This is a genomic window from Paracoccus sp. DMF (genome assembly GCF_004407025.1).
Classification (GTDB): domain Bacteria; phylum Pseudomonadota; class Alphaproteobacteria; order Rhodobacterales; family Rhodobacteraceae; genus Paracoccus; species Paracoccus aminovorans_B.
In genome coordinates, this window is the sequence record NZ_SOKV02000012.1 from 1 (window position 1) to 55,004 (window position 55,004).

Annotated in this window: 55 protein-coding genes (1 of these 55 running past the window's edge); 43 read left to right on the forward strand and 12 right to left on the reverse strand. The window is 67.4% G+C overall.

What is annotated here, in order from left to right; translation table 11 throughout:
- Window positions 1–45: 45 nt before the first annotated feature.
- Complete coding sequence (locus tag E3D03_RS08960; protein ID WP_263566675.1) at window positions 46–951, reverse strand: LysR family transcriptional regulator; 906 nt, start codon at window positions 949–951, stop codon at window positions 46–48.
- Window positions 952–1,049: 98 nt separating this feature from the next.
- On the opposite strand from E3D03_RS08960, the gene E3D03_RS08965 reads away from it, so the two are divergent.
- The 3 genes from E3D03_RS08965 (at window position 1,050) to E3D03_RS08975 (ending at window position 2,807) form a co-directional block, all read left to right on the forward strand.
- Complete coding sequence (locus tag E3D03_RS08965) at window positions 1,050–1,823, forward strand: SDR family oxidoreductase (protein ID WP_263566676.1); 774 nt, start codon at window positions 1,050–1,052, stop codon at window positions 1,821–1,823.
- 286 nt (window positions 1,824–2,109) lie between these two features.
- The gene (locus E3D03_RS08970) at window positions 2,110–2,307 is read left to right on the forward strand and encodes a hypothetical protein (protein WP_074967156.1); all 198 of its coding nucleotides are present in this window, start codon (window positions 2,110–2,112) and stop codon (window positions 2,305–2,307) included.
- Window positions 2,308–2,546: 239 nt separating this feature from the next.
- Window positions 2,547–2,807, forward strand: a complete 261-nt coding sequence (locus E3D03_RS08975) for a hypothetical protein (protein WP_062562611.1) — start codon at window positions 2,547–2,549, stop codon at window positions 2,805–2,807.
- Between the two features lie 82 nt (window positions 2,808–2,889).
- On the opposite strand, the gene E3D03_RS08980 is transcribed toward E3D03_RS08975, so the two are convergent.
- Complete coding sequence (locus E3D03_RS08980; protein ID WP_263566677.1) at window positions 2,890–3,615, reverse strand: aspartate/glutamate racemase family protein; 726 nt, start codon at window positions 3,613–3,615, stop codon at window positions 2,890–2,892.
- A gap of 15 nt (window positions 3,616–3,630) precedes the next feature.
- Window positions 3,631–5,145: an NCS1 family nucleobase:cation symporter-1 gene (locus E3D03_RS08985; RefSeq protein WP_263566678.1), complete on the reverse strand. Its 1,515-nt coding sequence runs from the start codon at window positions 5,143–5,145 to the stop codon at window positions 3,631–3,633.
- Between the two features lie 263 nt (window positions 5,146–5,408).
- Here E3D03_RS08985 and E3D03_RS08990 point away from each other — a divergent pair, with 263 nt between their 5' ends.
- Together E3D03_RS08990 and E3D03_RS08995 are read left to right on the forward strand one after the other, a co-directional pair.
- Window positions 5,409–6,065 (forward strand): GntR family transcriptional regulator, encoded by a 657-nt coding sequence (locus E3D03_RS08990; protein WP_062562608.1) that lies wholly within the window; start codon window positions 5,409–5,411, stop codon window positions 6,063–6,065.
- A 274-nt stretch (window positions 6,066–6,339) separates the two neighbouring features.
- Window positions 6,340–9,129, forward strand: coding sequence for a bifunctional aconitate hydratase 2/2-methylisocitrate dehydratase (locus E3D03_RS08995; protein ID WP_263566679.1), 2,790 nt, complete (start codon window positions 6,340–6,342; stop codon window positions 9,127–9,129).
- A gap of 545 nt (window positions 9,130–9,674) precedes the next feature.
- Here E3D03_RS08995 and E3D03_RS09000 read toward each other — a convergent pair.
- Both E3D03_RS09000 and E3D03_RS09005 read right to left on the reverse strand, forming a co-directional pair.
- A complete protein-coding gene (locus E3D03_RS09000) occupies window positions 9,675–9,836 on the reverse strand; it encodes a hypothetical protein (RefSeq protein ID WP_263566680.1) in 162 nt (53 codons plus the stop codon).
- An 83-nt stretch (window positions 9,837–9,919) separates the two neighbouring features.
- Window positions 9,920–10,477 (reverse strand): hypothetical protein, encoded by a 558-nt coding sequence (locus tag E3D03_RS09005; protein WP_263566681.1) that lies wholly within the window; start codon window positions 10,475–10,477, stop codon window positions 9,920–9,922.
- 116 nt (window positions 10,478–10,593) lie between these two features.
- Here E3D03_RS09005 and moaA point away from each other — a divergent pair, with 116 nt between their 5' ends.
- Complete coding sequence (gene moaA / locus E3D03_RS09010; protein ID WP_263566682.1) at window positions 10,594–11,628, forward strand: GTP 3',8-cyclase MoaA; 1,035 nt, start codon at window positions 10,594–10,596, stop codon at window positions 11,626–11,628.
- On the opposite strand, the gene E3D03_RS09015 is transcribed toward moaA, so the two are convergent.
- Window positions 11,625–11,978 (reverse strand): GFA family protein, encoded by a 354-nt coding sequence (locus E3D03_RS09015; protein WP_263566683.1) that lies wholly within the window; start codon window positions 11,976–11,978, stop codon window positions 11,625–11,627. The two genes, moaA and E3D03_RS09015, sit on opposite strands and share 4 nt — an antisense overlap.
- A gap of 138 nt (window positions 11,979–12,116) precedes the next feature.
- On the opposite strand from E3D03_RS09015, the gene uvrA reads away from it, so the two are divergent.
- The 28 genes from uvrA (at window position 12,117) to aroA (ending at window position 39,024) form a co-directional block, all read left to right on the forward strand.
- Window positions 12,117–14,975 (forward strand): excinuclease ABC subunit UvrA, encoded by a 2,859-nt coding sequence (gene uvrA, locus E3D03_RS09020; RefSeq protein WP_263566684.1) that lies wholly within the window; start codon window positions 12,117–12,119, stop codon window positions 14,973–14,975.
- Between the two features lie 425 nt (window positions 14,976–15,400).
- Window positions 15,401–15,766, forward strand: coding sequence for an NADH-quinone oxidoreductase subunit A (locus E3D03_RS09025; protein ID WP_018000806.1), 366 nt, complete (start codon window positions 15,401–15,403; stop codon window positions 15,764–15,766).
- Entirely contained in the window at window positions 15,766–16,290 is a 525-nt protein-coding gene (locus E3D03_RS09030; protein ID WP_026155504.1) for a NuoB/complex I 20 kDa subunit family protein, read from the forward strand. Before E3D03_RS09025 ends, E3D03_RS09030 begins: the two co-directional genes overlap by 1 nt.
- 4 nt (window positions 16,291–16,294) lie before the next feature.
- Window positions 16,295–16,909 carry an NADH-quinone oxidoreductase subunit C gene (locus tag E3D03_RS09035; RefSeq protein WP_263566685.1) on the forward strand — a complete coding sequence of 205 codons (615 nt, stop codon included), beginning with the start codon at window positions 16,295–16,297 and terminating at the stop codon, window positions 16,907–16,909.
- Window positions 16,906–17,337, forward strand: a complete 432-nt coding sequence (locus E3D03_RS09040; protein WP_263566686.1) for a thioesterase family protein — start codon at window positions 16,906–16,908, stop codon at window positions 17,335–17,337. The genes E3D03_RS09035 and E3D03_RS09040 overlap by 4 nt, the downstream gene beginning before the upstream one ends.
- A gap of 2 nt (window positions 17,338–17,339) precedes the next feature.
- On the forward strand, window positions 17,340–18,578 hold the full coding sequence (locus tag E3D03_RS09045; RefSeq protein ID WP_026155505.1) for an NADH-quinone oxidoreductase subunit D: 1,239 nt from the start codon (window positions 17,340–17,342) through the stop codon (window positions 18,576–18,578).
- Window positions 18,578–19,297 carry an NADH-quinone oxidoreductase subunit NuoE gene (nuoE, locus tag E3D03_RS09050; protein WP_411969811.1) on the forward strand — a complete coding sequence of 240 codons (720 nt, stop codon included), beginning with the start codon at window positions 18,578–18,580 and terminating at the stop codon, window positions 19,295–19,297. The genes E3D03_RS09045 and nuoE overlap by 1 nt, the downstream gene beginning before the upstream one ends.
- A 27-nt stretch (window positions 19,298–19,324) precedes the next feature.
- Window positions 19,325–19,894 (forward strand): hypothetical protein, encoded by a 570-nt coding sequence (locus E3D03_RS09055; RefSeq protein WP_263566687.1) that lies wholly within the window; start codon window positions 19,325–19,327, stop codon window positions 19,892–19,894.
- On the forward strand, window positions 19,894–20,157 hold the full coding sequence (locus tag E3D03_RS09060) for a DUF5337 domain-containing protein (protein WP_018000812.1): 264 nt from the start codon (window positions 19,894–19,896) through the stop codon (window positions 20,155–20,157). The genes E3D03_RS09055 and E3D03_RS09060 overlap by 1 nt, the downstream gene beginning before the upstream one ends.
- 4 nt (window positions 20,158–20,161) lie before the next feature.
- The gene (gene nuoF, locus E3D03_RS09065) at window positions 20,162–21,457 is read left to right on the forward strand and encodes an NADH-quinone oxidoreductase subunit NuoF (protein ID WP_062562601.1); all 1,296 of its coding nucleotides are present in this window, start codon (window positions 20,162–20,164) and stop codon (window positions 21,455–21,457) included.
- 149 nt (window positions 21,458–21,606) lie between these two features.
- Entirely contained in the window at window positions 21,607–22,005 is a 399-nt protein-coding gene (locus E3D03_RS09070) for a DUF5333 domain-containing protein (protein WP_263566688.1), read from the forward strand.
- Between the two features lie 8 nt (window positions 22,006–22,013).
- Window positions 22,014–22,463, forward strand: coding sequence for a hypothetical protein (locus E3D03_RS09075; protein WP_263566689.1), 450 nt, complete (start codon window positions 22,014–22,016; stop codon window positions 22,461–22,463).
- An 87-nt stretch (window positions 22,464–22,550) separates the two neighbouring features.
- Entirely contained in the window at window positions 22,551–24,572 is a 2,022-nt protein-coding gene (nuoG, locus tag E3D03_RS09080; protein WP_263566690.1) for an NADH-quinone oxidoreductase subunit NuoG, read from the forward strand.
- A gap of 5 nt (window positions 24,573–24,577) precedes the next feature.
- Window positions 24,578–25,351: a hypothetical protein gene (locus E3D03_RS09085; RefSeq protein WP_263566691.1), complete on the forward strand. Its 774-nt coding sequence runs from the start codon at window positions 24,578–24,580 to the stop codon at window positions 25,349–25,351.
- Between the two features lie 18 nt (window positions 25,352–25,369).
- Window positions 25,370–26,407, forward strand: a complete 1,038-nt coding sequence (gene nuoH / locus E3D03_RS09090) for an NADH-quinone oxidoreductase subunit NuoH (protein ID WP_263566692.1) — start codon at window positions 25,370–25,372, stop codon at window positions 26,405–26,407.
- Between the two features lie 3 nt (window positions 26,408–26,410).
- Window positions 26,411–26,593 carry a hypothetical protein gene (locus E3D03_RS09095; RefSeq protein WP_263566693.1) on the forward strand — a complete coding sequence of 61 codons (183 nt, stop codon included), beginning with the start codon at window positions 26,411–26,413 and terminating at the stop codon, window positions 26,591–26,593.
- A complete protein-coding gene (gene nuoI / locus E3D03_RS09100; protein ID WP_018000820.1) occupies window positions 26,593–27,084 on the forward strand; it encodes an NADH-quinone oxidoreductase subunit NuoI in 492 nt (163 codons plus the stop codon). The genes E3D03_RS09095 and nuoI overlap by 1 nt, the downstream gene beginning before the upstream one ends.
- Complete coding sequence (locus E3D03_RS09105; protein ID WP_018000821.1) at window positions 27,081–27,485, forward strand: carboxymuconolactone decarboxylase family protein; 405 nt, start codon at window positions 27,081–27,083, stop codon at window positions 27,483–27,485. Before nuoI ends, E3D03_RS09105 begins: the two co-directional genes overlap by 4 nt.
- On the forward strand, window positions 27,482–28,084 hold the full coding sequence (locus tag E3D03_RS09110; protein WP_263566694.1) for an NADH-quinone oxidoreductase subunit J: 603 nt from the start codon (window positions 27,482–27,484) through the stop codon (window positions 28,082–28,084). Before E3D03_RS09105 ends, E3D03_RS09110 begins: the two co-directional genes overlap by 4 nt.
- A gap of 93 nt (window positions 28,085–28,177) precedes the next feature.
- Window positions 28,178–28,483 (forward strand): NADH-quinone oxidoreductase subunit NuoK, encoded by a 306-nt coding sequence (nuoK, locus tag E3D03_RS09115; RefSeq protein WP_018000823.1) that lies wholly within the window; start codon window positions 28,178–28,180, stop codon window positions 28,481–28,483.
- A 6-nt stretch (window positions 28,484–28,489) separates the two neighbouring features.
- Window positions 28,490–30,601, forward strand: coding sequence for an NADH-quinone oxidoreductase subunit L (nuoL, locus tag E3D03_RS09120; protein ID WP_263566695.1), 2,112 nt, complete (start codon window positions 28,490–28,492; stop codon window positions 30,599–30,601).
- A gap of 1 nt (window position 30,602) precedes the next feature.
- Window positions 30,603–32,144 carry an NADH-quinone oxidoreductase subunit M gene (locus tag E3D03_RS09125; protein ID WP_263566696.1) on the forward strand — a complete coding sequence of 514 codons (1,542 nt, stop codon included), beginning with the start codon at window positions 30,603–30,605 and terminating at the stop codon, window positions 32,142–32,144.
- A gap of 9 nt (window positions 32,145–32,153) precedes the next feature.
- Window positions 32,154–33,659 carry an NADH-quinone oxidoreductase subunit NuoN gene (nuoN, locus tag E3D03_RS09130; RefSeq protein ID WP_263566697.1) on the forward strand — a complete coding sequence of 502 codons (1,506 nt, stop codon included), beginning with the start codon at window positions 32,154–32,156 and terminating at the stop codon, window positions 33,657–33,659.
- Window positions 33,652–34,413, forward strand: a complete 762-nt coding sequence (locus E3D03_RS09135) for a biotin--[acetyl-CoA-carboxylase] ligase (protein ID WP_263566698.1) — start codon at window positions 33,652–33,654, stop codon at window positions 34,411–34,413. The genes nuoN and E3D03_RS09135 overlap by 8 nt, the downstream gene beginning before the upstream one ends.
- A gap of 5 nt (window positions 34,414–34,418) precedes the next feature.
- On the forward strand, window positions 34,419–35,198 hold the full coding sequence (locus E3D03_RS09140; RefSeq protein ID WP_263566699.1) for a type III pantothenate kinase: 780 nt from the start codon (window positions 34,419–34,421) through the stop codon (window positions 35,196–35,198).
- Window positions 35,191–36,867 carry a ribonuclease J gene (locus E3D03_RS09145; protein ID WP_263566700.1) on the forward strand — a complete coding sequence of 559 codons (1,677 nt, stop codon included), beginning with the start codon at window positions 35,191–35,193 and terminating at the stop codon, window positions 36,865–36,867. Before E3D03_RS09140 ends, E3D03_RS09145 begins: the two co-directional genes overlap by 8 nt.
- 47 nt (window positions 36,868–36,914) lie before the next feature.
- Window positions 36,915–37,616, forward strand: coding sequence for a tRNA (guanine(46)-N(7))-methyltransferase TrmB (gene trmB / locus E3D03_RS09150; protein ID WP_263566701.1), 702 nt, complete (start codon window positions 36,915–36,917; stop codon window positions 37,614–37,616).
- Between the two features lie 73 nt (window positions 37,617–37,689).
- Window positions 37,690–39,024 (forward strand): 3-phosphoshikimate 1-carboxyvinyltransferase, encoded by a 1,335-nt coding sequence (gene aroA / locus E3D03_RS09155; protein WP_263566702.1) that lies wholly within the window; start codon window positions 37,690–37,692, stop codon window positions 39,022–39,024.
- Between the two features lie 134 nt (window positions 39,025–39,158).
- Here aroA and E3D03_RS09160 read toward each other — a convergent pair whose 3' ends face one another.
- Together E3D03_RS09160 and E3D03_RS09165 are read right to left on the reverse strand one after the other, a co-directional pair.
- Window positions 39,159–41,063, reverse strand: a complete 1,905-nt coding sequence (locus E3D03_RS09160; protein WP_263566703.1) for a propionyl-CoA synthetase — start codon at window positions 41,061–41,063, stop codon at window positions 39,159–39,161.
- Window positions 41,064–41,278: 215 nt separating this feature from the next.
- Window positions 41,279–43,558 carry an NADP-dependent malic enzyme gene (locus tag E3D03_RS09165; protein ID WP_263566704.1) on the reverse strand — a complete coding sequence of 760 codons (2,280 nt, stop codon included), beginning with the start codon at window positions 43,556–43,558 and terminating at the stop codon, window positions 41,279–41,281.
- Window positions 43,559–43,706: 148 nt separating this feature from the next.
- On the opposite strand from E3D03_RS09165, the gene E3D03_RS09170 reads away from it, so the two are divergent.
- The 6 genes from E3D03_RS09170 to E3D03_RS09195 all read left to right on the forward strand — a co-directional run bounded on the left by E3D03_RS09170 (window position 43,707) and on the right by E3D03_RS09195 (window position 49,320).
- The gene (locus E3D03_RS09170) at window positions 43,707–44,102 is read left to right on the forward strand and encodes a cytidine deaminase (protein WP_018000834.1); all 396 of its coding nucleotides are present in this window, start codon (window positions 43,707–43,709) and stop codon (window positions 44,100–44,102) included.
- Entirely contained in the window at window positions 44,099–45,376 is a 1,278-nt protein-coding gene (locus tag E3D03_RS09175) for a thymidine phosphorylase (RefSeq protein ID WP_263566705.1), read from the forward strand. The genes E3D03_RS09170 and E3D03_RS09175 overlap by 4 nt, the downstream gene beginning before the upstream one ends.
- Window positions 45,373–46,566 (forward strand): phosphopentomutase, encoded by a 1,194-nt coding sequence (locus E3D03_RS09180; RefSeq protein WP_263566706.1) that lies wholly within the window; start codon window positions 45,373–45,375, stop codon window positions 46,564–46,566. Before E3D03_RS09175 ends, E3D03_RS09180 begins: the two co-directional genes overlap by 4 nt.
- A complete protein-coding gene (locus tag E3D03_RS09185; protein WP_263566707.1) occupies window positions 46,563–47,531 on the forward strand; it encodes an adenosine deaminase in 969 nt (322 codons plus the stop codon). The genes E3D03_RS09180 and E3D03_RS09185 overlap by 4 nt, the downstream gene beginning before the upstream one ends.
- Window positions 47,528–48,160, forward strand: a complete 633-nt coding sequence (gene upp / locus E3D03_RS09190) for a uracil phosphoribosyltransferase (protein WP_018000838.1) — start codon at window positions 47,528–47,530, stop codon at window positions 48,158–48,160. Before E3D03_RS09185 ends, upp begins: the two co-directional genes overlap by 4 nt.
- A 71-nt stretch (window positions 48,161–48,231) precedes the next feature.
- Window positions 48,232–49,320, forward strand: coding sequence for an SPOR domain-containing protein (locus E3D03_RS09195; protein WP_263566708.1), 1,089 nt, complete (start codon window positions 48,232–48,234; stop codon window positions 49,318–49,320).
- A gap of 4 nt (window positions 49,321–49,324) precedes the next feature.
- On the opposite strand, the gene E3D03_RS09200 is transcribed toward E3D03_RS09195, so the two are convergent.
- From E3D03_RS09200 to E3D03_RS09210, 3 genes are all read right to left on the reverse strand, one after another.
- Entirely contained in the window at window positions 49,325–50,344 is a 1,020-nt protein-coding gene (locus tag E3D03_RS09200; protein ID WP_263566709.1) for a hypothetical protein, read from the reverse strand.
- Between the two features lie 211 nt (window positions 50,345–50,555).
- The gene (rpoH, locus tag E3D03_RS09205; protein ID WP_018000841.1) at window positions 50,556–51,461 is read right to left on the reverse strand and encodes an RNA polymerase sigma factor RpoH; all 906 of its coding nucleotides are present in this window, start codon (window positions 51,459–51,461) and stop codon (window positions 50,556–50,558) included.
- 66 nt (window positions 51,462–51,527) lie between these two features.
- A complete protein-coding gene (locus tag E3D03_RS09210; RefSeq protein ID WP_263566710.1) occupies window positions 51,528–52,553 on the reverse strand; it encodes an RluA family pseudouridine synthase in 1,026 nt (341 codons plus the stop codon).
- On the opposite strand from E3D03_RS09210, the gene E3D03_RS09215 reads away from it, so the two are divergent.
- Window positions 52,552–52,857 carry a DUF6476 family protein gene (locus tag E3D03_RS09215; protein WP_318013721.1) on the forward strand — a complete coding sequence of 102 codons (306 nt, stop codon included), beginning with the start codon at window positions 52,552–52,554 and terminating at the stop codon, window positions 52,855–52,857. The genes E3D03_RS09210 and E3D03_RS09215 overlap by 2 nt on opposite strands.
- On the opposite strand, the gene E3D03_RS09220 is transcribed toward E3D03_RS09215, so the two are convergent.
- Window positions 52,848–53,090, reverse strand: a complete 243-nt coding sequence (locus tag E3D03_RS09220) for an accessory factor UbiK family protein (RefSeq protein ID WP_018000844.1) — start codon at window positions 53,088–53,090, stop codon at window positions 52,848–52,850. The two genes, E3D03_RS09215 and E3D03_RS09220, sit on opposite strands and share 10 nt — an antisense overlap.
- A gap of 114 nt (window positions 53,091–53,204) precedes the next feature.
- On the opposite strand from E3D03_RS09220, the gene lgt reads away from it, so the two are divergent.
- Entirely contained in the window at window positions 53,205–54,095 is an 891-nt protein-coding gene (lgt, locus tag E3D03_RS09225) for a prolipoprotein diacylglyceryl transferase (protein WP_263566711.1), read from the forward strand.
- Window positions 54,092–55,004, forward strand: partial view of a class I SAM-dependent methyltransferase gene (locus E3D03_RS09230; protein WP_263566712.1) — the 5' portion only. Its footprint extends 131 nt past the window's final position; 913 of the gene's 1,044 nt are visible here — the first part of the coding sequence; the start codon lies at window positions 54,092–54,094; the stop codon falls past the right edge of the window. Before lgt ends, E3D03_RS09230 begins: the two co-directional genes overlap by 4 nt.

Sequence of the window (55,004 nt, forward strand, 5' to 3'; positions counted from 1 at the left end):
TATGGCGAGACGCCCTATCGCAAAAGGGGCGGCAGGGACTGAGCCTCAGCCCGCGGGCGCGAGCCGGCGGCGCAGCAGCGGCTCCAGCCAGTCGGCCAGCACCTGCACGCGCCGCGGCGGGCGCGGATGCGCCAGGACCAGGTGCATCGGCATCGGCGCCGGGCGGTGGCGCGGCATGACCTCGACCAGCGCGCCCGCCGCCAGGTGCCCGGCCACGTCATAGGCCGGGATCTGGATCAGCCCCAGCCCGGCCAGCGCGGCGGCGATATAGGTCTCGGCGCTGTTGGCGCTGACCTGCCAGGGCAGGGCGCGGCCATGGCTGCGCCCGCCCTCCTGCCACTCCCAATCCGCGACCCGGCCGCTTTGCGGCGAGGCATAGCCGACCTGGAGATGCGCGCCCAGATCGGCCGGGTCGGCGGGCGTGCCGTGGCGGGCCAGATAGGCGGGGCTCGCGACATTGATCTGGGCGATCTCGCCGATGCGGCGGGCGCGCAGGCCGGAATCGGGCAAGCGTCCCACGCGCAGCGCCAGGTCCACCTGTTCGCCCACCAGGTCCACGGCGCGGTCGCTGGCGCCAAGCTCGACCGCGATGCCGGGCCAGGCGGCCAGGAACTCCGGCAGCGCCGGAGCCAGGATCAGCCGGCCGATGCGCCCGGGCACGTCGATGCGCACCCGGCCCGCGACCCGCCGGGCGCCGGTGCGGAACATCGCCTCGATCTCCTCGGCCTCGGCCAGGAACGCCAGGCAGCGGTCGCGGAACTCCTCGCCCTCGGGGGTCGGGGTGACGCTGCGGGTGGTGCGGTTCAGCAGCCGGGCGCCCAGCCGCGCCTCGAGCTCGGCCACCGCGGCCGAGACCGAGGATCGCGGCATCTGCAACCCGTCCGCCGCGCGGGTGAAGCTGCGGGTCTCGATGACGCGGATCAGGATGCGATAGAGGTCGAGCCGGTCCATTGTTCGCGATCCTTGACAGGTGAAGTCAGAGCAATCGGATTTATATCCGATTTTCCGAACATAGAGTGCCGCCACGGATTTCGACAAGGAGAACGGCCATGACGGAACGCAACATCAAGGACAAGGTCATTCTGATCGCCGGCGGGGCCAAGAACCTGGGCGGGCTGATCGCGCGCGACTTCGCTGCGCAGGGCGCCCGCGCGGTGGTGGTGCATTACAACAGCGACGCCAGCGCCGGCGCCGCGCAGGACACCGTGGCGGCGGTCAAGGCGGCAGGCGCCGAGGCGCTGGCGATCCAGGCCGACCTGACCACGGCCGGCGCGGTCGAGGCGCTGTTCGCCGAGGCCGTCGCCGCCTTCGGCCGGCCCGACATCGCCATCAACACCGTGGGCAAGGTGCTGAAGAAGCCCATGGCCGAGATCTCGGAGGCGGAATATGACGAGATGAGCGCGGTGAACGCCAAATCCGCCTTTTTCTTCCTGAAAGAGGCCGGCCGGGCGGTCAACGACAATGGCGCGATCTGCACGCTGGTGACCTCGCTGCTGGGCGCCTATACGCCCTTCTATGCCAGCTATGCCGGCACCAAGGCGCCGGTCGAGCATTTCACCCGCGCCGCGTCCAAGGAGCTGGGCGAACGGGGGATTTCCGTCACCGCCATCGGCCCCGGCCCGATGGATACGCCCTTTTTCTATGGCCAGGAATCGCCCGAGGCGCAGGCCTATCACAAATCCGCCGCGGCGCTGTCGCCCTTCAGCAAGACCGGGCTGACCGACATCGAGGACATCGTGCCCTGGATCCGCTTCCTGGTGACCGAGGGTTGGTGGATGACCGGCCAGACCATCCTGGTGAACGGCGGCTACACGACGAAATAGCAGCGGTTCTGTGCGCGGCGCGGGCGATTCCCGGCCGCTAGTCAGTGGTGCGCGGCCGGGCGTCATGTCCGGCCGCGGTTTTTCATCCCGATCCGGGTTGCCGGGCCGCCGCGGGCGATCCGACTGTTTCTGTCAGGGGAAAGCGCCCGATATAAACTGTCAACTATATGAAATCGTTTGATTTTCTATTGACGCTTCTGCGCGGGCCGCCTATATCGCGGTCAAGAGACAGCCAGCCAGCATTTCGCCAGCCAGCCATTCAGGACCAGCAAGCAAAGGAAGCCCGATGGCCCATTCTTCGTGCAGCGCATGCGCGTTCTTCGAAAACCATGCAGCCAATTCCGACAGCCAGCTCGCCGACGCCGGCCTGTGCCGCGCCAAGCCGCCCGTGACCCAGAAGGATGCCGACAGCCGCGGCTTCTGGCCGGTGGTCAAGTCGAACGACTGGTGCGGGGAATTCGCGACCCAGTTCGCCGCCGAATAAGCGGCAGCCAAGCAGCCGTTCCGGCCCGATGAAGGCAGCCCCCGGGGCTGCCTTTGCCATTTCCGCCACCTGTGCGCGTGGCGCCGCCGTGGCCTAACGACATTTATCCCCTGTTTTTTTTCCTTCGACCGATGTGATATTCAGGCGCGGCGGGCTTATCCTGCGTTGCATCAACAGGGAAACCGGAGATAGGCGGTTCGGCGGTCTTGCCGTCCTGCGTCCGAAGGAAAGGCACCGACATGTTCCGCATCAACAGCCAGGGATTCGTCGTCGACTGCGAGGATGAGCAGCCGGTGGCGCTTGTTTCCCACGGCAGCGTCGCCGTAGAGGCCAGGATGCAGGATCAGCGTTGCGTGCTGTTGCGTTTCGATGGCCAGCAGGACCTGCCGCCCGGCGCGCGGCTGTCGGCGGCCCAGGTGCATCAGTTCGCCCTGCCGCTGGAACAGGCGCTGGCGCTGGCGCGGGCCATCCTGACGATCACCGAGCCGGGATTGGGCTGAGCCCGCGGCAGCAACCCCGAGCGGAATCGCGACGCCGCGCGAGGGGGGTTCCCCGCGCGGCGCCGGTCAGGACAGGCCGCTGTCAGAGCCCGGTCAGCGGGAAGCCGGTGACGCGCTTGGGCCGCGGCGGGGCATAGGTGCGCACCTTCGAGGTCTTCAGCCCCAGCCGCACCAGCGACTCGGCGATGGTGACGGCGGCCGCGACCCCGTCCACCACCGGCACGCCGGTGCGGGCGCGGACCTTGGCCTCAAGCTCGGCCATGCCGCCGCAGCCCAGGCAGATCACCTCGGCATGGTCCTGGGTGACGGCGGCGGCGGCCTGCTCGACGATGGTCTCGACCGCGCGCTCGGGCTGGGTTTCCAGCTCGAGCACCGCCATGCCGCTGGCCCGGACCGAGGCGCAGCGGTCGTAAAGCCCGGCGAGCTTCAGCCGGTCCTCGATCATCGGCACGGCGCGGTCGAGCGTGGTCACCACCGAATACTTGTGGCCGAGGAACATCGCGGTTGAGGCGGCGGCCTCGGTGATGTCGACCACCGGCACCTCGAGCAGTTCCTGCAACCCCTCGCGTCCATGCTCGCCATAGCCGGCCTGGATCACCGCGTCGAAGGGCTGGTCATAGCGCATGACCGCGTCCATCACCCCCACCGCCGCGAGATAGCTCTCGAAATTGCCCTCGACCGATTCGGCGCCGAACCGCGGGGTCAGGGCCACGATCTCGGTGCCCGGGGCGGCGGCCTTGCGGGCCGACTCCGCGATGCCATGGGTCATGGTTTCGGTCGTGTTGACGTTCACGACAAGGATACGCATTGCGACGGTCTCCGTTCAGTGGCTGGTGGCGACGGCAATGGATTCACCATCGCGGTCGGCATAGGTCAGGCCCTTGGGGGCGATCAGGGTGCAGAACAGCGCCCCCAGCCCCGCGGCGATGAACCACGAGAATTGCGACAGCGAATGCAGCGCCGGCAGGAAGGCGAACAGAAGCGAGATCGCGGCCGAGGGGATCAGTGCCTGGATCGCCTTGGGATTGATGCCATTGACATAGTGATAGGGACCGGCGGCGCTGTCGCTGTAGAGCGCCGGCACGTCGACCTGCTGCTTGCGGATCAGCCAGTAGTCGGCCATCACGATCCCGAACAGCGGCCCCAGGAAAGCCCCGAGCGCGCCCAGGAAATAGACGATGACGATGGGCGAGTTGTAGAGGTTCCAGGGCAGGATGACGAAGCCGATCACTGCGCTGACCACCGCTGCCCGGCGGAAGTCGAGGTGGCGCGGGAACAGGTTCGCCAGCGCGAAGGCCGGGGCCACGAAATTCGCCATCAGGTTCACGGCGATGGTCAGGATCAGCAGCGACAGGCTGGCCAGCACCAGCAGCGGCTTGCTGGGAATGCTCTGCACCACGTCGGTCGGGCTCTGGATCAGCGTGCCGTCGATCGACAGCTGGCCGCCGGTCAGGATGACCACGATCAGGCCGAAGATCAGCATGTTGATCGGGATGCCCCAGAAATTGCCGCGCACCACCGCCTGGCGCGAGGTGGCGCCGCGGGTGAAGTCGCAGAAGTTCAGCACGAAGGTGCCATAGATCGCCACCCAAAGCGAGGCGCCGCCCAGAATCTGCGCCCACATCGCCCCGCCCGAGAGCGGGTTCGGCGGGCTCCATTGCAGCCGGCCGCCGGCGCTGTAGAGCATCCAGCCCGCCAGCGCGACGAAGGTGACCAGGATCACCGGGCCGGCGAAGGCCTCGTATTTGCGGATGCTTTCCATGCCGTAGCAGGCGATGACGACCTGGACGATCCAGAGCAGGGTGAAGCTGATCCAGCCCAGCACCGACAGGCCCAGCACCATCTGCTGCGCCAGCGGCGCAAGCCCGGGCATCAGCGCGATCAGCATCACGTCGAGCACCATCGAGGCCAGATAGGTCTGGATGCCGAACCAGACGATGGCCACGCCGCCCCGGATCAGCGCCGGGATCTGGGCGCCGCGGGTGCCGAAGCTGATGCGGCTCATCACCGGGAAGGGCACGCCGGTCTTGATGCCCATGAAGCCCGACAGGTTCAGCAGCACGAACAGGAAGGCCGCGCCGAACAGCAGCGCGGCCAGGATCTGCCATCCGCCGAGTCCCAGAGCGAAAAGCCCGATGGCAAAGGAATAATTGCCCAGGCTGTGCACGTCATTGGCCCAGAGGGCGAAGATGTTGTAGGCGCTCCAGGTCCGGCCCTGCTTCAGGGTCGGGGCCAGGTCGCGGTTGTAGAGATTGGCCGAGACCCCGGGCGGGACCGCCTCATCCAGGGCGGCGCCGTGATGATGCGCTTGCTTGTCGCGCAGGATGTTCTGGTCCATCGTCATCCCCTTGTCGCCGCAGGGTTGCGCGCGCCGTATGCGGGGCTGCGCGCCGTCATTTTCTCAGGTGCCATGGTTACCTCCCGTTCCGATGGCAGCCGCCGGGGTGCGGCGGCGCAGGCCGATATCTGAGCTTGAAACTAAAATGTTACATATTATTCTATGAAAGCGTCTATATAGAATTCCTGGTATAACCTTACTGCATAAATTGAAAATAAAGGCGCTAGACTGGTGCGAATCTGGCGGGAAGGATTGGGCGGGGCATGGGCGAGGAAGAGATGCTGAACACGCGCGCGCTGCTGGCGCTGACCGAGGCGCTGCGCTCGGGCGCGCTGCGGGCCGGGCAGTTCCTGTCCATGCCGCAGCTGGTCGAGATCCTGCGCGTGCCCATCGCCGCCGTGCGCGAGGCGACGCGCCACGGCCAGGTCTCGGGCTGGCTGGACGTGATCCCCAAGCGCGGCGTGCAGATCCTCGAGGCCGAACCCGCGACGATCCGCGACAGCCTCGACCTGCGCATGGTGCTGGACCAGGAGGGGGCGCGGCGCTGGATCCGCGGCGGCCTCGATGCCGGCGAGCTGGCCGCGCTGCGCCAGGCGCATGAGCGGATGCGCGAGACGGCGCGCGGCGCCGGCACGCCCGAACTGTCGGCACAGGCGATCCAGGTCGACCTGTCGCTGCATGACTTCCTGGCGCGCGGGCTGGGCAACCCGATGCTGCGCGCCGATTACGAAAGCAACCGCATCCGCATCGCGATTTTCCAGCGCGTCCGGCCCTTCGTGCAGGAGCGCGTCCGCTCGGCGATGGAGGAGCATCTGGCGATCATCGCTGCCCTGGAGCGCCGCGACAGCGCCGCGACCACCGAGGCCATCGCCTATCACTGCGAACGCACGCAGCATTGGTGGGGCGTCAGCCCGGGCTGAGGCGGGTGGTCAGGGCGACGCGGTCTCACGGGCTGCCAGGCCGGCGCGCATCGGCGTCACCTTCCCGGCCACGGGGCCAGGGACCGGCCGCGCGGCCGCCAAATGGCGCTTATCCGCAATTTTCCCGCCCCGGCGGCGCGATCAGCGGCGCCGAGCCTCTTGCGAGGCTGGGCGGTTTAGTATACCTCGGCATACAATGAGCTTGCCGCCGCCCGCCAGACGTGACCGCGACCCGGTGTTCCTGCTCAATCGGCATTGCATCGTAGGGATCGTCATGAGCTTGTACACCGACTACCTAACCGAGATCGAAACGCGCAAGACCACCGGGCTGCACCCCAAGCCCATCGACGACGGCGCCCTGGTGCAGGAGCTGATCGCGCAGATCGAACAGCCCGGGAACCCGTATCGGGCCGATTCTCTGCAATTCTTCATCTGCAATACCCTGCCCGGCACGACCAGCGCGGCGGCGGTCAAGGCGCGCTTTCTCAAGCGCATCATCCTGGGCGAGACGGTGGTGCCGGAGATCCCGGTGGCCTTTGCCTTCGAACTCTTGTCGCACATGAAGGGCGGGCCGTCGGTCGGGGTGCTGCTGGACCTGGCGCTGGGAACCGACGAAGCCATCGCCCGGCAGGCCGCCGAGGTGCTCAAGACCCAGGTGTTCCTCTACGACGCGGACATGGGCCGGCTGGCCGAGGCCTTCAAGGCCGGCAACCCGGTCGCCCGCGACATCTTGGACAGCTATGCCAAGGCCGAGTTCTTCACCAAGCTGCCCCCGGCCCCGGACGAGATCAAGGTCGTGACCTATATCGCCGCCGAAGGCGACATCTCGACCGACCTGCTGTCGCCGGGCAACCAGGCGCATTCGCGCTCGGACCGCGAATTGCACGGGCAATGCATGATCTCGCCCGAGGCGCAGGCCGAGATCGTCGCGCTGCAGGCCCGGCACCCCGACAAGCGGGTGATGCTGATCGCCGAAAAGGGCACCATGGGCGTCGGCTCCTCGCGCATGTCGGGAGTGAACAACGTCGCGCTCTGGACCGGCCGGCGCGCCAGCCCCTATGTGCCCTTCGTCAACATCGCCCCGGTGGTCGCGGGCACGAACGGCATCTCGCCGATCTTCCTGACCACGGTGGACGTGACCGGCGGCATCGGCATCAACCTGAAGAACTGGGTCAAGAAGACCGGCCCGGACGGCAAGCCGATCCTGAACAATGACGGCAATCCGATCCTGGAGCAGGCCTATTCGGTCGAGACCGGCACCGTCCTGACCATCGACGCGAAGAACAGGAAGCTGCGCGACGAAACCGGCAAGGAACTGGTCGACATCGCCGCCTCGTTCACGCCGCAGCGGCTGGAGTTCCAGCGGGCCGGCGGCTCTTATGCCATTGTCTTCGGCAAGAAGCTGCAGACCTTCGCCGCGCAGACCCTGGGCGTCGAGGCGCTGCCGGTCTTCGCCCCGAACAAGGAGATCAGCATCCCGGGCCAGGGCCTGACCGCGGTCGAGAAGATCTTCAACGCCAATGCCGTGGGCGTCACCCCCGGCAAGGTGCTGCATGCCGGTTCCGACGTGCGGGTGCGGGTGAACATCGTCGGCTCGCAGGACACCACCGGGCTGATGACGGCGCAGGAACTCGAGGCGATGGCGGCGACCGTCATCTCGCCCCTGGTCGACGGCGCCTATCAGTCGGGCTGCCACACCGCCTCGGTCTGGGATCGCAAGGCGCAGGAGAACATCCCGAAGCTCATGGCCTTCATGAACAATTTCGGGCTCATCACCGCGCGTGACCCCAAGGGCGTCTATCACGCCATGACCGACGTGATCCACAAGGTGCTGAACGACATCACCGTGGACGACTGGGCGATCATCATCGGCGGCGACAGCCACACCCGCATGTCCAAGGGCGTGGCCTTCGGCGCCGACTCGGGCACGGTGGCGCTGGCGCTCGCCACGGGCGAGGCGACCATGCCGATCCCGGACTCGGTCAAGGTGACGTTCAAGGGCCGCATGCAGCCGCATATGGACTTCCGCGACGTGGTCCACGCGACTCAGGCGCAGATGCTGAAGCAATGCGGCGACAACGTGTTCCAGGGCCGGGTGATCGAGGTCCATATCGGCACGCTGCTGGCCGACCAGGCCTTCACCTTCACCGACTGGACGGCCGAGATGAAGGCCAAGGCCTCGATCTGCATCTCGCAGGACGAGACGCTGATCGAATCGCTGGAGATCGCCAAGTCGCGCATCCAGATCATGATCGACAAGGGCATGGAGAACCCGGCCGGCACGCTGCGCGGCCTGATCGCCAAGGCGGATGCGCGCATCGCCGAGATCCGCTCGGGCGCGCGGCCGGCGCTGGCGCCCGATGCCAATGCGAAATATTTCGCCGAGGTCGTCGTGGACCTGGACCTGATCGACGAGCCGATGATCGCCGACCCGGACGTGAACAACGCCGACGTGTCCAAGCGCTACACCCATGACACCATCCGCCCGGTATCCTATTACGGCGGCACGAAAAAGGTCGACCTGGGCTTCGTCGGCTCGTGCATGGTGCACAAGGGCGACATGAAGATCGTGGCCCAGATGCTGAAGAACATCGAGAAGGCCCAGGGCAAGGTCGAGTTCAAGGCGCCGCTGGTGGTCGCCGCCCCGACCTACAACATCATCGACGAGCTGAAAGCCGAGGGCGACTGGGAAATCCTGCAGAAATACTCGGGCTTCGAATTCGACGACCTGGCGCCCAAGAGCAAGGCCCGCACCGAATACGAGAATATCCTGTATCTGGAGCGCCCGGGCTGCAACCTGTGCATGGGCAACCAGGAAAAGGCCGAGAAGGGCGACACGGTGCTGGCCACCTCGACCCGGCTGTTCCAGGGCCGCGTGGTCGAGGACACCGCCGAGAAGAAGGGCGAATCGCTGCTGGCCTCGACGCCGGTGGTGGTGCTGTCGGCGATCCTGGGGCGCACGCCGAGCGCCGAGGAATACAAGGCCGCCGTCGAGGGGATCGAGCTGACCCGCTTCGCCCCGCCGCTGGAAAATCCCGGCGTGGCGCGGTCGGTGCATTTCTGAACGGTTGCGATGGAAAACGGGGAGGGGCTGCGGTGACGCGGCCCTTTTCCTGTGCCGGGGCACGGCGAAGGCGCGGTTTGCGGGACATGGCGGTTCGTCCGCCGCCACGGTTCATGTGTCGGCTTTCGATACGGGGAAACCGGCAGCTATCGAAGGCCGCTCGGGTCGCGGCGAAGGCGGCGGCTGCTCTGGTATAGGCTTCGCATCCGTGTCTTTGCTGTCCAGTCGCGTGGGGTTCGGAAACGGGTGAAGCCGTCCGCTTCGGATCAGGCGGCCTGGTCAGTCGCAACGCTTGGCCGGTCGCATGGCTTGGCCAGTCGCAGGGTCCGGCCAATCGCCGGGAACGAGAGCTGCGTGCTTCTCTCTCGGGGACTGCCTGCCCCGGTCTGTGCTTCAGAAGCAACCCTGGCCCCTCGGGACTGCCCGGAACAGTCACGCCAGGCTCGCGAGATCCCCTCGCTCCTGCCTGTCCAAGCCTCTTGCCCGGGGCTTTTGCAGAAGGCGCAATCCCATCCCGTGCGCCGCACTGGCGGCCGCCGGTGGCGTCAATCCTTGGGCTTCACCCTGTTGGTTTTCCCCACATCCGTGGGAATGCTCGAGGGCGGCGCATCCGACGGCTTCGGCTTGTCGTGGCCCGGTCCATCAGGCTCCTTGCGCTCCTCCTCCATCTCTGCGGGATAGGTCGTCCGGTCTGGGTTCTTGGTCATGTCCGCCTCCAGGATGATGGGATCAACCGGCAGCGCCGGGCGATGTTCCCGCCGCGCATCGCAGGAGCGGAAAACAGCCCTCTTCAGCTGGCGAACACCTCGATGGCCGGCAAGTCGGTCAGGCTGACGCCCAGCAGTTGCAGGGCCGGCAGCGAGACCTGGCTGCCGCCGCCCGCCGCGCCGCCCAGCGGGATCAGCCGCACCTTGGCGGATTTGCCATTGGCCGGATTCACGATCCGGCCCTGGGTTTCCGACTGGACCAGCGGCGTCTTGACCCAGAACCCCGGCTGCGACGGATCGCCCAGCGAGGCGATGGTCGTGCCCAGCCGGCGCTCGCCCCCCGAGGGCGCGGCGGCGGCCTGCTGGCGTTCGCTGCGGGTCGTGGTGTTCAGCGCCTCGGCGCCCTGCGCGACCGGCGCGCCGATCGAGGAGATGCCGCTGGTCTTGCCCGGGGTGCGCGGCGCGGTCCCGGTCAGCACCGGGCCGCGGATCACCGGCTGGCCGGTCGCCGGATCGGTCATCGTGTCCAGCGGCGCGCCGGGCACCGCCTGGGCCCGCTGCGCGGCCCTGTCGGTCTGGGCGCAGGCGGCCAGCGCCAAAAGCAGCAGCACGCCCAGCAGGCGGCGGAATGGATCGGTCATGAAACCCCCTCGTGCTTCGGAAATCCCCGCGAGGCTAGACCCGGCGGTGCGACCCTGTCCACCGCTACCCGCTTTCTTGGTTACGAGACCATCAACGGATCGGCCAGCTTGCGCCGATGCCGGCGCGCGCCTATTTTGACGGCATGGACACGCGCGCGCCCCTTGTCGATCCCTTTGCCCGGCCGATCAGCTACCTGCGGGTCTCGGTGACGGATCGTTGCGATTTCCGCTGCACCTATTGCATGGCCGAGCACATGCAGTTCCTGCCCAAGAAGGATCTGCTGACGCTGGAAGAGCTGGACCGGCTGTGTTCCGCCTTCGTCGATCTTGGCGTGCGCAAGCTGCGCATCACCGGGGGCGAGCCGCTGGTGCGGCGCAATATCATGGAATTCTTCCGCGCCATGTCGCGGCATTTGGACGCAGGCCTGGACGAGCTGACCCTGACCACCAACGGCAGCCAGCTGGCCCGCTTTGCGGGTGAACTGGCCGATTGCGGGGTGCGGCGGGTCAATGTCTCGCTGGACACGCTGGACGCCGACCGTTTCGCGCAGATCACCCGCTGGGGCCGGCTGCCGCAGGTGCTGGACGGGATCGCGGCCGCGAGACGCGCCGGCATGCGGGTCAAGATCAACACCGTCGCCCTGAAGGGCTTCAACGAGGACGAGCTTTTCCCGCTGCTCGACTGGTGCGCGGGCGAAGGCCACGATCTGACCTTCATCGAGGTCATGCCCATGGGCGAGATGGGCGAGGAGCAGCGCCTGGACCAGTATTGGGCGCTGTCGGACCTGCGCCGGCGGCTGGAAAGCCGGCTGACCCTGACGCCTCTGACCGAGCGCACCGGCGGTCCCGCCCGCTATGTCCGCATCGAGGAAACCGGGCAGAAGATCGGCTTCATCACGCCGCTGACGCATAATTTCTGCGAAAGCTGCAACCGCGTCCGCCTGACCTGCACGGGCGAACTGTTCATGTGCCTGGGGCAGGAGGATCGCGCCGACCTGCGCGCGCCGCTGCGCGCCAGTGCCGAGGACGAACCGGTGCGGCAGGCGATCCGCGAGGCGATCTCGCGCAAGCCCAAGGGGCACGATTTCGATTATTCCCGCCAGCATGTCGCGGGCCAGGTGACCCGCTTCATGAGCCACACCGGCGGCTAGAAGCCGGCGCCGTCCACCGCCTGGCTGGGCAGGGCGCGGGCATCGACACCTTCCAGGCAATTGACGTTGACCGCGACCACCTCGGTCCCGTCCGGACTGGTGCCGCGGGCATAGGATTCGATGCCGCAGGTCGGGCAGAACAGGTGCTGGATCGCCTTGCGATTGAACAGGTATTCCGTCACCGGCCCGTCGGCGGTCAGCCGGAAGTCGGCGGCCGGCACGAAGGTCAGCACCGACCCCAGCCGCTTGCAGCGCGAGCAGTTGCAGGTCACGGTCTGGTCCAGATCGGCCTCGACCTCATAGGCGACGGCGCCGCATTGGCAGCTTCCCTTGTAATGGTGTCTCGCCATGCCTTCCTCCGGGTTTTCGGCCATGGTGGGGCAGGGCGGCCGCGGGCGCAAGGGAAATGTTCCCTTGATGTTCCGTTAACGGTTGTCATTTCCGCGATCATGCCTATCTGATGCGCTTGGCGGAATCAGGACGGCACGATGGAACAGAAGTTCATCGAGGTTCGCGGCGCGCGCGAGCACAATCTGAAGAACGTGGATATGGACATTCCGCGCGACCAGCTGGTGGTGATCACCGGCCTGTCGGGCAGTGGCAAGTCCAGCCTCGCCTTCGACACCATCTATGCCGAGGGCCAGCGGCGCTATGTCGAAAGCCTGTCGGCCTATGCCCGGCAGTTCCTCGACATGATGGGCAAGCCGGACGTGGACCATATCACCGGCCTGTCGCCGGCGATTTCCATCGAGCAGAAGACCACCTCGAAGAACCCGCGCTCGACCGTCGGCACGGTGACCGAGATCTATGACTACCTGCGGCTGCTGTTCGCCCGCGCCGGCACGCCCTATTCGCCGGCGACCGGCCTGCCCATCGAGGCGCAGCAGGTGCAGGACATGGTCGACCGGGTGATGGACCTGCCCGAGGGCACGCGCGCCTATCTGCTGGCGCCCATCGTCCGCGACCGCAAGGGCGAGTACAAGAAGGAATTCCTCGAGCTGCGCAAGCAGGGCTTCCAGCGCGTCAAGGTGAACGGCGAATTCTACGAGCTGGACGAGCCGCCGACCCTCGACAAGAAATTCCGCCACAATATCGACGTGGTGGTGGACCGCATCGTCGTGCGCGAGGGCATGGAGACGCGGCTGGCCGACAGTTTCCGCACCGCGCTGGACCTGGCCGACGGCATCGCGCTGCTCGAAACCGCGGGGGGCGAGGGCGATGCCGAGCGGATCACCTTTTCCGAGAATTTCGCCTGTCCGGTCAGCGGCTTCACCATCCCCGAGATCGAGCCGCGGCTGTTTTCCTTCAACGCGCCCTTCGGCGCCTGCCCGGAATGCGACGGGCTGGGGGTCGAGCTGTTCTTCGACGAACGGCTGATCGTGCCGGACCAGGCGCTGTCGATCGCGCAGGGGGCCTTGGCGCCCTGGGCCAAGTCGAAATCGGCCTATCTGACCCAGACCGTGAATGCGCTGGCCAAGCATTACGTCTTTGACAAGAAGACGCCCTGGAAGGACCTGCCCGAGGAAGTGCGGCAGATGTTCCTGCACGGCTCGGGGCGCGAGGAGATCCCGTTCCGCTTCGACGATGCCGGCCGGGTCTACGAGATCGCTCGCAGCTTCGAAGGCATCATCCCGAACATGCAGCGCCGGCTGCGCGAAAGCGACAGTGCCTGGGTGCGCGAGGAGTTCGAGAAATACCAGAACAACCGCCCCTGCGGCGCCTGCCACGGCTATCGCCTGAAGCCCGAGGCGCTGGCGGTCAAGATCGCGGATACCCATATCGGCCAGGTCACCGAGCTGTCGATCCGCGAGGCGCTGGCCTGGGTTGAGGCCGCGCCCGCCCATCTGGCGAAGCAAAAGAACGAGATCGCCGCCGCGATTCTCAAGGAGATTCGCGAGCGGCTGGGCTTTCTGGTAAACGTAGGCCTGGATTACCTGACGCTGAGCCGCGCGGCGGGCACGCTGTCGGGTGGCGAAAGCCAGCGCATCCGGCTGGCAAGCCAGATCGGCTCGGGCCTGACCGGCGTGCTCTATGTGCTGGACGAGCCCAGCATCGGCCTGCACCAGCGCGACAACGACCGGCTGCTCGGCACGCTGAAGGGCCTGCGCGACCAGGGCAATTCGGTCATCGTCGTCGAGCATGACGAGGATGCGATCCGCCATGCCGATTACGTCTTCGACATGGGGCCGGGGGCGGGGGTGCATGGCGGCGCGGTCGTCGCCAAGGGCACGCCGGCCGAGATCGCCGCCAATGCCGACAGCCTGACCGGGCAGTATCTTTCGGGTCAGCGCGAGATCCACGTTCCCGACCAGCGCCGCAAGGGCAATGGCAAGGCGATCAAGGTGGTCGGCGCCACCGGCAACAACCTGAAAAACGTCACCGCCGAGTTCCCGCTGGGCAAGTTCGTCTGCGTCACCGGCGTCTCGGGCGGCGGCAAGTCCACGCTGACCATCGAAACCCTGTTCAAGACCGCCAGCCTGCGGCTGAATGGCGCACGCCAGACCCCGGCGCCCTGCGAAACGATCAAGGGGCTGGAACTGCTGGACAAGGTGATCGACATCGACCAGCGCCCCATCGGGCGGACGCCGCGTTCCAACCCGGCGACCTATACCGGCGCCTATACCCATATCCGCGACTGGTATGCCGGCCTGCCCGAGTCGAAGGCCCGCGGCTACAAGCCCGGTCGCTTCAGCTTCAACGTCAAGGGCGGCCGCTGCGAGGCCTGTCAGGGCGACGGCGTCATCAAGATCGAGATGCATTTCCTGCCCGACGTCTATGTCACCTGCGAGACCTGCAAGGGCAAGCGCTACAACCGCGAGACGCTGGAGGTCACCTTCAAGGGCAAATCCATCGCCGACGTGCTGGACATGACGGTCGAGGATGCGCAGGAGTTCTTCAAGGCGGTGCCCTCGGTCCGCGACAAGATGGATGCACTGGTCGAGGTCGGCCTGGGCTATATCAAGGTCGGCCAGCAGGCCACGACCCTGTCGGGCGGCGAGGCGCAGCGAGTGAAGCTGTCCAAGGAGCTCAGCCGCCGGGCGACCGGCAAGACGCTCTATATCCTGGACGAGCCGACCACCGGCCTGCATTTCGAGGATGTGCGCAAGCTCCTGGAAGTGCTGCACTCCCTGGTCGACCAAGGCAATACGGTGGTGGTGATCGAGCATAACCTCGACGTCATCAAGACCGCCGACTGGATCATCGACATCGGCCCCGAGGGTGGCGACGGCGGCGGCCGCATCGTCGCCACCGGCACGCCGGAACAGGTGGCCAAGGTGGCGGAAAGCCATACCGGCCGCTATCTGGCGCCGATGCTGGAGGCTGCCGCCGCGCGGGCAGCGGAGTGACCCTGGCGCGCCGTGGCAGGATATCTGGAAAACGGTGAAACAGACGGAGCCCCTCGCCGGCGCAGCCTTGGCGGCTTCTTTGCTCCGTAAATACCCAAGCGGCAGACCCGCCGGGCAGTATTGTGGGGACAAAGACTCCATGCAAGGCTCCATGCCCGCGAGGGATTGACCGGCCCGGGGTTTCGGGCCGAAATCGGTTGCGGGGCTTTCCTCGGGTCATCCGGCTGGGTGCGGAGAAACTGAGTAAAACACCATGGAAATGCGCCGCGAAAAACGGCGGTTTTCTTGCCCGCAGACCATCCGAAAGCCCAAGTGACGCGGGGGCGGGCCGTTGACCCTGCCGGCGACCGGGGATAAACGGACGGAAGCCAAACCCATCGCGGGGCGCCAGTCGGGTTCCTGCGAGCGAAAGGGAGCCCAACCCAGTGGAATACCTGCTGCAAGAATACCTGCCCATCCTGGTCTTTCTGGGGATGGCCTCGGCTCTGGCCATCGTGCTGATTCTGGCCGCCGTGATCGTGGCCGTCCGCAACCCGGACCCGGAAAAGGTCAGCGCCTATGAATGCGGCTTCAACGCCTTCGACGACGCGCGGATGAAGTTCGACGTGCGCTTCTATCTGGTGTCGATCCTGTTCATCATCTTCGACCTGGAAGTGGCCTTCCTGTTCCCCTGGGCGGTCAGCTTCGCCGGGCTGACGGACGTGGCCTTCTGGGGCATGATCCTGTTCCTGGGCGTGCTGACGGTTGGCTTTGCCTATGAATGGAAGAAGGGGGCGCTGGAATGGGCGTGATGACCGGATTGAACACCGCCGGCCCCGACCGCGAATTCGCCACGGCCGAGCTGAACCGCGAGCTGCAGGACAAGGGCTTCCTGCTGACCACGACCGAGGACATCATCAACTGGGCCCGCAACGGCTCGTTGCACTGGATGACCTTCGGCCTCGCCTGCTGCGCGGTCGAGATGATGCAGACCTCGATGCCGCGCTATGACCTGGAACGCTTCGGCACCGCACCGCGCGCCTCGCCGCGCCAGTCGGACCTGATGATCGTCGCCGGCACGCTGACCAACAAGATGGCCCCGGCGCTGCGCAAGGTCTATGACCAGATGCCCGAGCCGCGTTATGTCATCTCGATGGGCAGCTGCGCCAATGGCGGCGGCTATTACCACTATTCCTATTCCGTGGTGCGCGGCTGCGACCGCATCGTGCCGGTGGACATCTATGTCCCGGGCTGCCCGCCCACGGCCGAGGCGCTGCTTTACGGCATCCTGCAACTTCAGCGCCGCATCCGGCGCACCGGCACGCTGGTGAGGTAAGGCCATGTCCGACGAATCCCTGCTGGAACTGGCCGAACACATCACCCTGCGCCGCGAAAGCGATCTGGTGGCGACCGAGGTGGCCTTTGGCGAGCTGACGCTGACCGCGACGCTGACCGGCCTGACCGGGCTGATCGAATTCCTGCGCAGCGACGCGAACTGCCGCTTCGCGACGCTGATCGACATCACCGCCGTGGACCATCCGGCCCGCCCGGCGCGCTTCGACATGGTCTATCACCTGCTGTCGATGTATCGCAACCAGCGCATCCGGGTGAAGGTCAACGTGCGCGAGGACGAACTGGTGCCCAGCCTGATCGGCATCTTCCCCGGCGCCAACTGGTATGAGCGCGAGGTCTTCGACATGTTCGGGATCCTGTTCTCGGGCCACCCGGACCTGCGCCGCATCCTGACCGACTATGGCTTCCGCGGCCACCCGCTGCGCAAGGACTTCCCCACCACCGGCTATACCGAGGTGCGCTGGAACGACGTCGAGAAGCGCGTGGTCTATGAGCCGGTGGCGCTGGTCCAGGAATACCGCCAGTTCGACTTCCTTTCGCCGTGGGAGGGCGCGAAATACGTGCTGCCCGGCGACGAGAAGGCGCCGGAGGCCAAGAAGTGAAGCCCGGACTGAAACCCGGCGACCGCGCCCGCTTCAGCATGGCGGTGCAGGGGCAGGATACCGTGCGCGCGCTGTTCGCGGACCGCGGCGCCTTCCCCGAGATGCCGGCGGTCTTTGCCACCGCCAAGATGATCGGGCTGATGGAATGGGCCTGCGTCGAGCAGCTGCGCCCGCATTACGAGCCGGGCGAGGATTCGCTGGGCGTGCATGTCGACGTGGACCATACCGCGCCGACCGTGCCTGGGCAGGTGGTGACGGTCGAGACCGAGATCGAAGAGATCGACGGCCGCTTCATCTGGTTCCGGGTCGAGGCGCATGACGGCATCGACCGGATCGGCGCAGGACGGCACCGCCGCGCGCTGATCCAGACGGCGAAATTCAACGACCGGCTGGCCGCCAAGCGCGCCACGACCGGGCTGGAGGGATGACCATGGACGGCGACATCCGCAAGAACAGCTATGACGACGGCTCGGTCGACGCCCTGACCGGCGAGCAGAGCATCCGCAACTTCAACATCAACTTCGGCCCGCAGCACCCGGCCGCGCACGGCGTGCTGCGCATGGTGCTGGAGCTGGACGGCGAGATCGTCGAACGCGCCGACCCGCATATCGGCTTGCTGCATCGCGGCACCGAGAAGCTGATGGAAAGCCGGACCTATCTGCAGAACCTGCCCTATCTCGACCGGCTGGATTACGTCGCGCCGATGAACCAGGAACATGCCTGGTGCCTGGCGATCGAGCGGCTGACCGGCACCACGATTCCGCGCCGGGCCAGCCTGATCCGCGTGCTCTATTCCGAAATCGGCCGCATCCTGAACCACCTGATGGGCCTGACCACCGGCGCCATGGACGTGGGCGCGCTGACCCCGCCGCTCTGGGGTTTCGAGGCGCGCGAAGAGCTGATGATCTTCTACGAACGTGCCTGCGGGGCGCGGCTGCACGCCGCCTATTTCCGCCCGGGCGGGGTGCACCAGGACCTGCCGCCCGACCTCTTGGACGACATCGAGGAATGGTGCGAGCGCTTCCCGCGGCTCGTCGACGACCTCGACACGCTGCTGACCGAAAACCGCATCTTCAAGCAGCGCCTGGTCGGCATCGGCGTCGTGACCGAGGAAGACGCGCTGAACTGGGGCTATACCGGCGTCATGGTGCGCGGCTCGGGTCTGGCTTGGGACTTGCGCCGCGCGCAACCCTATGAGTGCTATAACGAATTCGACTTCCAGATCCCCGTCGGCACCAATGGCGACTGCTATGACCGCTATCTCTGCCGCATGCAGGAGATGCGCGAGTCGACCAGGATCATGAAGCAGGCGATCCAGAAGCTGCGCGCCGAGCCCGCCGGCGACGTGCTGGCGCGCGGCAAATTGACGCCGCCCAGGCGCGCCGACATGAAGCGCGACATGGAAAGCCTGATCCATCACTTCAAGCTCTACACCGAGGGTTTCCACGTCCCGGCCGGCGAGGTCTATGCCGCCGTCGAGGCGCCCAAGGGCGAATTCGGCGTCTACATGGTCGCGGACGGCACCAACAAGCCGTGGCGCGCCAAGCTGCGGGCACCGGGCTTCACGCATCTGCAATCCATCGACTGGATGTCCAAGGGTCACATGCTGGCCGACGTTCCGGCCATCATCGCCACCCTTGATATCGTTTTCGGAGAGGTTGACCGCTGATGCTGCGCCGTCTGTCCCCCATCCAGCCTGAATCGTTCGAATTCACCGCGGCCAACCTGGCATGGGCCCGCGCCCAGATGACCAAATACCCGGAAGGGCGCCAGCAATCGGCGGTGATCCCGATCCTGTGGCGGGCGCAGGAGCAGGAGGGCTGGCTGAGCCGGCCGGCCATCGAATATGTCGGCAACCTGCTGGGCATGCCCTATATCCGCGTGCTCGAGGTCGCGACCTTCTACTTCATGTTCCAGCTGCAACCCGTCGGCAGCGTGGCGCATATCCAGATCTGCGGCACCACGACCTGCATGATCTGCGGCGCCGAGGACCTGATCCGCCTCTGCAAGGAAAAGATCGCGCCGCATGCGCATGAGGTCTCGGCCGACGGCCGCTTCAGCTGGGAAGAGGTCGAATGCCTGGGCGCCTGCACCAATGCGCCCATGGTCCAGATCGGCAAGGATTTCTACGAGGACCTGACGGTCGAGAAGCTTTCGGCGCTGATCGACAGCTTCGCCGCCGGCGAGGTGCCGCTGCCCGGGCCGCAGAACGGCCGCTTCTCGGCCGAGGCGCTGGGGGGGCCGACCGCGCTGGCCGGGTTGAAGGGCGGCGAGCAGTATAACGGCAGCGTCGCGCGCGCGGTGCAGATCCGCGACACGATCAAGCGTATTGACGGGACCGAGGTTCCGATCACCACGCCTTGGCTTGCCGCGGAAAAGCAGGCTTAATCCCAGGGGTAAAGAGTTCGGATCGCCATGGAACGGGCAGAGTGCAACAGGAACTGCTGGATCTCGGCGGCCATCGCCGGGACCGTGGTCTTACTGTTCGTCTCGGGTCTGGGCGAGCTGAACTGGCTGGGCGGGCTGTTCCTGGGCTTCGTGACCTTCATGCTGTTCGGGTCGCTGATGGTCTGGCTGGTCTGCCACGACATGCCGCTGCCGGTGCCGCCGCTGGAGGCCAAGCCGCCCGAGGATTGGCGCCGGCGCCAAGCCGAAAGCCAGCCCGAGGCGCTGCTGGTCTCGGCCAGCCTGCCCGAGACCCCGGCGCCGGTGCAGATGCCGCTGCGGGCCGGGGATGCCGTGGACGACCTACGCCGGATCAAGGGCATCGGGCCCAAGATCTCGGACTGGCTGAACGCCAATGGCGTGACGCGCTATGACCAGATCGCCGGCTGGGACGCGGCGGCGGTCGCGGATTTCGTCCAGCGCATGGGGCGCATGGGCAGCCGGATCGAGGCCGACGACTGGGTCGGTCAGGCAAAGGTATTGGCGGCGGGCGGCGAGACTGAGCATTCCCGCCGCGTCGACAAGGGCGAGCCGGGCTGATGGCCCGCCCGGTGAAACAGGACCCGGCGCAGGCGGCGATGGCCGCGGCGGCGGACGCCCGGCAGATGCGCCTGGTCGCGGTGGTGATCGCCCTGACCATGGTGGCATGGCTCGGGCTGCAATGGTTGGGGGGCCAGCAGGGCTGGCCCGCGAAATATGCCTTTCTCGCCGATCTGATGGCGATTGGGGCCTTGATCTGGTCGCTGATGGTGACCTTTCGGATCTGGCGGCGGCGCAAGGCGCTGTCGCAGGGACAAGGATAAGACGATGCTGAACGATCAGGACCGGATCTTTACCAATATCTACGGCATGGGCGACCGCAGCCTGGCCGGCGCGAAGAAGCGCGGCTGCTGGGACGGCACCGCCGCGATCATCGCCAAGGGCCGCGACGGCATCGTGAACGAGATGAAGGCCTCGGGCCTGCGCGGGCGCGGCGGCGCCGGCTTCCCGACCGGCATGAAATGGTCCTTCATGCCCAAGGAATCCGATGGCCGCCCGTCCTATCTGGTCATCAACGCCGACGAATCCGAGCCCGCGACCTGCAAGGACCGCGAGATCATGCGCCACGATCCGCATACGCTGATCGAGGGCGCGCTGATCGCCAGCTTCGCCATGGGCGCCCATGCCGCCTATATCTACATCCGCGGCGAGTTCATCCGCGAACGCGAGGCGCTGCAGGCCGCCATCGACGAATGCTATGACGCCGGGCTGCTGGGTCGCAATGCGGCGGGCTCGGGCTGGGACTTCGACCTTTACCTGCACCACGGCGCCGGCGCCTATATCTGCGGCGAGGAAACCGCGCTGCTGGAAAGCCTGGAAGGCAAGAAGGGCATGCCCCGGATGAAGCCGCCGTTCCCGGCCGGCGCGGGTCTTTACGGCTGCCCGACCACGGTGAACAACGTCGAGTCGATCGCCGTGGTCCCGACCATCCTGCGCCGCGGCGCCGAGTGGTTCGCGGGCTTCGGCCGGCCGAACAATGCAGGGGTCAAGCTCTTTGGCATGACCGGCCACATCAACACCCCCTGCGTGGTCGAAGAGGCCATGTCGATCCCGATGCGCGAGCTGATCGAGAAGCATGGCGGCGGCGTGCGCGGCGGCTGGAAGAACCTCAAGGCGGTGATCCCCGGCGGCGCCTCCTGCCCGGTGCTGACGGCAGAGCAGTGCGAAAACGCCATCATGGACTATGACGGCATGCGCGAGCTGCGCTCGTCCTTCGGGACCGCCTGCATGATCGTCATGGACCAGTCCACCGACATCATCAAGGCGATCTGGCGGCTCTCGGCCTTCTTCAAGCATGAGAGCTGCGGCCAGTGCACGCCCTGCCGCGAAGGCACCGGCTGGATGATGCGGGTCATGGACCGGCTGGTGCGCGGCGAGGCCGAGGTCGAGGAAATCGACATGCTCTTCGACGTGACCAAGCAGGTCGAAGGCCACACCATCTGCGCCTTGGGCGACGCGGCCGCCTGGCCGATCCAGGGCCTGATCCGCAATTTCCGCGAAGAGATCGAGGACCGCATCAAGGCGAAACGCACCGGGCGCATGGGCGCCATGGCGGCGGAGTAAGGCGCATGGCGCAGGTCCGGCACAGCGCGGCAGGGCGGACCCCCCGGGGGGATCGCGGCCGCACGTCCGGGCGGCGCTCAAGACAAGGTGTCGAACCCATGGGGCGCGGCCGTGTTATGACCGGGTGTCATGACGGAAAGGCCAAAGCCATGAAACTTCTGCCGCTTGCCCTGATCGGGGCGCTGCTGGCGACGCCCGCCGCCGCGCTGGAATCGCTCTCCAAGGAAAAATACATCAACGACCGGCTGATCGCGGCGCGCATCGCCGACCGCATCCGCCGCACCTGCCCAAGCATCGACGGGCGCATCCTTTACGCCTATGGCGAGGCGCGCAAGCTCAAGAGCTATGCCCGCAACAAGGGTTATTCCAACGCCCAGATCGATGCCTTCCTGGACAGCAAGGACGACAAGACCCGCATCTATGCCGTGGCCGAGGACTATCTGAAGCGCAAGGGCGCCAAACCGGGCGACCCGCAAAGCTTCTGCGCCATCGGCCGGCAGGAGATCGCGAACAAGACCATCATCGGCAGCCTTCTGGTGGCGAAATGAGAAAGTGGTTGAACTGGATCGGCCTGGGACTGATGGCGGCGGCCGCGGCCTCGATGATCGCCGCCGATGCGATGGCCGGCGAGCCCTCGCAGGGCTGGGAGCCGACGGCGCAAAAATTCTATCTGCAATTCTCGATCTTCGCGCCGGGCGACCTGACCTGCGACGCGACCGGGCCGGGCGTGCGCACCAAGCTGTCGCGCGGGATCACCGGGGCGCCGCTTCTGCGCATCACCGGCAATGCCGACCAGGCGGTGATCCTGTGCTCGCGCCCCGACGGCAGCCGCTACACCACCGACCTGAACCGGACGCTGCCCTATAATACCGCCGGCGCGATCCGGGCGACCGTGACCTTTCAGCCCGGCCAGGATACCGGCAGCGTCCTGGTCCGGCGCGACGGCGAAAGCGACAGATTGGTGCCGATCATCTATCCCCGCGCCTTCGTGAGGGTGCAGGAATGACGGCGCACGAAACCGGGCCAGCCTTGGGCCAGCATTTGAAACCCGCATCGGCCGCCGGCCGCCGCGGGGCATGAGGGAAGACGAAAGATGGCAGATCTTCGCAAGATCAAGATCGACGATGTTGTGATCGAGGTCGATCCGAACCTGACCCTGATCCAGGCCTGCGAACAGGCCGGGATCGAGGTGCCGCGCTTCTGCTATCACGAGCGGCTGTCCATCGCCGGCAACTGCCGCATGTGCCTGGTCGAGGTCGTGGGCGGCCCGCCCAAGCCCGCCGCCTCCTGCGCCATGCAGGTCAAGGACCTGCGCCCCGGCCCGGATGGCGCGCCGACCGAGATCAAGACCAACAGCCCCATGGTCAAGAAGGCCCGCGAGGGGGTGATGGAGTTCCTGCTCATCAACCACCCGCTGGACTGCCCGATCTGCGACCAGGGCGGCGAATGCGACCTGCAGGACCAGGCCGTGGCCTATGGCGTCGATTTCAGCCGCTACCGCGAGCCGAAGCGCGCCAGCGAGGACCTGAACCTGGGCCCGCTGGTCGAAACCCACATGACGCGCTGCATCTCCTGCACCCGCTGCGTGCGCTTCACCACCGAGGTCGCCGGCATCACCCAGATGGGCCAGACCGGCCGCGGCGAGGACAGCGAGATCACCAGCTATCTGAACGAGACGCTGGCCTCGAACCTGCAGGGCAATATCATCGACCTGTGCCCGGTCGGTGCGCTGGTGTCGAAACCCTATGCCTTCACCGCCCGGCCCTGGGAACTGACCAAGACCGAATCCATCGACGTGATGGACGCTCTGGGCAGCAATATCCGCGTCGATACCAAGGGCCGCGAGGTCATGCGCATCCTGCCGCGCAACCATGACGGCGTGAACGAGGAATGGATCAGCGACAAGACCCGGTTCGTCTGGGACGGGCTGCGCCGCCAGCGCCTGGACCGGCCCTATATCCGCGAGAACGGCAAGCTGCGCCCGGCCTCCTGGCCCGAGGCGCTGGAGGCCGCCGCCCGTGCGATGCAGGGCAAGAAGGTGGCCGGGTTGATCGGCGACCTGGTTCCGACCGAGGCGGCCTTCAGCCTCAAGCAGCTGGTCGAGGGCCTGGGCGGCAAGGTGGAATGCCGCACCGATGGCGCGCGGCTGCCGGCCGGCAACCGCTCGGCCTATGTCGGCACGGCGCGGATCGAGAACATCGACAGCGCCAAGCGCATCCTGCTGATCGGCACCAACCCGCGCGACGAGGCGCCGGTGCTGAACGCCCGCATCCGCAAGGCCTGGGCGCATGGCGCGCAGGTTGCGCTGCTGGGCGAGGGGGTGGACCTGACCTATGACTACCACCACCTCGGCAGTGACCGGGCGGCGCTGTCGGCGCTGGTCGCCGATCCCAAGATCTCCGAGGGCACCGAGCTGCCCGGCATCGTCATCGTCGGCCAGGGCGCGCTGCGCGAGGCGGATGGCGAGGCGGTTCTGGCCAATGCCATGCGCATCTGCGAGCTGGGCGACTGCAAGCTGCTGGTGCTGCACAGCGCCGCCAGCCGCGTCGGCGCCATGGACGTGGGCGCGGTGACCGAGGGCGGCCTGCTTGCCGCCATCGAGGGCGCGGAGGTGGTCTATAACCTCGGCGCCGACGAGGTCGATGTCGCCCCCGGCCCGGTGGTGATCTATCAGGGCAGCCACGGCGACCGCGGCGCGCATCGCGCCGATATCATCCTGCCCGGCGCCTGCTACACCGAGGAAAGCGGGCTGTTCGTCAACACCGAGGGCCGGCCGCAACTGGCCATGCGCGCGAATTTCGCGCCGGGCGAGGGCAAGGAGAACTGGGCGATCCTGCGCGCGCTTTCGGCCGAACTGGGCAAGACCCAGCCCTGGGACAGCCTGGCCGGCCTGCGCCGCCAGCTGGTCGAGGCGGTGCCGCATCTGGCGCAGATCGACCAGGTGCCGGAAAACGCATGGCAGCCGCTGGAACGGCTCGACATGGGCCGGGCCGCCTTCCGCTATGCCGTCAAGGATTTCTACCTGACCAACCCCATCGCGCGCTCCTCGCCGCTGATGGGCGAGCTTTCGGCGATGGCGGCGGCGCGCAAGGCGCCCGCCCTGGCAGCGGAGTGAACAGCATGCGGCCTCGTCTTGCCCTTCTGATCGGACTGGGAGCCTCGGCCCTGCTCGCCGGCTGCGGCGACGAGACCGCGCGCGCTTCGCGGCCGCAGCCGAAGCCCGCCGAACTGGCGGTCAGCGTGCTGCAAAGCGATGCCGGCGCGCCCGACAAGAAGGTGCTGTCGCGCGGCCGCATCTCGACCAAATCCGGCGATATCCTGATCCTGGAGCCCGACGGCTCGGTCAGCGAGATGCAGCTGGACAGCGCTGCGGGCCGCGACGCCTTCGCCGTGACCGAGGCCGACCTGCTGGCGCTGAACGCCAACCTGGACCTGGACCTGTCGGGCATGCCGAATCTGGGTCCGGTGAAGAAGCGCACGCCGACGGCGCAAGAAAAGGCGCTGGCCGATTTCGCCGCCCGCACCCAGCCGATGCGGCTGAACCTGCCGAAAAGCTTCGAAGCCGAGCCCAAGGACTTCCTGGGCGCGCGCATCACCGGCCTCGCGAATTCGCGCAAGGGCGCCGACAGCCTGGTCGAAGTCAGCGCGAACCTGCGGGGTGGGGTGGACGCCGATACCGCCTTCGCCTATGCCACATGCGCGCTGGCCAGTTGGGCGGAATCGAAAGGGACACCCTATGCCCGCCACATCCGCACGCTCAGCGACAAGCGTGATGGCAAGATGATCGTCGGCTCGGTCTTTACCTTGTCCGAGAAGAAACCGATGGGCCTGACGGTGATGACAACGAAAGAGACCTTGCAGGAATGCAAGGCGCGCGGCATTCCCGCGGCGTGATGAGAGGGACGACTGATCATGGCTGAATTCTGGGCCTCGCCCTATGGTTTCGCGCTCAGCCTGCTCTTGCAGGGTCTGGCGGTCATCGCCTTTGTCATGGGCTCGCTGATCTTCATGGTCTATGGCGACCGCAAGATCTGGGCGGCGGTGCAGATGCGCCGCGGCCCCAACGTCGTCGGCCCCTGGGGCCTGCTGCAGACCTTTGCCGATGCGCTGAAATACATCGTCAAGGAAATCGTCATCCCGGCCGGCGCCGACAAGTTCATCTTCTTCCTGGCGCCGTTCCTGTCGATGATGCTGGCGCTGTTCGCCTTTGTCGTGATCCCCTTCGACGAGGGCTGGGTCATGGCGAACATCAACGTCGGCATCCTGTTCGTCTTTGCGGCCTCCTCGCTCGAGGTCTATGGCTCGATCATGGGCGGCTGGGCCTCGAACTCGAAATATCCGTTCCTGGCCTCGCTGCGCTCCGCCTCGCAGATGATCTCCTACGAGGTGTCGATGGGGCTGATCATCATCGGCATCATCATCTCCTCGGGCTCGATGAACCTGACCGAGATCGTGCTGGCGCAGAAGGGCGATTACGGCCTGTTGAACTGGTACTGGCTGCCGCATCTGCCGATGGTGGTGCTGTTCTTCGTCTCGGCGCTGGCCGAGACCAACCGCCCGCCCTTCGACCTGGCCGAGGCCGAGTCGGAACTGGTCGCCGGCCACATGGTCGAATATTCGTCCACGCCTTACCTGCTGTTCATGGCCGGCGAATATATCGCCATCTACCTGATGTGCGCGCTGCTGTCGCTCTTGTTCTTCGGCGGCTGGCTGTCGCCGGTGCCGTTCATCGCCGACGGCTGGTGGTGGATGGTCATCAAGATGTGGTTCTGGTTCTACATGTTCGCCATGGTCAAGGCGATCGTGCCCCGCTATCGCTACGACCAGCTCATGCGGATCGGCTGGAAGGTGTTCCTGCCCCTGTCGCTGGGCTGGGTCGTCCTGGTCGCCATCCTTGCCCGCTACGAAGTGCTGGGCGGTTTCTGGGCCCGTTTCGCGGTCGGAGGATAAGCCATGTATTCCAACAAGCTAGCCGAGGCTCTTGCGGCAGCCAGTGAGACCGACAAGGTGGAATTGGCGCATTTCCTCGCCAACAATCTCGACAGCGCGGAACATGCGCGCGACAGCGCCCGGGTGCGGGACTATGTCGCCGCGTTCGACCGTTTCGCGGCGCCGCGGGAAGGGGAGCGTTTCTGATGGCCTTCGATTTCGCGCGGGCGACCAAATATTTCCTGATGTGGGACTTCATCAAGGGCTTCGGCCTGGGCATGCGCTATTTCGTGTCACCCAAGCCAACGCTGAACTATCCGCATGAGAAGGGCCCGCTGTCGCCGCGCTTCCGCGGCGAGCATGCGCTGCGCCGCTATCCGAACGGCGAGGAACGCTGCATCGCCTGCAAATTGTGCGAGGCGATCTGCCCGGCCCAGGCCATCACCATCGACGCCGAACCGCGCGAGGACGGCTCGCGCCGGACCACGCGCTACGATATCGACATGACGAAATGCATCTATTGCGGCTTCTGCCAGGAGGCCTGCCCGGTCGATGCCATCGTCGAGGGGCCGAATTTCGAATACGCCACCGAGACCCGCGAGGAGCTGTTCTACGACAAGCAGAAGCTGCTTGCGAACGGCGAACGCTGGGAGGCCGAGATCGCCCGCAACCTCCAGATGGATGCGCCCTACCGATGACCGATGCGTTCACCAAGCTTTTCGCGCAGATGATGGCTTCCGGCCAGGAGATGGCCCGCGCCTTCAATCCGGCGCTGGAACATTTCGACATGCGCGCCATGGAAAAGCTGGTGCCGACCATGCCGTCGGACATGCTGGAGATGTGGTTCGGCAAGACCTTCAACCGCGAGGGGCTGGACGCCAAGACGCGCCTGCTGCTGACCATCGGCGCGATTACGGTCCAAGGCGCGCTGGCCGAGCCGCAGCTGCGCATGACCATCCGCCAGGCGCTGGCGGCCGGCGCCACGAAACGCGAGATCGCCGAGACGATCTTTCAGATGAGCATGTTCGGCGGGCTGCCTGCGATGCAGAAGGCGCTCGAGATCGCCCAGAGCGTCTATGCCGAGGAGGACGAGGAATGATGACCTTCGCTTTCTACCTGTTCGCGATCTGCGCCTGCGTCGCGGGCTTCATGGTCGTGCTCAGCCGCAACCCGGTGCATTCGGTGCTGTGGCTGATCCTTGCCTTCTTCTCGGCCGCCGGGCTTTTCGTGCTGCAGGGCGCGGAATTCGTCGCCATGCTGCTGGTCGTGGTCTATGTCGGCGCCGTGGCGGTGCTGTTCCTGTTCGTGGTCATGATGCTCGACGTGGATTTCGCCGAGCTCAAGGGCGAACTGGCGCGCTACCTGCCGCTGGCGCTGCTGATCGGGCTGGTGCTTCTGGCGCAGCTCGGCATCGCCTTCTCGGGCTGGACGCCATCCGAACATGCGCAGTCGCTGCGCGCCGCGCCGATCGTCGAGGGCGTGCAGAACACGCGGGGCCTGGGCATGGTGCTCTATGACCGCTATGCGCTGATGTTCCAGGTGGCCGGCCTGATCCTGCTGGTCGCGATGATCGGCGCCATCGTGCTGACCATGCGGCACCGCCGCGACATCAAGCGCCAGAACGTGCTGGAGCAGATGTGGCGCGACCCGGCCAAGGCGATGGAGCTGAAGGACGTGAAGCCGGGGCAGGGGCTTTAAGCCCTGCCCACAGCCAATGCGGGCCGCTGCTTGTGCGGTCCATAAGTAGCGAACGGATATTCAACGGGTGAACGACCCGGAGGGACCAGGACGATGATCGGATTGACACATTACCTTGTCGTGGGGGCGATACTGTTCGTCACCGGCATTTTCGGCATCTTCGTGAACCGAAAGAACGTCATCGTCATCCTGATGTCGATCGAGCTGATCCTGCTTTCGGTCAACATCAATTTCGTCGCCTTCTCGACCCATCTGGGCGACCTGGCGGGGCAGGTCTTCACCATGTTCGTGCTGACCGTGGCCGCGGCCGAGGCCGCCATCGGCCTGGCGATCCTGGTGGTCTTCTTCCGCAACCGCGGCACCATCGCGGTGGAAGACGTGAACGTGATGAAGGGTTAAGGCGGCATGGAAAAGATCGTCCTCTTTGCGCCCCTGCTGGGGTCGCTGATCGCCGGTTTCGGCTGGCGCCTGATCGGCGAGAAGGCCGCGCAATACCTGACCACCGGCATCCTGTTCCTGTGCTGCCTGCTCAGCTGGTACCTGTTCCTCAGCTTCGACGGCACGCCACGGCACATCCCGGTGCTGGACTGGGTCGTCACTGGCGACTTCCACGCCGAATGGGGCATCCGGCTGGACCGGCTGACCGCGATCATGCTGATCGTGGTGAACACGGTCTCGGCGCTCGTGCATATGTATTCGATGGGCTACATGGCCCATGACGACAACTGGGCGCATGACGAGCATTACAAGGCGCGCTTCTTCGCCTATCTCTCGTTCTTCACCTTCGCCATGCTGATGCTGGTGACCGCCGACAACCTGCTGCAGATGTTCTTCGGCTGGGAGGGCGTGGGCGTCGCGTCCTATCTGCTGATCGGCTTCTACTACAAGAAGGCCAGCGCGAACGCGGCGGCGATGAAGGCCTTCATCGTCAACCGCGTCGGCGACTTCGGCTTCCTGCTGGGCATCTTCGGGCTTTACTGGCTGACCGGCACGATCCAGTTCGACGAGATCTTCCGCCAGGTGCCCGAGATCGCGCAGACCAATCTGCATTTCCTGTGGCGCGACTGGAATGCCGCGAACCTGCTGGCCTTCCTGCTGTTCGTCGGCGCCATGGGCAAGTCGGCGCAGCTCTTTCTGCACACCTGGCTGCCCGACGCGATGGAGGGCCCGACCCCGGTCTCGGCCCTGATCCACGCCGCGACCATGGTGACCGCCGGGGTATTCCTGGTCTGCCGCATGTCGCCGCTCTACGAATTCGCGCCGGACACCAAGAACTTCATCGTCATCATCGGCGCCACGACGGCCTTCTTCGCCGCGACCGTGGGCCTGGTGCAGAACGACATCAAGCGCGTCATCGCCTATTCGACCTGTTCGCAGCTGGGCTACATGTTCGTCGCGGCGGGCGTGGGCGTCTATTCTGTGGCCATGTTCCACCTGCTGACGCACGCCTTCTTCAAGGCCATGCTGTTCCTGGGCGCCGGCTCGGTCATCCATGCCATGCATCACGAGCAGGACATGCGGAACTATGGCGGGCTGCGGAAGAAGATTCCCTTGACCTTCTGGGCGATGATGATCGGCACCTTCGCCATCACCGGCGTCGGCATTCCGCTGACCCATATCGGCTTTGCCGGCTACCTGTCCAAGGACGCGGTGATCGAAAGCGCCTGGGCCGGCAGCAGCTATGCCTTCGCCATGCTGGTCATCGCCGCCTGCTTCACCAGCTTCTATTCCTGGCGGCTGATCTTCCTGACCTTCTACGGCAAGCCGCGCGGCGACCATCATGCGCATAACCACGCGCATGAAAGCCCGCCGGTGATGACGATCCCCCTGGGCGTGCTGGCCATCGGTGCGATCTTCTCGGGCATGGTCTGGTATGGTCCCTTCTTCGGCGACCACCACAAGGTGACCGAGTTCTTCCACATCGCCGGCGCGCATGAGGCCGAGGGCGAAGCCGCCGAAGGCCATGCCACGGCCGAGGCCCCGGTCGAGCATGTCGCCGCCGATACGCCGGCCGCCGAGGGCGAACCTGCCCCCGAAGCCGAGGCGCATGCCGCGGTTGCCGCTCCGGTCGGCGGTGCGGTCTACATGCATCCCGACAACCACATCATGGACGAGGCGCACCACGCCCCGGTCTGGGTCAAGGTCTCGCCCTTCATCGCCATGGTTCTGGGCCTGATTACCGCCTGGCTGTTCTATATCGTCAACCCGACGCTGCCCAAGCGTCTGGCGGCGCAGCAGCCGGCGCTGTATCGGTTCCTGCTCAACAAGTGGTATTTCGACGAGATCTATAATTTCATCTTCGTGCGTCCCGCGCTGTGGATCGGCCGCTTCCTGTGGAAGAAGGGCGATGGCGAGGTGATCGACGGCACGATCAACGGGGTCGCCATGGGGCTGATCCCCAGGCTGACGCGCGCGGCGGTCCGCGTGCAGTCGGGCTATCTGTTCCACTATGCCTTCGCGATGGTCCTCGGCATCGTAGGCTTGCTGATCTGGGTGATGATGCGGGGCGCGCACTGACATGACGAACCTTCTTTCCATCATCACCTTCCTGCCGATCGTCGCTGCGATCATCATGGCGCTGTTCCTGCGCGGCCAGGATTCGGCGGCGGCGCGCAATGCCAAGTGGCTGGCGCTGCTGACCACGACGGCGACCTTCGTGATCTCGCTTTTCGTGCTGTTCCGCTTCGACCCGGCCAACACCGGCTTCCAGTTCGTGGAAGACCACGCCTGGATCATGGGCCTGCGCTACAAGATGGGCGTGGACGGCATCTCGGTGCTGTTCGTGCTGCTGACCACCTTCATGATGCCGCTGACCATTCTCTCGACCTGGGATGTCGAGGTGAAGGTCAAGGAATACATGATCGCCTTCCTGGTGCTGGAAGGGCTGATGATCGGCGTCTTCACCGCGCTGGACCTGGTGCTGTTCTACCTGTTCTTCGAGGCCGGGCTGATCCCGATGTTCCTGATCATCGGCATCTGGGGCGGCAAGGACCGCATCTATGCCAGCTTCAAGTTCTTCCTCTATACCTTCCTCGGCTCGGTGCTGATGCTGGTCGCGATGATCGCCATGTATCGCATGGCGGGCACCACCGACATTCCGACGCTGCTGACCTTCGACTTCCCGTCCGACAACTTCCGCCTCTTGGGCATGACGGTGGTCGGCGGCATGCAGATGCTGCTGTTCCTGGCCTTCTTCGCCAGCTTCGCGGTGAAGATGCCGATGTGGCCGGTCCATACCTGGCTGCCCGACGCGCACGTTCAGGCGCCGACCGCCGGCTCGGTGCTGCTGGCCGCGGTGCTCTTGAAGATGGGCGGCTATGGCTTCCTGCGCTTCAGCCTGCCGATGTTCCCGGTCGCCAGCGACGTGGCCCAGCCCTATATCTTCTGGCTCTCGGCCATCGCCATCGTCTATACCTCGCTGGTGGCGCTGGCGCAGTCGGACATGAAGAAGGTCATCGCCTATTCCTCGGTCGCGCACATGGGCTATGTCACCATGGGCATCTTCGCGGCGAACCAGATCGGCGTCGACGGCGCCATCTTCCAGATGCTGTCGCACGGCTTCATCTCGGGCGCGCTGTTCCTGTGCGTCGGCGTGATCTACGACCGCATGCATACGCGCGAGATCGACGCCTATGGCGGCTTGGTGAACCGGATGCCGAAATACGCCATGGTGTTCATGTTCTTCACCATGGCCAACGTCGGCCTGCCCGGCACCTCGGGCTTCGTGGGCGAGTTCCTGACGCTGATGGGGGTGTTCCGCGAAAACACCTGGGTGGCGCTGGTCGCGACCTCGGGCGTGATCCTGTCGGCGGCCTATGCGCTGTGGCTCTATCTCCGCGTCACGCTGGGCCAGCTGATCAAGGAAAGCCTGAAGTCGATCACCGACATGACCCCGCGCGAGCGCTGGATCTTCGTGCCGCTAATCGCCATGACGCTGATCCTGGGCGTCTATCCGCGGCTCGTCACCGATGTGACCGGACCGGCGGTAGAAGGCCTGCTTACCCATTATCACCAAAGCCAGCCGGTGGTCGAAACCGCCGCGGCGACGACCAGCCACTAGGGGACAGACATGACCTCGCTCGACTTCTCGACCATTCTGCCCGAGGTGGTGCTGGCCGCTTATGCCCTTGCCGCGCTGATGGCCGGCGCCTACCTCGGCAAGGACGGGCTGGCCCGGACGCTGCTCTGGACCACGGTCGCGGCCTTCCTGGTCGTCGCCGCCATGCTGGGCCTGGGCAACCGGGCCGACCAGACCGCCTTTTACGGCATGTTCATCGATGACGGCTTCTCGCGCTTTGCCAAGGTGGTGATGCTGGTCGCCGCCGCCGCCGTGCTGGCGATGAGCGCCGATTACATGGCGCGGCGCAACATGCTGCGTTTCGAGTTCCCGATCATCGTCGCGCTGGCGGTCATCGGCATGATGTTCATGGTCTCGGCCGGCGACCTCTTGACGCTCTACATGGGGCTCGAGCTGCAATCGCTGGCGCTTTACGTCGTGGCCGCGATGCGGCGCGGCTCGGTGCGCTCGTCCGAGGCGGGGCTGAAGTATTTCGTGCTGGGCTCGCTGTCCTCGGGGCTGCTGCTCTATGGCGCTTCGCTGGTCTACGGCTTTGCCGGCACCACCAGCTTCGCGGGCATCGTCACCGTGATCGAGGGCGGCCACCTGTCGCTGGGCGTGCTCTTCGGCCTGGTGTTCATGCTGGTGGGCCTGTCCTTCAAGGTCTCGGCCGTGCCCTTCCACATGTGGACGCCCGACGTCTATGAGGGCGCGCCGACGCCGGTCACCGCCTTCTTCGCCACCGCGCCCAAGGTCGCGGCCATGGCGCTGATCGCGCGGCTGGTCTTCGACGCCTTCGGCCATGTCATCGGCGACTGGAGCCAGATCGTCGCGGCGCTCGCGGTCATGTCGATGTTCCTGGGCTCGGTCGCCGGGATCGGCCAGACCGACATCAAGCGGCTGATGGCCTATTCCTCGATCGCGCATATGGGCTTCGCGCTGGTCGGCCTTGCCGCCGGCACCAGCCTGGGCGTGCAGGCGATGCTGATCTACATGACCATCTATGCGGTGATGAACGTCGGCACCTTCGCCTTCATCCTGTCGATGGAGCGTGACGGCGTGCCGGTTACCGACCTTGCCTCGCTGAACCGCCTGGCCTGGAGCGAGCCGGTCAAGGCGCTGGCCATGCTGGTGCTGCTGTTCAGCCTTGCCGGCGTGCCGCCGACGCTGGGCTTCTTTGCCAAGTTCGGCGTGCTGACCGCTGCGGTCGATGCCGGCCTGGGCTGGCTGGCGGTGGCGGGCGTGATCGCCTCGGTCATCGGCGCCTTCTATTACCTGCGCATCGTCTACTATATGTATTTCGGGGCCGAGGGGCAGGGCGTGACCTCGCGCATGGGGACGGTGCAATACCTGGGCCTGATGCTGCCGGCGCTGGCCATGCTGCTGGGCGCGATCAACATGATGGGCGTCGATGCCGCTGCCGGTCGCGCCGCCGAGACGCTGGTCGCGCCGGTGCTGGCCTCCGAGGCCTCGGCCGATGCCGCCGCCCCGGCCGCCGAGCCCGAACCCGTTGAGTGAGGCCTGGCCCGAAGGCGTGGGCCGGCATGTGCTGGCCCGCACCGACAGCACCAATGCCGAGGCGCTGAGGCTGGCGCCCAGCCTGTCCGCCCCGGCCTGGATCATGGCGCGCGAGCAATTCGCCGGACGCGGCCGCCGCGGCCGCGACTGGGCGATGCCGGCGGGGAACTTCGCCGGCACGCTGGTCCTGCGCAGCCCGGGCGGCGTCGCGGCGGCGCAGCTGTCCTTTGTCGCGGCGCTGGCGCTTTACGACGCGCTGGCCGATGCCTGCGGCCCCGCCGCGCGCCTGGCGATCAAATGGCCGAACGACGTGCTGCTGAACGGCGGCAAGGTCGCCGGCATCCTGCTGGAAAGCGCCGGCCGGGGCCAAGGCCAGGGCATGGGCGCCGTCGCGGTGGGCATCGGCGTCAACCTGGCGGCCGCGCCCGGCAGCGGCCAGGTCGAGCCCGGCGCCGTCACCCCCGTCTCGGTCCTGGCCGAGACCGGCCATGCCGTCGCGCCCGAGGATTTCCTGGACCTGCTGGCGCCGGCCTTCGCGCGCTGGCTGGCGCAGATGCAGACCTATGGTTTCGCGCCGATCCGCCACGCCTGGCTGGCCCGCGCCGCCCGGCTGGGCGAGCCGATCCTGGCCCGCACCGGCGCGACCGAGCGGCGCGGCATCTTCGAGGGTATCGACGACAGCGGCGCGCTGATCCTGCGCACGCCCGCCGGCCCGCAGATGATCCCCGCCGCCGACGTGTTCTTCGGGGGCTGAGGACCATGCTGCTTTGCATCGACACCGGCAACACCAACACCGTCTTCTCGGTCTGGGACGGCGAGAAATTCGCCGGCCTGTGGCGGATCTCGACCGACCATCGCCGAACGGCGGATGAATATTTCGTCTGGCTCTCGACGCTGATCCAGCTGCAGAAGCTGGATCTGAACATCACCGACTGCATCATCAGCTCGACCGCGCCGCGGGTGGTCTTCAACCTGCGCGTGCTCTGCAACCGCTATTTCGACACGCGCCCGCTGGTGGTGGGCAAGCCCGACTGCCTGCTGCCGGTGGCGCCGCGCGTCGATTTCGGCACCGTGGTCGGCCCCGACCGGCTGGTGAACACCGTGGGCGCCTTCGACCGGCATGGGCCGGACCTGATCGTGGTCGATTTCGGCACCGCCACCACCTTCGACGTGGTCGATACCGACGGCGCCTATGTCGGCGGCGTCATCGCGCCGGGGGTGAACCTGTCGCTCGAGGCGCTGCACATGGGCGCGGCCAGCCTGCCGCATGTCGACGTGACCATGCCGGCCAAGGTGATCGGCACCAATACCGTGGCCTGCATCCAGTCGGGGATTTTCTGGGGCTATATCGGCCTCGTGCAGGGCGTGGTGGACAAGATCCGCGACGAGCGCGGCCGGCCGATGCAGGTGATTGCCACCGGCGGGCTTGCGCCGCTTTTCGATCAGGGCTTTGATCTTTTCGACGCGATCGAGGACGATCTGACCATGCATGGTCTGCGTCTGATCCATGATTACAACAAGGAGATGGGCAATGTCTGAGCGCCTGATCTATCTGCCGCTGGGCGGCGCGGGCGAAATCGGCATGAACGCCTATGTCTATGGCTACGGCCGGCCGGGGCGCGAGCGGCTGATCGTCGTCGACCTGGGCGTGACCTTCGGCGACATGGACACGGCGCCGGGCATCGACCTGATCATGGCCGATGTCGGCTGGCTGGAAGCCAACCGCGACCGCATCGAGGCGATCTTCATCACCCATGGGCACGAGGATCACGTCGGCGCGCTTGGCCTGCTGTGGGGCCGCATCCAGAAGCCGGTGCATTGCCGCCGCTTCACCGGCGCGCTGGCCCGGCTGAAGCTGGAGGAGGCCGGCCAGCCGGTCGATCAGCTGCATATCCATGCGCCCCGCCCCGAGGTGGTGACGGCCGGTCCGTTCCAGGTGCAATTTGTGCCGGTCAGCCATTCGATCCCCGAAAGCTCGGCGCTGATCATCGACACGCCGGCCGGCCGCATCGTGCATACCGGCGACTTCAAGCTGGACGGCACCCCGGTGGTGGGCGAGGCCTTCGACCCGATCCTGTGGCACGAGATCGCGGGCGAAGGCAACGGCGTCAAGGCGCTGGCCTGTGATTCGACGAATATCTTCGTGCCGCATCCCGGCCGGTCCGAGGCGATCCTGGCCAATCCGCTGCTGGATTTCGTGACCTCGCAAAAGCAGATGGTGGTGGCGACGACCTTTGCCAGCAACATCGCCCGGCTCAAGACGCTGGCCGAGGCCGGCACCGCCTCGGGCCGCAAGATCTGCCTGCTGGGCCGTGCCATGCGCCGCATGGTCACCGTCGGCATCGAGACCGGTATTCTGACCAGTTTCCCCGCCACCGTCAGTCCCGAGGACGCTTCGGAACTGCCGCGCGACAAGGTGATGCTGATCGTCACCGGCAGCCAGGGCGAGCGCCGCGCCGCCAGTGCCCAGCTGTCGCGCGGCCGCTACCTGGGCATCCAACTGCGCGAGGGTGACAGCTTCCTGTTCAGCTCGCGCACCATCCCCGGCAATGAGCGCGGGGTGATCCGCATCCAGAACCAGCTGTCCGAAATGGGCGTCGACCTGTTCGATGCCGACGACGGCGTCTATCACGTCTCGGGTCACGCCAACCGGCCGGACATCGAGGCGGTGCATGAACTCTTGAAGCCGCAGATGGTGATCCCGATGCATGGCGAGCACATGCACCTGCGCGAGCATGTGAAGCTGGCGCAGGCCCGCGGCATCCCGGCGGCCATCGCCACCAATGGCACCATGCTGGACCTGACCGGCGACGCGCCGCGGATCGTGGACCAGATCGACACCGGCCGGGTCTATCTGGACGGCACCAGGCTGATCGGCGCCATGGACGGCGTGGTGCGCGACCGCATCCGCATGGCGCTGAACGGCCATGCCATGGTCTCGATCATCATCGACGAGGACGACAGCCCGCTGCCCGACGCCTGGGTCGAGCTTTCGGGCCTGCCCGAGACCGGACGCACCGGCGTGCCGCTGGCCCGCAACATCGAATCGGAACTGGCCGCCTTCCTGGAGCGTGCCGACGACCGCACGGTGATGGACGACGACCGGCTGGAGGAGGGGATTCGCAGGATCACCCGCCAGGTCTCGATGGAAGAGATCGGCAAGAAGCCCGAGGTGACGGTGGTGATCTCGCGCCTGGCGGCGGAATGATCGGGGAATGACTTGACCTTGCGCCGCGCCCGGGGCATGGGCGCGGTATGAGCGAATTCGACCCGAACCCTCCGCGCCGCAATTTCTACGGCCGCCGCCACGGCAAGACCCTGCGCCAGTCGCAGAAGGGCTATCTGTCCGAGGATCTAAGCGAGTTGCGCCCGCGCGGCATCACCCATGCCGAGAACCCCGAGCGCAAGCCGGTGGCGCCGGCCAGGATCTTTGGCGACGACCGTCCGGTCTGGCTGGAGGTCGGCTTTGGCGGCGGCGAGCACATGGTGCACATGGCCGCCCGCTATCCGCAGATCGGCATCATCGGCTGCGAGCCCTTCATCAACGGCGTCGCCATGCTTCTGGGCAAGATCCGCAACGCTGGGGTGACGAATGTCAGCGTGCATCCGGGCGATGCCCGCGACCTGATGGACGTGCTGCCCGATGCCTCGATCGCGCGCGCTTTCCTGAACTATCCCGACCCCTGGCCCAAGGCGCGCCACCACCGCCGCCGCTTCGTCACGCCCGAGCATCTGATCCCGCTGGCGCGGGTCATGCAGCCCGGCGCCGAGTTCCGCGTCGCGACCGATATTCCCGACTATGTGCGCCAGACGCTGGAAGAAGTGCCCGGCGCCGGCTTCGAGCTGGTGCATGAAGGGCCGGAGCCTTGGGACGACTGGCTCTCGACCCGCTACGAGCAGAAGGCGCTGCGCGAGGGGCGCGTGCCGCATTACGTGACCTTCCGCCGGCTGGGATGAATTTCGGGCGGGCTGATTGCACCGGGCGCCCGTGACCGCTATCACCTTGCGCGACAAGCACCAGGGGGCCCCGATGTCACATTCCGCCGAACCGCTTCCGATGACCGCGCGCCGCTCGGGCCCGCTGAAGGGCGAGGCCCAGGTGCCCGGCGACAAGTCGATCAGCCACCGCGCCCTGATCCTGGGCGCGCTTGCGGTCGGCGAGACGCATATCACCGGCCTGCTGGAAGGCCAGGACGTGCTGGACACGGCATCGGCGATGCAGGCCTTCGGCGCCCGGGTCGAGCGACTGGGCGAGGGCGAATGGAAGGTCCACGGCGTCGGCGTCGGCGGCTTTGCCGAGCCCGAGGCCGTGATCGACTGCGGCAACTCGGGCACCGGCGTGCGGCTGATCATGGGCGCCATGGCGACGACGCCGGTCACCGCCACCTTCACCGGTGACGCCAGCCTGTCGCGCCGGCCGATGGGCCGCGTCACCGACCCGCTGGAGCTGTTCGGCTGCGAAGTGACGGCGCGCGAGGGCAAGCGGCTGCCGGTCACCATCAAGGGCGCGGCCGAGCCGGTGCCGGTGCGCTACAAGACCCCGGTCGCCTCGGCGCAGATCAAGTCCGCGGTGCTGCTGGCGGGTCTGAACGCGCCGGGCGAGACCGTGGTCATCGAATCCGAGCCGACCCGCGATCACACCGAGCGCATGCTGGCCGGCTTCGGCGCCAGCATCACCACCGAGGTGACCGAGGAAGGCCGGGTCATCACCCTGACCGGCCGGCCCGAGCTGACGCCGCAGCCCGTCGCCGTGCCGCGCGACCCCTCCAGCGCGGCTTTCCCGGTGGCGGCGGCGTTGATCGTGCCGGGCTCCGAGGTCCGGGTGCCGGGCGTCAGCCGCAACCCGACCCGCGACGGGCTCTATGTCACGCTGCTGGAAATGGGCGCCGACATCCGCTTCGAGAACGCGCGCGAGGAAGGCGGCGAGCCGGTCGCCGACCTGCTGGTGCGCCATTCCGCGCTGAAGGGCGTGACCGTGCCGCCCGAGCGCGCCGCCAGCATGATCGACGAATTCCCGATCCTGTCGGTCGTGGCCTGCTTTGCCGAGGGCCCGACCGTCATGCAGGGCGTGCACGAGCTGCGCGTCAAGGAAAGCGACCGCATCGCGGCGATGGAGGCCGGGCTGATCGCCAATGGCGCCCGCGTGACATCGACCGAGGACAGCATGACGGTCGAAGGCAGCGGCGGGCTTGCGGGCGGCGGGGCCAGCGTCGTGACGCATCTTGACCACCGCATCGCCATGTCCTTCCTGGTGGCGGGGCTCGCCTCGGAGCAGCCGATCAGCGTTGATGACGGCAGCCCGATCGCCACGTCCTTCCCGGATTTCCTGCCGCTGATGCAGAGGCTGGGCGCCGCGATCGGCTGAGTCAGCGCCGGGGGCTGTCTGCCCCCGGACCCCCGAGGATATTTTCCCACAAAAGAGAAAACAGGAGCGCGGCGCCAGGAACAAGTCTGCGCCGCGTCTTTTCCGTTTTAAAATACCGCTGCGGCGGCGCCGTCTCAGCCGGCGTTCGCGGCTTCGGGATAGCCCAGGCCCGCGAGCGCTTCGCGGATCTCGTCCAGGATAGCCGGGTCGTCGATGGTGGCGGGGGCCTTGAAGGGCTGGCCGTCGGCGATCTTGGCCATGGTGGCCCGCAGGATCTTGCCCGAGCGGGTCTTGGGCAGCCGCTCGACCACGCAGGCCGATTTGAAGGCCGCGACCGGGCCGATGCGGTCGCGCACCAGCTTGACCACCTCCTTGACCACCTGCGCATGCGGCGTGCTGACGCCAGCCTTCAGGCACAGGAAGCCGACCGGCGACTGGCCCTTGAGGCTGTCGGCCACGCCGATCACCGCGCATTCGGCGACATCGGGATGGCTGGCCAGCACCTCCTCCATGGCGCCGGTGGACAGGCGATGGCCGGCGACATTGATGACGTCGTCGGTGCGGGCCATGATGTAGAGATAGCCGTCCTCGTCGACATAGCCGGCGTCGCCGGTCTCGTAATAGCCCGGGAAATGCTCGAGATAGCTCTTGCGGAAGCGGCCTTCCGCATTCCACAGCGTCGGCAGCGTGCCGGGCGGCAGCGGCAGCTTGATCGCGATGGCGCCGAGCGTGCCGGCGGGGACCGGATTGCCGCCCTCGTCCAGCACCTGCACGTCATAGCCCGGCATCGGCACCGAGGGGCTGCCGGGCTTGGTGGGCAGGGTCTCGATGCCGATGGGATTGGCGGCGATGGCCCAGCCGGTCTCGGTCTGCCACCAGTGATCGACCACCGGCACGCCCAGGTGTTCCTGCGCCCATTTCACCGTGTCGGGGTCGGCGCGCTCGCCGGCCAGGAACAGCGCCTGCAGGTCGTGCAGTTTGTAGCGGCGGATCCATTCGCCGTTCGGATCCTCGCGACGGATGGCGCGCAGGGCGGTGGGCGCGGTGAAGAAGCTCTTGATGCGGTGGTTCTGGATGATGCGCCAGAAGACGCCCGGATGCGGCGTGCCGACCGGCTTGCCCTCGAAGACCACGGTGGTCGCGCCGGCGATCAGCGGACCGTAGCAGATATAGGAATGCCCGACGACCCAGCCGACGTCCGAGGCGGCCCAGAAGCGGTCGCCGGGGCCGATATTGTAGATATTGGTCATCGACCATTGCAGCGCCACCAGGTGGCCGGCGGTATGGCGCACCACGCCCTTGGGCTGGCCGGTGGTGCCCGAGGTGTAGAGGATATAGGCCGGATGGTTGCCCTCGACCGGGACGCAGTCGGCGGGTTTCACGCCATATTGGAAGCCGTGCCAGCTGAAGTCGCGGCCCTCGACCAGCTTGGCGACCTCTTGCTCGCGCTGGAAGATCACGCAGAACTCGGGCTTGTGCTCGGCCATGTCGATGGCGGCGTCGAGCAGCGGCTTGTAATGCACCACCCGGTTCGGCTCCAGCCCGCAGGAAGCGGCGATGATTGCCTTGGGCTGGCAGTCGTCGATGCGCACCGCCAGCTCGTTCGCCGCGAAGCCGCCGAAGACGACCGAGTGGATGGCGCCGAGCCGGGCGCAGGCCAGCATCGCCTCCAGCGCCTCGGGGATCATCGGCATGTAGATGATGACACGGTCGCCCTTTTCGACGCCGCGCATGCGCAGCGCGCCGGCCAGCGAGGCGACGCGGTCCTGCAACTGCTTGTAGGTGATGCCCTTGGTGGAATGGGTGATCGGGCTTTCGTGCATGATGGCGATCTGGTCGCCGCGCCCGGCCAGCACATGGCGGTCGACTGCGTTCCAGCAGGTGTTGACCATGCCGTCCGAGAACCATTCGTAGATCGGCGCGTTGCGGTCATCGAGCGCCTTCGAGGGCTTCTGCTGCCAGTCGATCGCCTCGGCGGCCTGCATCCAGAACCCTTCGGGATCGGCCTGCCACGCGGCATAGATCTCGCGATACCCCATCACTCTTCCTCCTCACAGACAGCCGAGATCTAGGCGCGGGCAGGGCGGGGCGGCAAGGCTGTTAACGGCCAAACTCGGCCGCGGGGATGCGGAATTTTGCAGATCCTGTCTCACATTCGGACAGAAGTTTGCAAATGCAGGCGGGCTTTGCATGGGATGGGAAACCGCGCGGCGTTTTGCAAAATCGCCGCGCGGTGGGTCGGGTCGGGCCCGAATCAGCGGTAATGGCCGACGGGGGTGCCGGCGATGGCGCTCATGTTCAACAGGCCCCGCGTGGTGATCGAGGGCGTCACGATATGGGCGCGGTTGCCCATTCCCATCAGGATCGGCCCGACTTCGAGCCCGTTCGCCTTGAGTTTCAGCGCGTTGCGCACCCCCGAGGCCGAGTCGGTGCCCGAGAAGACCAGCACGTTGGCTGCGCCCTCGATGCGCGAATTCGGCAGCAGGCGTTCGCGGATGGTCGGGTCCAAGGCCGAGTCCACATGCATTTCGCCGTCGAAGATGAAATCGACGCCACGCTCTTCCAGGATGCGCAGGGCGGCGCGCATCTTGCGGCCCGAGTCGGTGTCGAGATTGCCGAATTGCGAATGGCTGCACAGCGCCACCTTGGGTGTCACGCCAAAGCGGCGGACATGGCGGGCGGCGCCGATGGCGGCATCCGCCACCTGTTCGGGACTGGGCGCGTGATGGACCTGGGTGTCGGCGATGAACAGCGGCCCGTCTTCCAGGATCATCAGCGACAGCGCGCCTTGCGGGCGCAGCCCGTCGCGGGCCAGGATCTGGGTGATGTAGTTCAGGTGCCAGCTGTATTGGCCGAAGGTGCCGCAGATCAGGCTGTCGGCCTCGCCCCGGTGCACCATGACCGCGCCGATGGCGGTGGTATTGGTGCGCATGATCGCCCGGGCGATGTCGGGGGTGACGCCCTGGCGCGCCATCAGCTCGTGATAGGTGCCCCAGTAGTCGCGATAGCGCGGGTCGTTTTCGGGGTTCACGATCTCGAAATCGCGGCCGGGGCGGATCGGCAGGCCGGCGCGCTCGGCGCGCATCTCGATCACCTCGGGGCGGCCGATCAGGATCGGCGCGTCGGTGGTTTCCTCGAGCATGGCGTTGGCGGCGCGCAGCACGCGCTCGTCCTCGCCCTCGGCGAAGACGATGCGGCGGTTGGCGGTCGCGGCGGCCTCGAAGACCGGGCGCATGATCATGGCCGAGCGGAAGACCGAGCCGTCCAGCTTGCGCTTGTAGGCGACGATGTCCTCGAGCGGCCGGGTGGCGACGCCGGTCTCCATCGCGGCCTTGGCGACGGCGGTCGAGACGACGCCGATCAGCCGCGGATCGAAGGGCTTCGGGATCAGGTATTCGGCGCCGAAGGTCAGCGTCTCGCCGCGATAGGCCATGGCGGCCTCGGCCGAGGTGGTGGCGCGGGCCAGCGCGGCGATGCCCTCGATGCAGGCCAGCTGCATCTCGTCATTGATCGTGGTCGCGCCCACGTCCAGCGCGCCGCGGAAGATGAAGGGGAAGCACAGCACGTTGTTGACCTGGTTCGGATAATCCGAACGGCCGGTGGCGATGATTGCGTCCGGGGCGAGGGCGCGCACCGCCTCGGGCAGGATCTCGGGCGTCGGGTTGGCCAGGGCGAAGACGATGGGGCGCGGTGCCATCTTCGACACCATCTCGGGCGTCAGCACCCCGGGGCCCGACAGGCCCAGGAACAGGTCGGCGCCGCCGATGACCTCGTCCAGGGTGCGCAGGTCCGAGACCTGGGCGTAATCGGCCTTTTGCGGCGTCATCTGCTCGGTCCGGCCTTCGTAGACCAGGCCGGCGATGTCGCAGAGCCAGACGTTTTCCCGCTTCACGCCCAGTTTCAGCAGCATGTTGAGACAGGCGATGCCGGCCGCGCCGCCGCCGGTCGAGACCACCTTGATGTCCTGGAACCGCTTGCCGGCGATGTGCAGCGCGTTGGTCGCGGCGGCGCCGACCACGATGGCGGTGCCGTGCTGGTCGTCGTGGAAGACCGGGATGTTCATCCGCTCGCGGCAGATCTTCTCGACGATGAAGCAGTCGGGGGCCTTGATGTCCTCGAGGTTGATGGCGCCGAAGCTCGGCTCCAGCGCGCAGACGATCTCGGCCAGCTTTTCCGGATCGGGCTGGTCCAGCTCGATGTCGAAACAGTCGATATTGGCGAATTTCTTGAACAGGACGGCCTTGCCCTCCATCACCGGCTTCGAGGCCAGCGCGCCGATATTCCCAAGCCCCAGCACGGCCGTGCCGTTCGAGACCACGGCGACGAGGTTGCCGCGCGCGGTATAGCGGGCGGCGCTGGCGGGATCGGCCTTGATCTCCAGGCAGGCCTCGGCCACGCCGGGGGAATAGGCGCGGCTCAGGTCGCGGCCGTTGGCCAGCGGCTTGGTCGCCCGCACCTCCAGCTTACCGGGACGCGGAAATTCGTGATAATCCAGTGCCGCCTGTCTGGCGTTGTCCTGCCGGCGTTCTTCCATGGCCAGACCCTCCTCTCAAGATGGTTCAGCGTTAAACTATTTTTTCGTCCCCGAACAGGGGGTCCGTGTTTCGCGGCGGACTTGCATCGTGCCGGGGGCGGGCGCAATGTGTCGGCAGGCAATGGGGGCTGGACGAAAGGCGGGGCAGATGACGCTTCTGGACGCGGCGCGGGCGGTGCGGGAACGGGCCTATGCGCCCTATTCGCATTTCAAGGTGGGCGCGGCGGTGCGAGGCGCCTCGGGCACGGTCTATCACGGCTGCAACGTGGAAAACGTGGCCTATCCCGAGGGCACCTGCGCCGAGGCCGGTGCTATCGCGCTGATGGTCGCCAGCGGCGAAACCGAGTTGGTCGAGGTTGCGGTCATCGCCGACAGTCCCAGCCCGGTGCCGCCCTGCGGCGGCTGTCGGCAGAAACTGGCCGAGTTCGGCCGCGCCGACACGCCGGTGCTACTGGCGACCACCGCGGGCCGGACGCTGGCCACCACCATCGGCGAATTGCTGCCCGGCCGCTTCGACATCTCGCATATGTCGGGCAACGAATGACGCCAGCCGATCCGCGTCCGGTGATTGCCCGGGTTCGCGACGGCCAGGGGCTGGACCCGGCCGGCGCCGCGCTGATGGCGCAGGGCCTGGCCGACGGATCGGTCAGCGATGCCCAAGCGGCCGCCTTCGCCATGGCGGTGTTGCTGCGTGGGCTCGACGGTGCGGGCCGGGTGGCGCTGACCCGTGCCATGCGCGATTCCGGCCACGTCCTGCGCTGGGATCTGCCGGGGCCGGTGCTGGACAAGCATTCGACCGGCGGCATCGGCGACACGGTCAGCCTGGTGCTGGCGCCGCTGGTCGCGGCCTGCGGCGGCTATGTGCCGATGATCTCGGGGCGGGGCCTGGGCCATACCGGCGGCACGCTGGACAAGCTGGAGGCGATCCCCGGCTTTCGCTGCGCTTTGGACGAGGCCGATTTCCGCGCCGTGGTCGGGCAGGTGGGCTGCGCCATCGTCGCGGCGGGGCCGGATCTGGCGCCGGCTGACGCGCGGCTTTACGCGATCCGCGACGAAAGCGCGACGGTGGGCTCGGCCGATCTGATCGTGGCCTCGATCCTGTCCAAGAAGCTGGCGGCGGGGCTCGACGGGCTGGTGCTGGACGTCAAGCAGGGCTCGGGCGCCTTCCTGCACAGCCCCGAGGCGGCCTTGGGGCTGGCGCGCGCGCTGGTCGAGGTGGCGCGCGGCGCGGGCTGCGCGGTCCGGGCCTATGTCACCGACATGGACCAGCCGCTGGCCCCCGCCGCCGGCAATGCGCTGGAGCTGCGCGAAGCCATCGCCGTGCTGAAGGGCGCCCCGGGCCCCTTGCGCGACCTGTCGCTGGCGCTCTCCGAGGCCTGCCTGGGCCTTGCGGGCCGCGCGGGTGCCGCAGCGGCCCTGGACAGCGGCGCGGCGGCCGAGCGTTTCGCCCGCATGGTCGCAGCGCAGGGCGGGCCGGCGGATCTGCTGGAAGCCCCCGACCGCCACCTGCCGCCGGCGCCGGTCGTCCGTCCGGTGCCCGGCCGTGGCCGCGTCGCCGCCATCGACACCGAGGCGCTGGGTCATGTCGTCGTCGCCCTGGGCGGCGGGCGGCTGCAGGCGCGGGACCGCATCGACTCGCGCGTGGGCCTTGCGCAGCTCTTGCGGATCGGGCAGGAGGCCGGTCCCGACCGCCCGCTGGCGATGGTGCATGCCGCGACCGAGGCCACCGCCGACGCTGCCATCGCCACGGTGCAATCGGCCTATCTGCTGGGCGACGGACCCGACCCCGGCCCCCTGATCCGATGCGAGGTCCCATGAGCCGGCAAGACCAGCGGCGCGCCTTTCTGATCGTGATGGACTCCGCCGGCATCGGCGGCGCCCCCGATGCCGCGCAGTATTTCAACGAGAAACTGCCCGATACCGGCGCCAATACCATCGGCCATATCGCCCAGGCGCGCAGCCTTGCCATGCCGCATCTGGACGCGCTGGGGCTGGGCGCGGCGATCCGGCTGGCCTCGGGGCTCGAGGCGCCGGGGCTCGGGGCCGAGCCGCAGGGGCTCTGGGGGGCGGCGACCGAGGTGTCGCGCGGCAAGGACACGCCCTCGGGTCATTGGGAGATCGCCGGCGTGCCGGTGCCCTGGGACTGGCATTATTTCCCCGATACCCGCCCGGCCTTTCCGCCGGAACTCAGCGCCCGCCTCGCCCAGGCCGCGGGCACCGAGGGCATCCTTGGCGACGAACATGCCTCGGGGACCGAGATCATCGCCCGGCTCGGGGCCGAGCATCTGCGCACCGGCTGGCCGATCTGCTATACCTCGGTCGACAGCGTGATCCAGATCGCCGCGCATGAACAGGCCTTCGGATTGGACCGGCTGCTGCGGCTCTGCCAGGACGTGGCCGAGATGGTGCATCCGATGCGTGTCGGCCGGGTCATCGCCCGGCCCTTCCTGGGCGCCGAGGGCAGTTTTGCCCGCACCCCCAACCGCCGCGACTTCGCCATCGCGCCCCCCGGCCGGACCATCCTGGACGCGGCCAATGAGGCGGGCCGCGTCACCCATGCCGTCGGCAAGATCGGCGACATCTTCTCGCATCGCGGCATCGCGCATCTGCACAAGGGCAAATCCGACGCCGACCTGGCCGGCCAGCTCTTGCGCCTGGGCGACGAGGCCGAGCCGGGCAGCCTGACCTTTGCCAATTTCGTCGAATTCGACACGAATTACGGCCATCGCCGCGATGTCGAGGGCTATGCCCGGGCGCTGGAATGGTTCGACGGCGTGGCGGGGGCGCTGATGGCGCGGCTGCGGCCGGGGGATCTGGCGATCTTCACCGCCGACCATGGCAACGACCCGACCTGGCGCGGCACCGACCACACGCGCGAACGCGTGCCGGTGCTGGGCTGGGGCTGCGGCCCGCGCGCCGTGGGGCAGGTGGGTTTCGCCGATATCGGCGCCTCGGTCGCCGCGCATCTGGGCCTGGGGCCGGTCGGGCCGGGGAGGTCGTTCCTGTGAGGTCGCTGAAGAAGATCGAGCTGCACCTGCACCTGGAGGGCGCCGCGCCGCCGGCCTTCATCCGCGCGCTGGCTGCGGAAAAGCATCAGGACATCGGCGGCATCTTTGACGAGCGCGGCGCCTATGCCTATCGCGATTTCAGGGAGTTCCTGCGGGTCTATGAGGCCGCGACTTCGGTCCTGACCAGTCCGCGCGACTATGCCCGCCTGCTCGCCGAGGTGCTGGCGGAATGCGCCGAGCAGGGCGCGATTCATGTCGAGCTTTTCGTCTCGCCCGCGTTCTGCGGCGGGGCCGAGCTTTCGGCCTGGCGCGACTATCTGGCGGCGATGCAGGAGGTTGCCGAACACGCCGAACAGGGCGGCATCTCCAGCCGCGCCATCCTGACCGCGATCCGGCATTTCGGCCCCGAGCGCGCGCGCAAGACGGCGCTCTGCGCGGCCGAGACTTCGGGCGGCTGGGTCACCGGCTTCGGCATCGGCGGTGCCGAGGATGCGGGCGAACTGCCGGATTTCGCCTGGTCCTTCGACTGCGCGCGCGAGGCCGGGCTGGGCCTGACCGCGCATGCCGGCGAATGGCGCGGCCCGCAGTCGGTGCGCGATGCGCTGAGCCTCGGTGTCAGCCGCATCGGCCACGGCATCCGCGCCGTCGAGGACGCGGCTCTGGTCCGCGACCTGGCCGAACGCGGCGTGACGCTGGAGATCTGCCCCGGCTCGAACGTCGCGCTTGGCCTGGTGCCGTCCTGGTCGGCGCATCCCATCGCCCGGCTGGCCGATGCGGGCGTGCGCGTCACCGTCTCGACCGACGATCCGCCGTTCTTCCACACCAGCTTGTCCCATGAATATCAGCGGCTTGCCGATGCCTTCGGCTGGGCCGAGGCCGAATTCCGCCAGATGAACCTCTGGGCCGTCGACGCGGCCTTTTGTGACGAGACCACCAAGACACGCCTGCGAAAGGAACTGACATGAGCCAGCATCTGACCATCGTGGATCACCCCCTGGTCCAGCACAAGCTGACCATCATGCGCCAGAAGGACGTCTCGACCGCCGGCTTCCGTCGCCTGCTGCGCGAAATCAGCCTGCTTCTGGCCTATGAGGTCACACGCGAGCTGGAACTGACCGAGATCACCATCGAGACGCCGCTCTGCGAGATGCGGGCCCCGACGCTCGAGGGCAAGAAGCTGGCGCTGATCTCGATCCTGCGGGCCGGGAACGGGCTGCTGGACGGCATTCTCGAGCTGATCCCGGGCGCCCGCGTCGGCTTCGTCGGCCTCTATCGCGACCCCGAGACGCTGCGCCCGGTCGAATATTACTGCAAGGTCCCGAAGGAGCTCGACGCGCGCATGACCATCGTCGTCGACCCGATGCTGGCCACCGGAAACAGCTCGGTCGCGGCCATCGACATGCTCAAGGAGCGCGGGGCGAAAAACCTGAGATTCCTGTGCCTTCTGGCCGCGCCCGAGGGGGTGGAGCGGATGCGCGGCGCCCATCCTGACGTGCCGATCTTTACCGCGGCGCTGGACGAGCGGCTGGACGATCACGGCTATATCGTCCCCGGCCTGGGCGACGCCGGCGACCGCATGTTCGGCACGAAATAGGCCGGCGTTAACCGGCCGTTCAGGGCTTTCGTCCTATCACCGTCCCAAAGGGCCGATTCGGGGATGGGACGATGCTTTGGATGCTGCGGGTGATGCTGGTCTTGGTCCCGGGGCTGGCCTTGGCGCAGGATCTGCGCCCGGCCGAGACGCCTCCGGCCGATTTCTTTGCCCGGCAATATATCGACAGCAAGGGCTGCGTCTTCCTGCGGGGCGACGATGGCGGCTGGCAGGCGCGCGTCTCGCGCGACGGCACGCCGATCTGCGGCTATCCGCCGACGCTGTCCGCGCGGGGCTTGGACGGCAAGCCCCGTCTGCGGGCGCTGGACCCCAATGCCGGGCGCAGCCGGGCCGAGTTGCTGTCCGAGGCGCTGTCGCAGACCGTGCTTACCAATATGCGCCCCGGTGAGCTTGCGGGCGATCCGCAGCCGATGGAAAAGCTGCCCGACATGGGGCCGGAGCCCGCAGCCTCGGGCCCGGCCGATGCGTTGCAGGCCGCGGTCGCGGCCGCACCGGCGCTGCGCCAAGACATGGGCGGCGGGCTGAAGCCGAACCTGCGCCTGTGCGAACTGCTGGGCTATGACGGCGAGCCCGGCGCGACGGGGCTGGGCAGCGATCCGTCGCAAGGCTATTGCGGCTCGCTGCCGCCAGCGGATCTGTCGCGGCTAAGCTTTGCGCGCCCGATCGGCAGCAGTGCAGGCGACACGCCCGACGGCAAGGCCGCGGATGCAAAGCCCGCCGCCGCGCCTGTCCCGGGCGCAAAGCCGGCGACCGAGAAAAGCATCGCTACCGTCTCGCCTAAGCCAAGGACTCCGCAGACGGCAAGACCCGCTGCCGGACCTGTTGCCTTGGCCGGCAAGCAGGCGGCGGCCAAGCCTCAAGGGGTGCCCGCCAAACCCGGCAAAGCCGCCGCGCCCGCGGTCGGCACGATCCCGGCCGGCGCCCGCTATGTGCAGCTTGGCACCTTCGCCGATCCCGGCAATGCGGATCGGGCGGTGCAGCGGGTGGCGGGCCTAGGCTATCCCGTCCTGCGCGGCAAGGACCGCGTGAACGGGCGCGAGGTGCAATTCATCATGGCCGGCCCCTTCGGCGACCGCGAGGGCATCGTGCGCGCGCTGAATGCCATTCGCCGCGCCGGCTATCGCGATGCCTTCCCGCGCTGAGTCGTCATTGGTCGCAGATCTCTTGCAGGGCGATCCATTCGCGGTCGCTCAGCACCGGCTTCGGGATCGCGGTGCGGAACGGGTCGGCCTCGATCAGCCCCAGCACCGCCTCGCCGGTCGGGTCCAGCGACCGGGCATAGGGCTCGCTGGAGATACCGGCCCGGGTGAAATAGGCCAGCAGCTGCTCGTCGTCGGGGCGCGGCACGGCATCGGCCAGCAGCTTCTCGCCATAGCCCGACAGCGCCCTGCCCGGCAGCGTCCCCGCGGTCAGCAGGTGGAAGGTGGCGCGTGGCCCGGCATAGCGCAGCGCTGCCAGCATCGGGTCGTTCGTGACCGCCGCCGCCTGGGCGGCCAGGACATGGCCGGCGGCGACCTCGGGCGTCAGCTGGCCCTCGATCAGGTCTTCGCCGATCACCGTGATCGGGCCCGGCAGGCGCAGGGCGCCGCGCAGCGTGGCGGGGACCACGGCGATTTCGGCCTCCGGGCCGATCAGCCGCGTCGCCAGCTTCTGGCGCACCATGTCGCCGGCGGGTCGCGAGCAGGGGCTGCCGGTGGTCTTGGCGATCTCGGCCAGGATCAGCCGCCCGATCTCGGCGCGCTGCGCCGGGGGCGCGATGTCGGCGGCGTGGCGCACCAGCGCCGGCGGCACCCAGAACAGTGCCAGGACCGCCATCACCGCCGCCGCACCCAGCATCAGCCCGCCGCGCAGGCGCCCGGGATGCGGCTTGCTGGCCTCGATGGCGCGATGCACTTTCGAGATGGCCGAGATCATCAGCTCGTCCTCGATCTCCAGCTCCTCGCCGGCCTCGGGCCCGCCGGGCGCATAGCGCGCCGGCATCTTGCCCGGGTTGAGCCGGGTCACCGCCGGCAGCGACCAATGCGTCAGCGGCACTTCGGACCGCGGATCGGTCAGCACCAGCGTCGCGTCGCCGAACGAGACGATGACATCGCGCAATTGCGCCTTGGGCGTTTCGCGCCAGATGCCGGCGGCCTCGAGCCGTTGATATTGGTTCAGCGCTGTCATTCCTGCGCCATCGGCCTCCGCTGCCCTGTCCCGACCATAAGCCAAGCCCGGCGCCGGTCAACGGTCCCGCTTTTCAAGGAAATTCCCGCCCGGCGCCAGAGGGGGAAAATGCGCGGAAGGGCCGAGGTCGGCTTGCGACGAAAACCAACCCCGCCTTGGCAGCCGCGATCCGGCGGTCCGCGCCGAGCCCGGCGCAGCCCCGAGAGCCGCGTCAGAGCGCGGAAGGCACCGCCATGCCCCGCTCGCGCGCCAGTTCACGGATGCGATTTTGCAGCTTTTCGAAGGCCCGCACCTCGATCTGGCGGATCCGCTCGCGCGAGACGTCGTAGCGCGTCGACAGATCCTCGAGCGTCATCGGGTCGTCGCGGAGGCGCCGCTCCATCAGGATGTCCTTCTCGCGGTCGTTCAGGACGTCCATGGCGGCGATCAGCATCTCGCGCCGCGCCGACATCTCGTCGGCCTCGGCAAAGGCCTCGGCCTGGTTGGCGCTGTCATCCTCGAGCCAGTCCTGCCATTGCGCCGTCGATTCGCCATCGCCCGAGCCCACCGTCGCGTTCAGCGAGGCATCGCCCCCCGACAGCCGGCGGTTCATGTCGATGACTTCCTGTTCCGACACGTTCAGGTCATGCGCGATCTGCGCGACGTTTTCCGGCCGCAGGTCGCCTTCCTCCAACGCGCCCAGCTTGGACTTGGCCTTGCGCAGGTTGAAGAACAGCTTCTTCTGCGCGCTCGTCGTGCCCATCTTTACCAGCGACCAGGACCGCAGGATGTATTCCTGGATCGAGGCGCGGATCCACCACATCGCGTAAGTGGCCAGCCGGAAACCCTTTTCCGGGTCGAAGCGCTTGACCGCCTGCATCAGGCCGACGTTCGCCTCGGAAATCACCTCGGCCTGGGGCAGGCCATAGCCGCGATAGCCCATGGCGATCTTGGCGGCCAGCCGCAGGTGCGAGGTGACCAGCTTCTGCGCCGCCTCGGGATCCTCGTGATCCGTCCAGCGCTTGGCCAGCATGTATTCCTCCTCCGGCTCCAGCAGGGGAAACTTGCGGATCTCCTGCAGGTAGCGGTTCAGGCCCTGTTCGGGGCTGGGTGCCGGAAGCTGGGTATAGTTCGCCATCTGAAAATTCCCTGTCCCGCGCGGTCGCGGGCCTTTGTGAACGCTATCATCCCGGGGCGGGTTCCGTCATGCGGTCCGCCCGCGCAGTTTTTCCAGAAGGCCGGCCATGTCGGGCGGCACCGGGCTGGAGAAGGCCAGCGATTCGCCGCTGACCGGATGGTCGAAGCCCAGCTCGGCCGCATGCAGCGCCTGGCGGGGAAAGGCCGCGACGGCCGCGGCAAGGTCGGGCCCGAGCGCCCGGGCCGAGGCCCGCCTTGCGCCACCATAGACCGGATCGCCGACCAGCCCCAGCCCGGCATGCGCCATATGCACGCGGATTTGATGGGTGCGGCCGGTTTCCAGCCGGCATTCCACCAGCATTACCGCGGGCGGCGTGCCGAAGGTCTCGATCAACCGCGCCCGGGTCACCGCATGGCGGCCGTTCTGGAAGCTGACCGCCTGGCGCTGCCGGTCGGTCGGATGCCGGCCCAGAAGCGTGGTGATGCGCAACACGCCGCCCGGTTCGAAGGCAATGCCGGGCAGGCCGCGCAGCCGCGCATCGGCCGGGTCGATCGCGCCATGCGCCAGCGCCAGGTAGCGCCGATGCGCCGAATGGTCGGCGAATTGCCGCGCCAGGCCATGATGCGCGCGGTCGGTCTTGGCTACGACCAGAAGGCCCGAGGTCTCCTTGTCGATGCGGTGCACGATCCCGGGCCGCGCCGCGCCGCCGATACCCGAGAGGCTGTCCGCGCAATGGTGCAGCAGCGCATTGACCAGCGTGCCCGAGGGGCTGCCCGGCGCCGGATGCACCACCATGCCGGCGGGCTTGTCCACGACGATCAGGTCCGCGTCCTCATAGGCGATGCTCAGCGGGATCGCCTCGGGCAGCGCGTCCAGGGCCTCGGGTGTGCCGATCTCGACGCGATAATCGCCGGTCTCGGCCCGGGCCTTGCCATCCGTCACCGGCCCCGAAGGGCCGCGCACCGCGCCTTCGGCAATCAGTTTCGCCAGGCGCGAGCGCGACAGCGCCGCCTGCTCTGGCGCGCAAAGCGCAAGCGCCTTATCAAGCCGGTCGGAAAGACCTTCGGGAATGGTGATGAGGATTTCGGCCATGGCGCGGGATGATAGGGCGGATGCGGGGCCAGAGGAAGCGCTGCCGATGCTGCGCTGGCTGCGCCTGCTGGTGACGTCGCTGGCGGTGGTGATGGGCCTGGGCGTGCTGGTGATCGCGGCGCTGCTGTGGCTGCGGCTGTCCGAGGCGCCGCTGCCGGACCTGCCCGAAAGCGTCGCCCTGCCCGAGGGCGCCAAGCCCGCCGCCGTCACCTTCGCCCGCGACTGGCTGGTCGTGGTCACCGAAACCGGCGAGGTGCTGCTTTACGACCGCCAGGGCAAGCTGCGCGAGCGGCTTCAGCCCTGAGCCTTCAGCGCCTCGATCTCGGCGCGCAGCTCGGCGTTTTCGGCCCGGGCCTTGATCGCCATCTCGCGCACCGCCTCGAATTCCTCGCGGGTGACGAAGTCGCGGTCGGCCAGCCAGCGGTCGATCCAGCCGTTGAAGGCGGTCTGGGCCTCGTCCTTGGCGCCCTGGGCCACGCCCATGGCATTGGTCATCAATTTCGAGAGATCGTCGAAGAAGCGGTTGTTGGCGGTCATGGCGGGCCTTTCGATTCCATGTTGCCTCCTATATGGCCCCGGGGGCGCGGCTGTTCAATCGGTTGACACCCGCCGCCCCCCGCGTAGCCTGCGCCGGCGCCAGATGAGGACCCTATGACCGACATTCCCTGGATCTCGCCCGAGATCTTCACCATCCACCTGTTCGGCATGGAGTTTTCGCTGCGCTGGTATGCGCTGGCCTATCTGGTGGGGCTGCTGGCCGGTTGGCGGATCATGGTGGCGCTGATGCGCCGGCCGGCGCTTTGGGGCGACCGCGCGCCGATGCGGCCGGGCCAGGTCGAGGAGCTGCTGACCTGGGTGATCCTGGGCGTGGTGCTGGGCGGGCGGCTGGGCTTCGTGCTGTTCTATGAACCGGCCTATTACCTCGCCAACCCCGCGCAGATCCCGCTGCTGTGGCAGGGCGGCATGTCCTTTCACGGCGGGTTCCTGGGCGTGGTGCTGGCCTCCTGGTGGTTCTGCCGCCGCCATGCCATCCCGGCGCTGCGGCTGGCCGATGCGCTGGCGGTGGCGACGCCGATTGGCCTCGGCTTGGGCCGGGTGGCGAATTTCATCAATGCCGAACTGTGGGGCCGGCCGACCGATGCGCCTTGGGGGGTGATCTTTCCGGGCGCTGCGGCGCAGGACTGCCCCGGCGTGACCGGGCTTTGCGCCCGCCACCCCAGCCAGCTTTACGAGGCCGGGCTCGAGGGGGTGGTGCTGGCAGCCCTGCTGTTCCTGCTGGTCCGCCTGGGCGGGTTGCGCCGGCCCGGGCAGGCGCTGGGGGTCTTCCTGATGGGCTATGGCCTGTCGCGCTTCGTGGTCGAGTTCTTCCGCCAGGCCGATGCGCAATTCATCACGCCCGACAATCCGCTGGGCCATGTGCTGGGCGGGCCGGTCTGGGGCGTGACCATGGGACAGCTGCTATCGCTGCCGATGGTGCTGGTCGGGCTGGCGTTCCTGATGCGCGCGCGGATGCGCCCCACGGTGCCCGCAGCCGCGCCATGACCCCGCTCGCGCGCCTGATCGCGGCGCAGATCCGGCTGTCGGGGCCGATGCGGCTGGACGATTACATGCGGCTGTGCCTGCTGCATCCGCAGCACGGCTATTACGCGACGCGCGACCCGTTCGGCGCGCAAGGCGACTTCACCACCGCGCCCGAGATCAGCCAGATGTTCGGCGAGATGATCGGGCTGGCGCTGGCGCAGTCCTGGCTGGACCAGGGGCGCCCCGCGCCCTTTGCCCTGGCCGAGATCGGGCCGGGCCGCGGCACGCTGATGGCCGATATTCTGCGCGCCATTCGTATTCTGCCCGGCATGGTCGAGGCGGCGCAGGTGCATCTGGTCGAGGCCTCGGCCCATCTGCGCCAGGTGCAGCGCGAGCGGCTGGGCGCGGTCACGCATCTGGATGATGCCGCGCAACTGCCTGAAATGCCGCTGTTCCTGGTCGCGAACGAGTTCTTCGACGCCCTGCCGATCCGGCAGTTCCAGCGCACGCTCGACGGCTGGGCCGAGCGCATGGTCACGCTGGACGACACGGGCGCGCTGGCCCTGAGCCTCGGCCCCACCGCGCCCGGTCCCGCCGCGCCCGAAGGCCAGATCCGCGAAACCTGCCCCGAGGCCGCGCCCGTCGTCGCCGCCATCGCCGCCCGCATCGCCCGGCGTGGCGGTATGGCGCTGGTCATCGACTATGGCGATTGGGACGGGCAGGGCGACACCTTCCAGGCCCTGCGCCGCCACCGTCCCGAGCCGGTCCTGGCCCATCCCGGCGAGGCCGACCTGACCGCGCATGTCGATTTTCGCAGCTTGGCCGATCTGGCGGCCGCCGGGGGGCTTTGTCCCTCGCGCATGGTCACGCAAGGCGAATGGCTGTCGCGGCTGGGCATCGCCGCGCGGGCCGAGCGGCTGGCGGCGGCCG

Excerpts from the sequence above, each read along its gene's own strand:
- aroA (WP_263566702.1), top strand. The coding sequence starts at position 37,690 with ATGTCACATTCCGCCGAACCGCTTCCGATGACCGCGCGCCGCTCGGGC.
- E3D03_RS09005 (WP_263566681.1), bottom strand. The coding sequence starts at position 10,477 with ATGACCGATCCATTCCGCCGCCTGCTGGGCGTGCTGCTGCTTTTGGCG.
- E3D03_RS08980 (WP_263566677.1), bottom strand. The coding sequence starts at position 3,615 with ATGCGTATCCTTGTCGTGAACGTCAACACGACCGAAACCATGACCCAT.
- E3D03_RS09125 (WP_263566696.1), top strand. The coding sequence starts at position 30,603 with ATGACGAACCTTCTTTCCATCATCACCTTCCTGCCGATCGTCGCTGCG.
- E3D03_RS09195 (WP_263566708.1), top strand. The coding sequence starts at position 48,232 with ATGCTTTGGATGCTGCGGGTGATGCTGGTCTTGGTCCCGGGGCTGGCC.
- uvrA (WP_263566684.1), top strand. The coding sequence starts at position 12,117 with ATGGAACAGAAGTTCATCGAGGTTCGCGGCGCGCGCGAGCACAATCTG.
- E3D03_RS08985 (WP_263566678.1), bottom strand. The coding sequence starts at position 5,145 with ATGGACCAGAACATCCTGCGCGACAAGCAAGCGCATCATCACGGCGCC.
- E3D03_RS09030 (WP_026155504.1), top strand. The coding sequence starts at position 15,766 with ATGACCGGATTGAACACCGCCGGCCCCGACCGCGAATTCGCCACGGCC.
- nuoI (WP_018000820.1), top strand. The coding sequence starts at position 26,593 with ATGGCCTTCGATTTCGCGCGGGCGACCAAATATTTCCTGATGTGGGAC.
- E3D03_RS09105 (WP_018000821.1), top strand. The coding sequence starts at position 27,081 with ATGACCGATGCGTTCACCAAGCTTTTCGCGCAGATGATGGCTTCCGGC.
- E3D03_RS09045 (WP_026155505.1), top strand. The coding sequence starts at position 17,340 with ATGGACGGCGACATCCGCAAGAACAGCTATGACGACGGCTCGGTCGAC.
- E3D03_RS09180 (WP_263566706.1), top strand. The coding sequence starts at position 45,373 with ATGAGCCGGCAAGACCAGCGGCGCGCCTTTCTGATCGTGATGGACTCC.
- E3D03_RS09085 (WP_263566691.1), top strand. The coding sequence starts at position 24,578 with ATGCGGCCTCGTCTTGCCCTTCTGATCGGACTGGGAGCCTCGGCCCTG.
- E3D03_RS08995 (WP_263566679.1), top strand. The coding sequence starts at position 6,340 with ATGAGCTTGTACACCGACTACCTAACCGAGATCGAAACGCGCAAGACC.
- E3D03_RS08990 (WP_062562608.1), top strand. The coding sequence starts at position 5,409 with ATGGGCGAGGAAGAGATGCTGAACACGCGCGCGCTGCTGGCGCTGACC.
- lgt (WP_263566711.1), top strand. The coding sequence starts at position 53,205 with ATGACCGACATTCCCTGGATCTCGCCCGAGATCTTCACCATCCACCTG.
- E3D03_RS09215 (WP_318013721.1), top strand. The coding sequence starts at position 52,552 with ATGGCGCGGGATGATAGGGCGGATGCGGGGCCAGAGGAAGCGCTGCCG.
- E3D03_RS08970 (WP_074967156.1), top strand. The coding sequence starts at position 2,110 with ATGGCCCATTCTTCGTGCAGCGCATGCGCGTTCTTCGAAAACCATGCA.
- E3D03_RS09165 (WP_263566704.1), bottom strand. The coding sequence starts at position 43,558 with ATGGAAGAACGCCGGCAGGACAACGCCAGACAGGCGGCACTGGATTAT.
- E3D03_RS09170 (WP_018000834.1), top strand. The coding sequence starts at position 43,707 with ATGACGCTTCTGGACGCGGCGCGGGCGGTGCGGGAACGGGCCTATGCG.
- nuoL (WP_263566695.1), top strand. The coding sequence starts at position 28,490 with ATGGAAAAGATCGTCCTCTTTGCGCCCCTGCTGGGGTCGCTGATCGCC.
- E3D03_RS09220 (WP_018000844.1), bottom strand. The coding sequence starts at position 53,090 with ATGACCGCCAACAACCGCTTCTTCGACGATCTCTCGAAATTGATGACC.
- rpoH (WP_018000841.1), bottom strand. The coding sequence starts at position 51,461 with ATGGCGAACTATACCCAGCTTCCGGCACCCAGCCCCGAACAGGGCCTG.
- E3D03_RS09070 (WP_263566688.1), top strand. The coding sequence starts at position 21,607 with ATGAAACTTCTGCCGCTTGCCCTGATCGGGGCGCTGCTGGCGACGCCC.
- upp (WP_018000838.1), top strand. The coding sequence starts at position 47,528 with ATGAGCCAGCATCTGACCATCGTGGATCACCCCCTGGTCCAGCACAAG.
- E3D03_RS08965 (WP_263566676.1), top strand. The coding sequence starts at position 1,050 with ATGACGGAACGCAACATCAAGGACAAGGTCATTCTGATCGCCGGCGGG.
- E3D03_RS08960 (WP_263566675.1), bottom strand. The coding sequence starts at position 951 with ATGGACCGGCTCGACCTCTATCGCATCCTGATCCGCGTCATCGAGACC.
- E3D03_RS09060 (WP_018000812.1), top strand. The coding sequence starts at position 19,894 with ATGGCCCGCCCGGTGAAACAGGACCCGGCGCAGGCGGCGATGGCCGCG.
- E3D03_RS09015 (WP_263566683.1), bottom strand. The coding sequence starts at position 11,978 with ATGGCGAGACACCATTACAAGGGAAGCTGCCAATGCGGCGCCGTCGCC.
- nuoH (WP_263566692.1), top strand. The coding sequence starts at position 25,370 with ATGGCTGAATTCTGGGCCTCGCCCTATGGTTTCGCGCTCAGCCTGCTC.
- trmB (WP_263566701.1), top strand. The coding sequence starts at position 36,915 with ATGAGCGAATTCGACCCGAACCCTCCGCGCCGCAATTTCTACGGCCGC.
- E3D03_RS09110 (WP_263566694.1), top strand. The coding sequence starts at position 27,482 with ATGATGACCTTCGCTTTCTACCTGTTCGCGATCTGCGCCTGCGTCGCG.
- E3D03_RS09000 (WP_263566680.1), bottom strand. The coding sequence starts at position 9,836 with ATGACCAAGAACCCAGACCGGACGACCTATCCCGCAGAGATGGAGGAG.
- nuoF (WP_062562601.1), top strand. The coding sequence starts at position 20,162 with ATGCTGAACGATCAGGACCGGATCTTTACCAATATCTACGGCATGGGC.
- nuoK (WP_018000823.1), top strand. The coding sequence starts at position 28,178 with ATGATCGGATTGACACATTACCTTGTCGTGGGGGCGATACTGTTCGTC.
- E3D03_RS09055 (WP_263566687.1), top strand. The coding sequence starts at position 19,325 with ATGGAACGGGCAGAGTGCAACAGGAACTGCTGGATCTCGGCGGCCATC.
- E3D03_RS09095 (WP_263566693.1), top strand. The coding sequence starts at position 26,411 with ATGTATTCCAACAAGCTAGCCGAGGCTCTTGCGGCAGCCAGTGAGACC.
- E3D03_RS09200 (WP_263566709.1), bottom strand. The coding sequence starts at position 50,344 with ATGACAGCGCTGAACCAATATCAACGGCTCGAGGCCGCCGGCATCTGG.
- nuoG (WP_263566690.1), top strand. The coding sequence starts at position 22,551 with ATGGCAGATCTTCGCAAGATCAAGATCGACGATGTTGTGATCGAGGTC.
- E3D03_RS09035 (WP_263566685.1), top strand. The coding sequence starts at position 16,295 with ATGTCCGACGAATCCCTGCTGGAACTGGCCGAACACATCACCCTGCGC.
- E3D03_RS09145 (WP_263566700.1), top strand. The coding sequence starts at position 35,191 with ATGTCTGAGCGCCTGATCTATCTGCCGCTGGGCGGCGCGGGCGAAATC.
- nuoE (WP_411969811.1), top strand. The coding sequence starts at position 18,578 with ATGCTGCGCCGTCTGTCCCCCATCCAGCCTGAATCGTTCGAATTCACC.
- E3D03_RS09210 (WP_263566710.1), bottom strand. The coding sequence starts at position 52,553 with ATGGCCGAAATCCTCATCACCATTCCCGAAGGTCTTTCCGACCGGCTT.
- E3D03_RS09175 (WP_263566705.1), top strand. The coding sequence starts at position 44,099 with ATGACGCCAGCCGATCCGCGTCCGGTGATTGCCCGGGTTCGCGACGGC.
- E3D03_RS08975 (WP_062562611.1), top strand. The coding sequence starts at position 2,547 with ATGTTCCGCATCAACAGCCAGGGATTCGTCGTCGACTGCGAGGATGAG.
- E3D03_RS09160 (WP_263566703.1), bottom strand. The coding sequence starts at position 41,063 with ATGGGGTATCGCGAGATCTATGCCGCGTGGCAGGCCGATCCCGAAGGG.
- nuoN (WP_263566697.1), top strand. The coding sequence starts at position 32,154 with ATGACCTCGCTCGACTTCTCGACCATTCTGCCCGAGGTGGTGCTGGCC.
- moaA (WP_263566682.1), top strand. The coding sequence starts at position 10,594 with ATGCCGGCGCGCGCCTATTTTGACGGCATGGACACGCGCGCGCCCCTT.
- E3D03_RS09140 (WP_263566699.1), top strand. The coding sequence starts at position 34,419 with ATGCTGCTTTGCATCGACACCGGCAACACCAACACCGTCTTCTCGGTC.